This window comes from Asaia sp. HumB, from assembly GCF_030263835.1.
GTDB classification, from domain to species: Bacteria; Pseudomonadota; Alphaproteobacteria; order Acetobacterales; family Acetobacteraceae; genus Asaia; species Asaia bogorensis.
Window position 1 is genome coordinate 170,213 of the sequence record NZ_JARPML010000001.1, and the last position, 52,027, is coordinate 222,239.

67 protein-coding genes, 1 tRNA gene and 2 pseudogenes (2 of these 70 cut by a window edge) are annotated in these 52,027 nt (G+C 57.2%); 29 read left to right on the forward strand and 41 right to left on the reverse strand.

Annotated elements, in window-relative coordinates; genetic code table 11:
• A protein-coding gene (locus tag P5689_RS00860; protein ID WP_285531730.1) for a transposase crosses the window boundary here: on the reverse strand, positions 1-153 show its 5' end (the start). 168 nt of this gene lie to the left of the window's left edge; only the first 153 of its 321 coding nucleotides appear in the window; its start codon is at positions 151-153; its stop codon lies beyond the left edge, outside the window.
• Between the two features lie 618 nt (positions 154-771).
• Between P5689_RS00860 and P5689_RS00865 the strand changes: the two genes are divergently transcribed.
• The 3 genes from P5689_RS00865 to P5689_RS00875 all read left to right on the forward strand — a co-directional run bounded on the left by P5689_RS00865 (position 772) and on the right by P5689_RS00875 (position 2,696).
• Positions 772-1,119, forward strand: a complete 348-nt coding sequence (locus tag P5689_RS00865) for a type II toxin-antitoxin system RelE/ParE family toxin (RefSeq protein WP_285531732.1) — start codon at positions 772-774, stop codon at positions 1,117-1,119.
• A complete protein-coding gene (locus P5689_RS00870) occupies positions 1,010-1,264 on the forward strand; it encodes a HigA family addiction module antitoxin (protein ID WP_285531733.1) in 255 nt (84 codons plus the stop codon). The genes P5689_RS00865 and P5689_RS00870 overlap by 110 nt, the downstream gene beginning before the upstream one ends.
• A gap of 505 nt (positions 1,265-1,769) precedes the next feature.
• Positions 1,770-2,696, forward strand: coding sequence for a hypothetical protein (locus P5689_RS00875; protein ID WP_285531734.1), 927 nt, complete (start codon positions 1,770-1,772; stop codon positions 2,694-2,696).
• A 281-nt stretch (positions 2,697-2,977) separates the two neighbouring features.
• Here P5689_RS00875 and P5689_RS00880 read toward each other — a convergent pair whose 3' ends face one another.
• Positions 2,978-3,778: a hypothetical protein gene (locus tag P5689_RS00880; RefSeq protein WP_285531735.1), complete on the reverse strand. Its 801-nt coding sequence runs from the start codon at positions 3,776-3,778 to the stop codon at positions 2,978-2,980.
• A gap of 381 nt (positions 3,779-4,159) precedes the next feature.
• Here P5689_RS00880 and P5689_RS00885 point away from each other — a divergent pair, with 381 nt between their 5' ends.
• The 3 genes from P5689_RS00885 to P5689_RS00895 all read left to right on the forward strand — a co-directional run bounded on the left by P5689_RS00885 (position 4,160) and on the right by P5689_RS00895 (position 6,505).
• The gene (locus P5689_RS00885; protein WP_035444111.1) at positions 4,160-4,450 is read left to right on the forward strand and encodes a type II toxin-antitoxin system RelE/ParE family toxin; all 291 of its coding nucleotides are present in this window, start codon (positions 4,160-4,162) and stop codon (positions 4,448-4,450) included.
• Positions 4,440-4,769 (forward strand): HigA family addiction module antitoxin, encoded by a 330-nt coding sequence (locus P5689_RS00890; protein WP_035444096.1) that lies wholly within the window; start codon positions 4,440-4,442, stop codon positions 4,767-4,769. The genes P5689_RS00885 and P5689_RS00890 overlap by 11 nt, the downstream gene beginning before the upstream one ends.
• Before the next feature lie 257 nt (positions 4,770-5,026).
• Positions 5,027-6,505: a S41 family peptidase gene (locus P5689_RS00895; protein WP_285531741.1), complete on the forward strand. Its 1,479-nt coding sequence runs from the start codon at positions 5,027-5,029 to the stop codon at positions 6,503-6,505.
• Between the two features lie 306 nt (positions 6,506-6,811).
• Here P5689_RS00895 and P5689_RS00900 read toward each other — a convergent pair whose 3' ends face one another.
• From P5689_RS00900 to P5689_RS00910, 3 genes are read right to left on the reverse strand one after another with little or no spacing between them, the layout of a single operon-like run.
• Positions 6,812-7,705, reverse strand: coding sequence for a dihydrodipicolinate synthase family protein (locus P5689_RS00900; protein WP_285531744.1), 894 nt, complete (start codon positions 7,703-7,705; stop codon positions 6,812-6,814).
• A gap of 1 nt (position 7,706) precedes the next feature.
• Positions 7,707-8,915, reverse strand: a complete 1,209-nt coding sequence (locus P5689_RS00905; RefSeq protein ID WP_285531745.1) for an LL-diaminopimelate aminotransferase — start codon at positions 8,913-8,915, stop codon at positions 7,707-7,709.
• 42 nt (positions 8,916-8,957) lie between these two features.
• Positions 8,958-9,818 (reverse strand): DMT family transporter, encoded by an 861-nt coding sequence (locus P5689_RS00910; RefSeq protein WP_023977125.1) that lies wholly within the window; start codon positions 9,816-9,818, stop codon positions 8,958-8,960.
• 170 nt (positions 9,819-9,988) lie between these two features.
• Here P5689_RS00910 and P5689_RS00915 point away from each other — a divergent pair, with 170 nt between their 5' ends.
• Positions 9,989-11,341 carry a PLP-dependent aminotransferase family protein gene (locus P5689_RS00915; RefSeq protein WP_408868523.1) on the forward strand — a complete coding sequence of 451 codons (1,353 nt, stop codon included), beginning with the start codon at positions 9,989-9,991 and terminating at the stop codon, positions 11,339-11,341.
• Positions 11,342-11,457: 116 nt separating this feature from the next.
• On the opposite strand, the gene P5689_RS00920 is transcribed toward P5689_RS00915, so the two are convergent.
• A complete protein-coding gene (locus tag P5689_RS00920) occupies positions 11,458-12,369 on the reverse strand; it encodes an AraC family transcriptional regulator (protein WP_285531748.1) in 912 nt (303 codons plus the stop codon).
• Between the two features lie 68 nt (positions 12,370-12,437).
• Between P5689_RS00920 and P5689_RS00925 the strand changes: the two genes are divergently transcribed.
• Positions 12,438-13,319, forward strand: a complete 882-nt coding sequence (locus tag P5689_RS00925; RefSeq protein ID WP_285531749.1) for an oxidoreductase — start codon at positions 12,438-12,440, stop codon at positions 13,317-13,319.
• Positions 13,320-13,345: 26 nt separating this feature from the next.
• Here the strand turns inward: P5689_RS00925 and P5689_RS00930 are convergent, their stop codons facing one another.
• Positions 13,346-14,026 carry a winged helix-turn-helix domain-containing protein gene (locus P5689_RS00930; protein ID WP_285531750.1) on the reverse strand — a complete coding sequence of 227 codons (681 nt, stop codon included), beginning with the start codon at positions 14,024-14,026 and terminating at the stop codon, positions 13,346-13,348.
• 96 nt (positions 14,027-14,122) lie between these two features.
• On the opposite strand from P5689_RS00930, the gene P5689_RS00935 reads away from it, so the two are divergent.
• Complete coding sequence (locus P5689_RS00935) at positions 14,123-14,419, forward strand: antibiotic biosynthesis monooxygenase (protein ID WP_336718733.1); 297 nt, start codon at positions 14,123-14,125, stop codon at positions 14,417-14,419.
• A gap of 32 nt (positions 14,420-14,451) precedes the next feature.
• On the forward strand, positions 14,452-14,838 hold the full coding sequence (locus P5689_RS00940; RefSeq protein ID WP_285531751.1) for an amino acid-binding ACT domain-containing protein: 387 nt from the start codon (positions 14,452-14,454) through the stop codon (positions 14,836-14,838).
• 9 nt (positions 14,839-14,847) lie between these two features.
• On the opposite strand, the gene P5689_RS00945 is transcribed toward P5689_RS00940, so the two are convergent.
• The 3 genes from P5689_RS00945 to P5689_RS00955 all read right to left on the reverse strand — a co-directional run bounded on the left by P5689_RS00945 (position 14,848) and on the right by P5689_RS00955 (position 17,752).
• The gene (locus P5689_RS00945; protein ID WP_285531752.1) at positions 14,848-15,456 is read right to left on the reverse strand and encodes a flavin reductase family protein; all 609 of its coding nucleotides are present in this window, start codon (positions 15,454-15,456) and stop codon (positions 14,848-14,850) included.
• Between the two features lie 410 nt (positions 15,457-15,866).
• The gene (locus P5689_RS00950) at positions 15,867-16,811 is read right to left on the reverse strand and encodes an alpha/beta fold hydrolase (RefSeq protein ID WP_285531753.1); all 945 of its coding nucleotides are present in this window, start codon (positions 16,809-16,811) and stop codon (positions 15,867-15,869) included.
• The gene (locus P5689_RS00955) at positions 16,808-17,752 is read right to left on the reverse strand and encodes an MBL fold metallo-hydrolase (protein ID WP_285531754.1); all 945 of its coding nucleotides are present in this window, start codon (positions 17,750-17,752) and stop codon (positions 16,808-16,810) included. The genes P5689_RS00950 and P5689_RS00955 overlap by 4 nt, the downstream gene beginning before the upstream one ends.
• Before the next feature lie 78 nt (positions 17,753-17,830).
• On the opposite strand from P5689_RS00955, the gene P5689_RS00960 reads away from it, so the two are divergent.
• Entirely contained in the window at positions 17,831-18,769 is a 939-nt protein-coding gene (locus P5689_RS00960; protein ID WP_031239814.1) for a LysR substrate-binding domain-containing protein, read from the forward strand.
• A 9-nt stretch (positions 18,770-18,778) separates the two neighbouring features.
• On the opposite strand, the pseudogene P5689_RS00965 reads toward P5689_RS00960, so the two are convergent.
• Both P5689_RS00965 and P5689_RS00970 read right to left on the reverse strand, forming a co-directional pair.
• A pseudogene (locus tag P5689_RS00965) lies at positions 18,779-19,537 on the reverse strand (IS5 family transposase).
• Positions 19,538-19,607: 70 nt separating this feature from the next.
• On the reverse strand, positions 19,608-20,228 hold the full coding sequence (locus P5689_RS00970) for a TetR/AcrR family transcriptional regulator (protein ID WP_023977135.1): 621 nt from the start codon (positions 20,226-20,228) through the stop codon (positions 19,608-19,610).
• A 69-nt stretch (positions 20,229-20,297) separates the two neighbouring features.
• Between P5689_RS00970 and bdcA the strand changes: the two genes are divergently transcribed.
• The 4 genes from bdcA to P5689_RS00990 are packed head-to-tail and all read left to right on the forward strand — an operon-like array spanning position 20,298 to position 23,214.
• Positions 20,298-21,011, forward strand: a complete 714-nt coding sequence (gene bdcA, locus P5689_RS00975) for an SDR family oxidoreductase (RefSeq protein WP_023977136.1) — start codon at positions 20,298-20,300, stop codon at positions 21,009-21,011.
• Positions 21,008-21,313 (forward strand): EthD family reductase, encoded by a 306-nt coding sequence (locus P5689_RS00980; RefSeq protein WP_023977137.1) that lies wholly within the window; start codon positions 21,008-21,010, stop codon positions 21,311-21,313. Before bdcA ends, P5689_RS00980 begins: the two co-directional genes overlap by 4 nt.
• 9 nt (positions 21,314-21,322) lie before the next feature.
• The gene (locus tag P5689_RS00985) at positions 21,323-22,324 is read left to right on the forward strand and encodes an alpha/beta fold hydrolase (RefSeq protein ID WP_023977138.1); all 1,002 of its coding nucleotides are present in this window, start codon (positions 21,323-21,325) and stop codon (positions 22,322-22,324) included.
• Positions 22,321-23,214, forward strand: coding sequence for an NAD(P)-dependent oxidoreductase (locus P5689_RS00990; protein ID WP_285531756.1), 894 nt, complete (start codon positions 22,321-22,323; stop codon positions 23,212-23,214). The genes P5689_RS00985 and P5689_RS00990 overlap by 4 nt, the downstream gene beginning before the upstream one ends.
• A gap of 60 nt (positions 23,215-23,274) precedes the next feature.
• On the opposite strand, the gene P5689_RS00995 is transcribed toward P5689_RS00990, so the two are convergent.
• Positions 23,275-23,355: a hypothetical protein gene (locus tag P5689_RS00995; protein ID WP_081866809.1), complete on the reverse strand. Its 81-nt coding sequence runs from the start codon at positions 23,353-23,355 to the stop codon at positions 23,275-23,277.
• Here P5689_RS00995 and P5689_RS01000 point away from each other — a divergent pair.
• Together P5689_RS01000 and P5689_RS01005 are read left to right on the forward strand one after the other, a co-directional pair.
• A complete protein-coding gene (locus tag P5689_RS01000) occupies positions 23,328-23,690 on the forward strand; it encodes an SDR family oxidoreductase (protein WP_211199155.1) in 363 nt (120 codons plus the stop codon). The two genes, P5689_RS00995 and P5689_RS01000, sit on opposite strands and share 28 nt — an antisense overlap.
• Positions 23,684-24,118 carry an SDR family oxidoreductase gene (locus P5689_RS01005; RefSeq protein ID WP_285531813.1) on the forward strand — a complete coding sequence of 145 codons (435 nt, stop codon included), beginning with the start codon at positions 23,684-23,686 and terminating at the stop codon, positions 24,116-24,118. The genes P5689_RS01000 and P5689_RS01005 overlap by 7 nt, the downstream gene beginning before the upstream one ends.
• Before the next feature lie 55 nt (positions 24,119-24,173).
• Here P5689_RS01005 and P5689_RS15520 read toward each other — a convergent pair whose 3' ends face one another.
• Positions 24,174-24,434, reverse strand: a complete 261-nt coding sequence (locus tag P5689_RS15520) for a 4Fe-4S dicluster domain-containing protein (RefSeq protein WP_352230613.1) — start codon at positions 24,432-24,434, stop codon at positions 24,174-24,176.
• A 380-nt stretch (positions 24,435-24,814) separates the two neighbouring features.
• Positions 24,815-25,223 (reverse strand): annotated as a pseudogene (locus P5689_RS01015) (MerR family transcriptional regulator).
• 64 nt (positions 25,224-25,287) lie between these two features.
• On the opposite strand from P5689_RS01015, the gene P5689_RS01020 reads away from it, so the two are divergent.
• Entirely contained in the window at positions 25,288-26,040 is a 753-nt protein-coding gene (locus tag P5689_RS01020; protein ID WP_285531759.1) for a cation transporter, read from the forward strand.
• Between the two features lie 200 nt (positions 26,041-26,240).
• Here P5689_RS01020 and P5689_RS01025 read toward each other — a convergent pair whose 3' ends face one another.
• Positions 26,241-26,780 (reverse strand): DUF417 family protein, encoded by a 540-nt coding sequence (locus tag P5689_RS01025; RefSeq protein WP_081866808.1) that lies wholly within the window; start codon positions 26,778-26,780, stop codon positions 26,241-26,243.
• 130 nt (positions 26,781-26,910) lie between these two features.
• A complete protein-coding gene (locus tag P5689_RS01030) occupies positions 26,911-27,351 on the reverse strand; it encodes a MarR family winged helix-turn-helix transcriptional regulator (protein WP_023977143.1) in 441 nt (146 codons plus the stop codon).
• 63 nt (positions 27,352-27,414) lie between these two features.
• Here P5689_RS01030 and P5689_RS01035 point away from each other — a divergent pair, with 63 nt between their 5' ends.
• Positions 27,415-28,518 carry an NAD(P)/FAD-dependent oxidoreductase gene (locus P5689_RS01035; protein ID WP_023977144.1) on the forward strand — a complete coding sequence of 368 codons (1,104 nt, stop codon included), beginning with the start codon at positions 27,415-27,417 and terminating at the stop codon, positions 28,516-28,518.
• Between the two features lie 286 nt (positions 28,519-28,804).
• Here the strand turns inward: P5689_RS01035 and P5689_RS01040 are convergent, their stop codons facing one another.
• On the reverse strand, positions 28,805-29,926 hold the full coding sequence (locus P5689_RS01040; protein ID WP_285531762.1) for a site-specific integrase: 1,122 nt from the start codon (positions 29,924-29,926) through the stop codon (positions 28,805-28,807).
• Positions 29,927-30,337: 411 nt separating this feature from the next.
• On the opposite strand from P5689_RS01040, the gene P5689_RS01045 reads away from it, so the two are divergent.
• The 3 genes from P5689_RS01045 (at position 30,338) to P5689_RS01055 (ending at position 32,898) form a co-directional block, all read left to right on the forward strand.
• Positions 30,338-30,412 (forward strand) — tRNA-Gln (locus tag P5689_RS01045).
• 901 nt (positions 30,413-31,313) lie between these two features.
• Entirely contained in the window at positions 31,314-31,601 is a 288-nt protein-coding gene (locus P5689_RS01050; protein WP_285531764.1) for a hypothetical protein, read from the forward strand.
• Complete coding sequence (locus P5689_RS01055) at positions 31,594-32,898, forward strand: ATP-binding protein (RefSeq protein WP_285531765.1); 1,305 nt, start codon at positions 31,594-31,596, stop codon at positions 32,896-32,898. The genes P5689_RS01050 and P5689_RS01055 overlap by 8 nt, the downstream gene beginning before the upstream one ends.
• Before the next feature lie 265 nt (positions 32,899-33,163).
• Here P5689_RS01055 and P5689_RS01060 read toward each other — a convergent pair whose 3' ends face one another.
• The 17 genes from P5689_RS01060 to P5689_RS01140 all read right to left on the reverse strand — a co-directional run bounded on the left by P5689_RS01060 (position 33,164) and on the right by P5689_RS01140 (position 45,876).
• Positions 33,164-33,370 carry a hypothetical protein gene (locus P5689_RS01060; RefSeq protein ID WP_285531767.1) on the reverse strand — a complete coding sequence of 69 codons (207 nt, stop codon included), beginning with the start codon at positions 33,368-33,370 and terminating at the stop codon, positions 33,164-33,166.
• The gene (locus tag P5689_RS01065) at positions 33,367-33,600 is read right to left on the reverse strand and encodes a hypothetical protein (RefSeq protein ID WP_062164714.1); all 234 of its coding nucleotides are present in this window, start codon (positions 33,598-33,600) and stop codon (positions 33,367-33,369) included. Before P5689_RS01065 ends, P5689_RS01060 begins: the two co-directional genes overlap by 4 nt.
• Positions 33,597-33,887 (reverse strand): hypothetical protein, encoded by a 291-nt coding sequence (locus P5689_RS01070; RefSeq protein WP_285531768.1) that lies wholly within the window; start codon positions 33,885-33,887, stop codon positions 33,597-33,599. The genes P5689_RS01065 and P5689_RS01070 overlap by 4 nt, the downstream gene beginning before the upstream one ends.
• 57 nt (positions 33,888-33,944) lie before the next feature.
• The gene (locus tag P5689_RS01075) at positions 33,945-34,175 is read right to left on the reverse strand and encodes a hypothetical protein (RefSeq protein ID WP_285531769.1); all 231 of its coding nucleotides are present in this window, start codon (positions 34,173-34,175) and stop codon (positions 33,945-33,947) included.
• On the reverse strand, positions 34,172-34,663 hold the full coding sequence (locus P5689_RS01080) for a lysozyme (protein ID WP_285531770.1): 492 nt from the start codon (positions 34,661-34,663) through the stop codon (positions 34,172-34,174). Before P5689_RS01080 ends, P5689_RS01075 begins: the two co-directional genes overlap by 4 nt.
• Positions 34,660-34,971: a hypothetical protein gene (locus tag P5689_RS01085; protein ID WP_285531771.1), complete on the reverse strand. Its 312-nt coding sequence runs from the start codon at positions 34,969-34,971 to the stop codon at positions 34,660-34,662. Before P5689_RS01085 ends, P5689_RS01080 begins: the two co-directional genes overlap by 4 nt.
• A gap of 64 nt (positions 34,972-35,035) precedes the next feature.
• On the reverse strand, positions 35,036-36,664 hold the full coding sequence (locus P5689_RS01090) for a hypothetical protein (protein WP_285531772.1): 1,629 nt from the start codon (positions 36,662-36,664) through the stop codon (positions 35,036-35,038).
• Positions 36,661-37,176, reverse strand: a complete 516-nt coding sequence (locus tag P5689_RS01095; protein WP_285531773.1) for a hypothetical protein — start codon at positions 37,174-37,176, stop codon at positions 36,661-36,663. The genes P5689_RS01090 and P5689_RS01095 overlap by 4 nt, the downstream gene beginning before the upstream one ends.
• Positions 37,177-37,400: 224 nt before the next feature.
• On the reverse strand, positions 37,401-38,729 hold the full coding sequence (locus P5689_RS01100; RefSeq protein ID WP_285531774.1) for a hypothetical protein: 1,329 nt from the start codon (positions 38,727-38,729) through the stop codon (positions 37,401-37,403).
• Positions 38,730-38,924: 195 nt separating this feature from the next.
• The gene (locus P5689_RS01105; RefSeq protein ID WP_285531775.1) at positions 38,925-39,503 is read right to left on the reverse strand and encodes a DUF2612 domain-containing protein; all 579 of its coding nucleotides are present in this window, start codon (positions 39,501-39,503) and stop codon (positions 38,925-38,927) included.
• Positions 39,504-39,507: 4 nt separating this feature from the next.
• Positions 39,508-40,734, reverse strand: coding sequence for a baseplate J/gp47 family protein (locus tag P5689_RS01110; RefSeq protein WP_285531776.1), 1,227 nt, complete (start codon positions 40,732-40,734; stop codon positions 39,508-39,510).
• On the reverse strand, positions 40,721-41,074 hold the full coding sequence (locus P5689_RS01115; RefSeq protein ID WP_285531778.1) for a hypothetical protein: 354 nt from the start codon (positions 41,072-41,074) through the stop codon (positions 40,721-40,723). Before P5689_RS01115 ends, P5689_RS01110 begins: the two co-directional genes overlap by 14 nt.
• 84 nt (positions 41,075-41,158) lie before the next feature.
• Complete coding sequence (locus P5689_RS01120) at positions 41,159-41,797, reverse strand: Gp138 family membrane-puncturing spike protein (protein WP_285531779.1); 639 nt, start codon at positions 41,795-41,797, stop codon at positions 41,159-41,161.
• Positions 41,794-42,828 carry a hypothetical protein gene (locus P5689_RS01125; protein WP_285531780.1) on the reverse strand — a complete coding sequence of 345 codons (1,035 nt, stop codon included), beginning with the start codon at positions 42,826-42,828 and terminating at the stop codon, positions 41,794-41,796. The genes P5689_RS01120 and P5689_RS01125 overlap by 4 nt, the downstream gene beginning before the upstream one ends.
• Positions 42,828-43,121 carry a phage baseplate plug protein gene (locus P5689_RS01130; RefSeq protein ID WP_285531781.1) on the reverse strand — a complete coding sequence of 98 codons (294 nt, stop codon included), beginning with the start codon at positions 43,119-43,121 and terminating at the stop codon, positions 42,828-42,830. The genes P5689_RS01125 and P5689_RS01130 overlap by 1 nt, the downstream gene beginning before the upstream one ends.
• Positions 43,121-43,876: a hypothetical protein gene (locus tag P5689_RS01135; protein WP_285531782.1), complete on the reverse strand. Its 756-nt coding sequence runs from the start codon at positions 43,874-43,876 to the stop codon at positions 43,121-43,123. The genes P5689_RS01130 and P5689_RS01135 overlap by 1 nt, the downstream gene beginning before the upstream one ends.
• The gene (locus tag P5689_RS01140; protein WP_285531784.1) at positions 43,876-45,876 is read right to left on the reverse strand and encodes a phage tail tip lysozyme; all 2,001 of its coding nucleotides are present in this window, start codon (positions 45,874-45,876) and stop codon (positions 43,876-43,878) included. Before P5689_RS01140 ends, P5689_RS01135 begins: the two co-directional genes overlap by 1 nt.
• 340 nt (positions 45,877-46,216) lie before the next feature.
• Between P5689_RS01140 and P5689_RS01145 the strand changes: the two genes are divergently transcribed.
• The 3 genes from P5689_RS01145 (at position 46,217) to P5689_RS01155 (ending at position 47,328) form a co-directional block, all read left to right on the forward strand.
• Positions 46,217-46,513 carry a hypothetical protein gene (locus P5689_RS01145; protein ID WP_285531785.1) on the forward strand — a complete coding sequence of 99 codons (297 nt, stop codon included), beginning with the start codon at positions 46,217-46,219 and terminating at the stop codon, positions 46,511-46,513.
• Positions 46,514-46,531: 18 nt separating this feature from the next.
• On the forward strand, positions 46,532-47,065 hold the full coding sequence (locus P5689_RS01150) for a hypothetical protein (RefSeq protein ID WP_285531786.1): 534 nt from the start codon (positions 46,532-46,534) through the stop codon (positions 47,063-47,065).
• A gap of 122 nt (positions 47,066-47,187) precedes the next feature.
• Positions 47,188-47,328: a hypothetical protein gene (locus P5689_RS01155; protein WP_285531787.1), complete on the forward strand. Its 141-nt coding sequence runs from the start codon at positions 47,188-47,190 to the stop codon at positions 47,326-47,328.
• Between the two features lie 146 nt (positions 47,329-47,474).
• Here the strand turns inward: P5689_RS01155 and P5689_RS01160 are convergent, their stop codons facing one another.
• From P5689_RS01160 to P5689_RS01170, 3 genes are read right to left on the reverse strand one after another with little or no spacing between them, the layout of a single operon-like run.
• The gene (locus P5689_RS01160; RefSeq protein ID WP_285531788.1) at positions 47,475-47,759 is read right to left on the reverse strand and encodes a hypothetical protein; all 285 of its coding nucleotides are present in this window, start codon (positions 47,757-47,759) and stop codon (positions 47,475-47,477) included.
• Entirely contained in the window at positions 47,756-48,550 is a 795-nt protein-coding gene (locus tag P5689_RS01165) for a KilA-N domain-containing protein (RefSeq protein ID WP_285531790.1), read from the reverse strand. Before P5689_RS01165 ends, P5689_RS01160 begins: the two co-directional genes overlap by 4 nt.
• Positions 48,547-48,888 carry a hypothetical protein gene (locus tag P5689_RS01170; RefSeq protein WP_285531791.1) on the reverse strand — a complete coding sequence of 114 codons (342 nt, stop codon included), beginning with the start codon at positions 48,886-48,888 and terminating at the stop codon, positions 48,547-48,549. Before P5689_RS01170 ends, P5689_RS01165 begins: the two co-directional genes overlap by 4 nt.
• Positions 48,889-49,184: 296 nt before the next feature.
• Here P5689_RS01170 and P5689_RS01175 point away from each other — a divergent pair, with 296 nt between their 5' ends.
• The 4 genes from P5689_RS01175 (at position 49,185) to P5689_RS01190 (ending at position 51,215) form a co-directional block, all read left to right on the forward strand.
• Positions 49,185-49,574 (forward strand): Arc family DNA-binding protein, encoded by a 390-nt coding sequence (locus tag P5689_RS01175; RefSeq protein ID WP_285531792.1) that lies wholly within the window; start codon positions 49,185-49,187, stop codon positions 49,572-49,574.
• Positions 49,575-49,789: 215 nt separating this feature from the next.
• Positions 49,790-50,317, forward strand: coding sequence for a hypothetical protein (locus P5689_RS01180; protein WP_285531793.1), 528 nt, complete (start codon positions 49,790-49,792; stop codon positions 50,315-50,317).
• Between the two features lie 77 nt (positions 50,318-50,394).
• The gene (locus P5689_RS01185; protein ID WP_285531794.1) at positions 50,395-50,883 is read left to right on the forward strand and encodes a hypothetical protein; all 489 of its coding nucleotides are present in this window, start codon (positions 50,395-50,397) and stop codon (positions 50,881-50,883) included.
• Positions 50,884-50,924: 41 nt separating this feature from the next.
• Positions 50,925-51,215 (forward strand): hypothetical protein, encoded by a 291-nt coding sequence (locus tag P5689_RS01190; RefSeq protein ID WP_127100917.1) that lies wholly within the window; start codon positions 50,925-50,927, stop codon positions 51,213-51,215.
• A 30-nt stretch (positions 51,216-51,245) separates the two neighbouring features.
• Here P5689_RS01190 and P5689_RS01195 read toward each other — a convergent pair whose 3' ends face one another.
• The 3 genes in view from P5689_RS01195 to P5689_RS01205 are tightly spaced (at most 20 nt apart) and all read right to left on the reverse strand, a layout consistent with a single transcriptional unit that may run on beyond the window.
• Positions 51,246-51,377, reverse strand: a complete 132-nt coding sequence (locus tag P5689_RS01195) for a hypothetical protein (protein WP_255424149.1) — start codon at positions 51,375-51,377, stop codon at positions 51,246-51,248.
• 20 nt (positions 51,378-51,397) lie between these two features.
• Positions 51,398-51,847 carry a phage tail assembly chaperone gene (locus P5689_RS01200; RefSeq protein WP_285531796.1) on the reverse strand — a complete coding sequence of 150 codons (450 nt, stop codon included), beginning with the start codon at positions 51,845-51,847 and terminating at the stop codon, positions 51,398-51,400.
• Positions 51,847-52,027, reverse strand: the 3' end of a protein-coding gene (locus P5689_RS01205) for a phage tail fiber protein (RefSeq protein ID WP_285531797.1). The gene runs 251 nt beyond the window's last position; the window shows 181 of its 432 coding nt (coding positions 252-432); its start codon lies off the right edge, out of view — the gene reads right to left on this strand; the stop codon is at positions 51,847-51,849. Before P5689_RS01205 ends, P5689_RS01200 begins: the two co-directional genes overlap by 1 nt.

A 52,027-nucleotide genomic window follows, 5' to 3' on the forward strand; every position in this document is an offset into this window, starting at 1 on the left:
TTTCCGGCTCTTCGTGGACGGGATGCATGGCTCGATGCCTCGTTCACTCAGATTGCGCCGGGAGCGATTGCTGTCGTAACCGCGATCGCCAATCAGGTGGCGAACGGAGGGCAAGCCTGGCAGCAGCAGGGCTGCGCCCTTGTGGTCACTCATCTGACCTTCGGTGGCAGCATCGCCACTGGACGGCCATGCCCGTCGCAGACGGCATGCAGTTTCGAGTTCAGGCCGCCACTTGTGCGTCCGATCCGACGCGCAGCACCCCCTTTTTGAACAGGCTTGCGGCAGTGCGATGCGCCCTCAGATGTGTGCTGTCGATCTTCAACTCCTCCGGGACGCCAGCATTACCCGTCAGGGCGGAAAAGATCCGGGCAAATACGCCAAGACGGCTCCAACGGATGAAGCGATTTTACAGCGTCTTATGCGGACCGTAGCCCGACGGCGCGTCCTCCCAAGTCAGCCGCGAGCCTCAGAATGGTCACAGACCTGCGTGAGTTGAAATGGCTATCGCGGAGAGTGGCAGATGTGAACAGTCTGTCCTTCCGGGAGCAGACTCTGTCCTTGACCAAGCGTCCGCGGAACACGCCTCGAAACGACCTTTGCAGGTCTTTTCTTGGTTCTCACCCCTACTTCCGATAATCAAAAGAAACGGAAGTAGGTAAATGGCGGGAAACAGCCATTTTTTCCGATCGCCGATCTTATCACCCTAACCGCTCATGCGCTCGACGTAACGATCATCTTTACATCGTCAATGTAATGCATAACCTTACACGGATGGAGATCGAGAGCATCAGCCACAAAGGCCTCCGACGCTTTTTTGAGACGGGAAATGCCAAAGGGCTGGTCGGCGATATAAGCCGGTTACGAAAGATGCTCGCCTTCATCGACGCTGCGGAATCACTCGATGAGCTCACGGTGCCTCCAAATCATAGCCTGCATCCTTTGATCGGAGAGCGGGCAGGCACCTGGTCCATGACCGTCACTAAAAACTCGCGGCTTACTTTTCGTCTCAATGAGCAGGGACAACACTGTCGCCGAGCATCTGGGCGTTTCCCGTCAGGCGATCAGCGCCCTTCTGAATGGGAGGTGTGGGCTCACCGCGGAGATGGCGATCCGCTTTGAAAAGGCCTTTGGCGTACGAGCCGAAACGCTGATGAGAATGCAGGGCACCTTCGACCTTGCCCAGGCCAGAGCGCATGCGAGCGATCTGCATGTTCAGCATTTCGGACTTCCCAATCTGGCTGATACTGAAGCGCTGCGAGGATGAGACAGATCAACACTAAGTAATTAGATCAAAACTGAATCAAGCCTCACGTTCTAATCCATACCCGGTTGTTAATATTGTCGGAGGAGGTAATGAGAAAATATTTCGGAGTAAGTATATTTTCATATCTATCAATATTTGTATCTTATATTACTATGTTATTCAGAGATGCAATGTCTCTGCCTTTCAGGCATGATTTACGCAGCGACATGCTTTCTGTACCAATCATGATCGCTATATGCGTCGCGTTGAGTAACACATCATTATTTCACAAGGCTAAGATGAAGACATTAATGCTAGAAAATGAACACGGAAACACTGACATTTATTTTGATGAAATATATTCCCTCGCACTTACCGCTACGATACTGTATACACACTCAACTCAACCCAGTGTAGCGGTAGGGTGTCTGCACCTGATGTGTTTATTGCTTGGCAATAAGATAGGGTATGATTTGTGGCGCAGAAGACAGACAAAATAGGCTCTGACGTTTCAGACGCAAACTTGATGACTATTCGCATCAATATTTTTCTTGAACTCGTTTTAGCATGCTTGACGCTCGGGTGCGGTGGGGCATTCGCTGACGATAAGAGCAGTACCAATTATTTAGATCTAAGACGCTGCTTCGATTTCTCCTGGACTCGTATGCATGATGATCGTCATAGCAGGGCTGCGATTATGGTACTGGTCGAAATCAACGGCCAGCGTGGCTACATGCAGCTCGACACCGGCGCGCCCAAAACCGCTCTCTACGGAGCTGTCACCGACCGGAGTGGTCTGACGGTCCCCCCCCAGGAGACTCTCAAGCCGCGCAGGTTCTGCTCCGGCTCCTATTGCTGGGCGCTGCCTTCACTCACAGTCGACCGCCGTAAGGCCGCTTCCGACCCAAAACTGATCGGCCATCTGGGTCTTGATATCTTTGAGGGCAGGGAAACGCTACTTGATTATCCGGGCCAGCATGTCTGCACACTGTCCGGTAAGGAGCGAAATCTCAGGGTGACATGGAGCCCCGCAGTCGTAGCGGCGGGCTCACTTCTCATCCCCGGAACGATCGGCACGACACATCTCGACAGACTGCTGTTCGACACTGGTTCCGGACCTATCACGGTCTCGGTTTTCCCAACAACATGGGACGTCATCGCCAGACATTTGAAACCCGCAACCCCCTCACTGTCTATAGAGGGACATAGCTATGATGGGGCTCTAATCCACGTGCGAGGCAATCTGATCGCTGGAACTGTCGCTCTGGGCCCAAAGACGCTGACGCAGCCCGTGGTTTATGAAATGCCGGAGAACGTGCGATCGATCGTTGCCCGCCATGGCGCGACAGGCGTCGTCGGAGACGCCCCCTTTGTGGATCAACAAATCATCCTCGACCTTCGTTATCCCGCGCGGTTTGGTGTCATTGCTTCAGCGTCGACATCAGCGTGGTAGCAACGTCACACAAGGGGATACGAGGCTGTCACGCTCGAGTGTGGCGCATTGGGGTGCTGTCACGTTAACTGCGACGTGAGATGATCTGCGCTGCATCAAAGCCGCACCTCTTGGACAGTAATTTTTATCCCATCCGCAGTTGCTTTTTGTGCATCCCCCCTACTTCCGATAATGTACGTTGGTTATCGGAAGTAGGCCGGTATATGTGAAGCCCACTTAGGAAGGCTACGTCGTGAATATGGGGGTCATCTCACCTGCACGACCGTCTCGATCAGGTGATGTCATTGCTGGTTTTCAGGCGGATCTGTGCACCATAAAGCACCTTTATAGAGATGCTGAACAGGACAGGCAGGCGAGGATTTTGGTAAAATGTGTGGCTTACCAAAACGACGAAGAATACCGGCCATTTCTGCGTCGATTACGGCGAGCGGATTACCATCACCATAATGCGTTGCACTTCGGAAACGCATTCTTACTCGATATGTCGCAGGGTCTTGGCTGAGGGCCGTGATCCAGTACCCATACGGTGCGTCTGTAGTCGGTTCAGCTATGATGATGTTGCCCGCGATTGGACCGTGTTCGATGACACGGATCTCCTGATTGTTGTTACTATCAACGGTTTTAGCAAGCAGGGATTGGAACCGATCCTCTCTGCGGTCGTAGGCTAGCAATTGGGTCATTGTCCAATGGTTGCCATTGACACCTCGTGGACCAGAGGTCGCCACAAGCAAACGCTTCCCAAGGGGCAAAGAAAGGATCGCGATGCGATCTATGTTTCGCGTGGTCGACCAAGCCGGATCGTCTCCGGGTCGGGTGGATGACGTATTCAGCAGACCACTGCCACAGCCTGGGTGCTCGCTCTTCTGAAGGCACAGTGTAACAACGCCGGGAATAGAAAGGTCGAGGCCACTTGGGTCCGAGGTCAGTGCCCCTCGCGTCGCCTTCAGTATCCAGGGAGATCGGGTCGCAAAGGGGCTGCTCAGATCGAGCGTCGGAAGCATCATTCCTTCATTGGCTCGAACAGCAGTCGTTACAATCAAACATGACAAGAGGCAGGCGAGAACAAAAAAATACGCATTCAAGCTACTCTGCCATCCTTTATCATAAACTATAATAACGCGTGTTTGGCCTGTCGGCAAAGTATGTTTGGTTTTCGCCCACTGTTCATCTGCAAACAGTTCCGGATCCGACAGCGGACGCTGATATAAGCCTCAAGCTCGACCGCATAGGCAGGGAGAGGATCCACGGCACAGCAAAACGCTACCTCCGAGACTGAGATTTCGTGCCATCCGCTGACGTTTCGCGCACATCATACCTACTTCCGATAATAGAAAGAAACGGAAGTAGGTAAATGGCGGGAAACAGCCATTTTTTCCGATCGTCGATCTTATCACCCCAACTGCCCATGCGCTCGACGTAACGATCATCTTTACATCGCCAATGTAATGCATTACCTTACACGCATGGAGATCGAGAGCATCAGCCACAAAGGCCTCCGACGCTTTTTTGAGACGGGAAATGCCAAAGGGCTGGTCGGCGACGTGAACCGGTTACGAAAGATGCTCGCCTTTATCGACGCTGCGGAATCACTCGATGAGCTCACGGTGCCTCCAAATTATAGCCTGCATCCTTTGGTCGGAGAGCGGGCAGGCACCTGGTCCATGACCGTCACTAAAAACTGGCGGCTTACTTTTCGTCTCAATGAGCAGGGACAACTCTGCGATATGGCTTTGGAGGACTACCATGGCGCTTAAGATGCATAGCTCGCTAGCAGTCCATGTCGGAGACTGGATCAAAACTGAGCTTCTTGAGCCTCAAGATATCAGGATCAACACTGTCGCCGAGCATCTGGGCGTTTCCCGTCAGGCGATCAGCGCCCTTCTGAATGGGAGGTGTGGGCTCACCGCGGAGATGGCGATCCGCTTTGAAAAGGCCTTTGGCGTACGCGCCGAAACGCTGATGCGCATGCAGAGCACCTTCGACCTTGCCCAGGCCAGAGCACATACGAGCGAGTTGTGCATTCAGCATTTCGGGATCCCAAATCGGGCAAATACCGTGGAGCGGCGGGTATGAAGCAGCATATTATCATGTAGACAGGGCAGGGGTTTGTTCGACTGCCCCTCCCGACTCATCTCGACTGCTTCATTTGGCGTGCGACTTGGGAACGACCTAATGCAGGCGATAAGGAAGAGAGCCGTGCTTTCTTTCAACCTCTCGATCTTTCCGTGCTAGACTGCTGGCCTTCTGAGTATCGTCGCCACGCGTAACGCCCGGCTTGTACGATCCGGCTTAGCCCATGGGCACACGGTGCTGCCCCAATGGAGCTCTATATGCGTCTGCTTCTACCGATTATCTTAAGTCTGGTGACCTCGACGGCATCTGCGGCCGCCTCGTTTGACCGCAAAGCGTGGCAACAAGATTACTCACAGCTCAAATCCGAGTTGGTGGACCGTTACGCTAATCTCGCATGGAAGGCGTCCGACGCCGGCAGAATCGACTTGCCTGCGCTTGATCGTAATACTGAGGCTGCAGTGGCGTCGGCGAGTGACGACACCCAGGCGGCCGACGCCATTCGCGCTTTTATCGCTGGCTTTCATGATGGACATCTCTCGGAGTTGCCGTACCTCGCTGTAGCGACGACACCTCCGATCGAGCCCAGCCGGCCTGCTCTTGATCCGGCGGCGCCGATCGGAGGATGCGCAGCGCTGGGATACGCCTCGACCGGATCAGTCGCTTTTTCTTTGCCATTGGAGGGGCTACCCGGCTTCAAGTTGATATTGGACGGGCTTGGCTCGACGTTCAGGGCTGGCACCATCACGCGATCGGGCGTGACGCTTGGTATCCTCCGCATCCAGAACTTCCGTGCCCGGGCCTTTCCTGCCGCGTGTTTGCATGCCTGGGCAGAACTACGGCAGGCTGGCAAAGCAATCACTACCGATTCAATGCGTGAAGCGGCGGAGTTACGCTGGTTTCATGATATGGCGGCTGAGATCAGGGCGCTGCGTCACACCGGGGCCACGGCCCTTGTCGTTGATATTGGCAATGACAGCGGAGGCGACGATAGCGGAGATTGGACGCCCCGTCTCTTCACTAACAGGCCGGTACGATCCGCACGGCTTCTAATGGCAGACGCATCCGATGCCGGTCGCTATTTCGCTGATGAGATCAGAGATATTAACGAAGCGCTCGCCGCCACTCAGTCGCACGACGCCAGGGCTGCGCTCAAAGACGCACGTTCCTTTTTTTACCAGCAGACCGCGGCGATCGGTGAGCATCGTTGCGACCTGTCATGGGTCTGGCGCGAACAACGCGCCTGGTCGCCGACGAATTGCAATCGGCTACTCTCTGCGGGCTATGCTGGGGGCTACTCCCCTGGCTTGGCTCGAAGTGCGCTAGGCGACAGCAAAGCTGCAGCCGCTCTTTCTTCTGCATCCACAGTTCAGTCATTCTTTGGCAGCTGGACCGGGCCGACTTACGTCCTTGCCGACCAGCGCTCCTATTCGTCGGCTGAAATGTTTGCGGCCGTTATGCAAGACAACCGGATCGCGAAGCTTGTTGGCAATCGTACAGGTGGAGATGGGTGCGGCTTCATGACGAAAAACGACCCCATCATCCTTCGACATTCGCGTCTTCGTTTCCGAGTGCCGAATTGCATGAGATTACGTGCGAAGGGCACAAATGAGGAAGCTGGCATTGTGCCCGACATTTCCGTGCCACCAACCGAAGGCGAAAGCGAACGGGCACGGGCCGAACGGGCTTTACTGGCGATCACCAACGACCTGGCAGGCGCTTCTCGAAAACCCCACTAGGCACAGACTTAGGAAGAAATTGGCGTTCACGCTTCTCGATCCCGACTAGGAAAGCTCGTGGCAGCGGCCCAACCACAACTTCCCCGTTATCGCATACGCGAGTCGGTTCTACTTGTTGCTCTCGAGGTAACTTTCCAATTCTCGCGTCGCAAGTTTCTGCGCATCGCCCCTATTTCCGATAATATAAGCTATCTGAAGTAGGTCACCGCATAGGAAGATATACCGGAACTAATCGTCCGGGATGGGGGGGGGCGGAATGTTTGCTCTTAGACTGTACCAGTCGCAAAGCAGACATCGCTATTTATCCTAAAGTGCGGTGCATGCTTTCAGAGCATCCTCAACACGCCTCCGGTCTTGCGATGTTAAAGGCAAAATTGGACGCGGAGGCTGGGCGGACGACAGCTCCAGAAGATTGATGGCAGCATAAGCAACACGCAGGCTTCCAAATTCCCGAAAAAGTGTCCACATCGGTTCCAACGCCTGCTGATACTGGTTTACGGCACGGTCATTGCCCTCATATGCGGCTGTCACCATCACTTTGGCCAGCTTTGGCAGGAAGCCGCCCAGAACACTGAACCAGCCGTCACTGCCGGCAAGCAGGGCTTCCGCCGCAATCCAGTCTCCACTGTAACCTATAGCGAGTTTTCCAACCGGGCTGGACCGTAGCTCGGCCAGTTCCTGTGCAACCGTGCCTTCTGTCGGAGCGGGCATTTTCACGGCGGCGATGTTGGGTAACTCCGCCAGCCGTTCAAGCAGATCACGACTAAAACTGAAATGGGTTGTACTAGGATTGTTGTAGATGCAGAGCGGCAGAGACGTAACTTCGGCGACCGCTTTGTAATGCTGATAGGCTTCTTCCTGCGTCAGGGGCGTGTAGGACGCAGGAGCCATCAGCAATCCGTCGGCACCTTCGGCCGCGGCATCGCGTGCAAGGTTCTGGGCATCGTCCGTTCGCAGCGTGCCGATCCCTACGATCAGCGGCGTTTTCCCACCGACTGTTTTGACGGTTGCGCGGATGGCTCGGCAGCGCTCGGTACGGCTCAGATAGGCATAGGTTCCGGTACTGCCCAAGAGGCCGATGGAATCCACTCCGTTGGCAGACAGATGCGCCGTCAAGCGCATAACACCCTCCGTATCCACCACGCCATGTTCGTTGGCTGGCGTAATGGGGAAAGCCGAGAGGCCGTGAAAAATCGACATGTCAGACCTCGTTACCGGATGGAACATTGACGCCCAACGATTTCAGGTAGCGCTTGATGTTCCGTGCCGCCTGGCGGATGCGCTGTTCGTTTTCCACCAGAGCAATCCGGACATAGCCTTCACCATTCGCGCCATATCCGACACCTGCGGCAACTGCCACCTTGGCGTGGGTCAGAAGCTGTTTGGAGAATTCCAGGCTGCCGAGATGGGCCAGGGCCGGGGGCAAAGGTGCCCCCGCAAACATGGAGGCATTGGGCGCCGGAATGTCCCATCCGGCACGGGCGAAGCTTTCGACCAGCACGTCCCGACGACGATGGTAGAGCTGCCGGTTGCGCTCCACGGTGTCCTGAGGACCATTGAGCGCCGCACAGGCCGCCGCCTGAATGGGTGTGAACGCGCCATAATCCAGGTAGGATTTGACCCGGCTCATGGCTGAAACCAGCGTCCTGTTGCCCACGGCAAAGCCAATGCGCCAGCCGGCCATGCTGTAAGTCTTGCTCAGGGATGTGAACTCGATCGCAACATCCTTGCCGCCTTTGACCTGAAGGATCGAGGGGGTCGGCTTTCCATCATAATACAGTTCAGAATAGGCCAGATCGCTGACGATCCACAGGCCGTGCTCTTTCGCAAAAGCCACAGCCCGCTCATAGAACGGTAGTTCGACGCTTTCTGCCGTCGGATTGGACGGATAGTTCATGACCAGCAGCTTCGGGCGGGGACCGGGCGCTTTCATCGCCTGTTCCAGCGCCTCGAAATAATGCTCGTCAGGCGTCGTCGGCACGGCACGGATAGCCGCCCCCGCCATGACAAACCCAAATGTGTGAATGGGATAGGACGGGTCCGGGACCAGCACGACATCGCCGGGGGCGATCACGGCGGTGGCGAGGCTGGCGAGGCCTTCCTTCGACCCCATGGTCACGACCACTTCTGTCTCGGGATCAACCTCCACACCAAAGCGGCGGCCGTAATAGCTGGCCTGTGCCCGTCTCAGCCCTGGAATTCCTCTGGACTGGGAATACCCATGCGCGTCAGGTCGACGTGCGACCTCAACGAGCTTTTCAATAACGTGCTCGGGCGGTGGCAGGTCGAGATTGCCCATGCCGAGGTCGATGACGTCTTCACCAGCCGCGCGTGCTGCGGCCCGCATCGCATTGGTTTCAGCAATCACATAAGGCGGCAGCAGTTTGAGCCGGTAGAAGTCGTCGGACATGGTTGCCTCGGTTGAGAAGTCAGACCTGTTAGTCTTTGTGGATCAGGAAAACCGTTTCGCACCGGCCACGCACAGAACGACGATGAGTGTCGAGACAACCACGGTCCAGGCAACCGGTTCATGCAGGAAAAGTGCCGCAAGTAGCAGACCAAAGAAGGGTTGCAGCAACTGCAGCTGCCCAACGCCAGCGATACCGCCCAGAGCCAAGCCGCGATACCAGAAGATGAAACCGATTAGCATGCTGAAGATCGAAACGTAGCCAAGCCCGATCCATGAGGAGAGATGAATGTTCCCCCAACTGGTCGGCAGGTAAGCGAGGGCGATAATCGCCATGAGTGGCAGGGACAGCAGCAGGGACCATGAAATGACCTGCCATCCCCCAAGACGACGGGAAAGGGTTGCTCCTTCCGCGTAGCCCAGACCGCAGACGAGAATGGCCGCAACCATCAACAGATCGCCTGTGACATTACCGGCCTGACTGCCGTAGAGAGCAAACCCCGCCACGGCAGCCGCGCCGATCGTGGAGAACAGCCAGAAGGCAGGTTTGGGGCGTTCACCTCCCCGCAGCACACCAAAAATGGCCGTGGCCAGCGGCAACAAGCCAATGAACACGATGGAATAGGCGGCTGTAATATGTTGCAGAGCCAGTGCCGTCAGAAGCGGGAAGCCAACCACCCCGCCCACAGCGACAAGAATGAGCGGAAGAATATCCCGCCTTTCCGGGCGCGGCTGACGGAGTGCGAGCAGGAGGACACCCCCCAGAAGGGCGGCGATCACGGCACGGGCGCAGGTCAGAAAAATGGGTGAAAAATCAGCGACGGCAACACGTGTTGCGGGGAGAGAGCCACTGAAAATGATGACGCCCAGCAGACCGCTGCCCCATCCTTCTGTCGTCCGTTTCATGACAGGAATCCTTGAAGTCATAATGTATCAGGTAGGCTCAGATTTATGAGGAGGAAATTGTCAGGGCCAGCCACAATCTGATACGATTATAAAAAACTGTATTGGTGGTGAGGCCAATACAATTTCTGAGGTTGGCAGTGGAACATCACCAGACACGCACATCAGCCATCATGGAGACCATCAGGCAGCGCATCGCGACGCGTGCCCTGGTACCTGGCGACCGTCTTCCGTCGATCCGGCAGTTTGCAAAGACCATGCAGGCCTCACCCTCCACCATCGTCCAGGCTTATGACCGGCTGGCGGCCGAAGGGGTTATCGCGCCACGGCAGGGCTCAGGGTTTTATGTCACGGGGCGTGCCCTTCCGCCATTATCGTTGGCGGATGCCAACACCCCGGCAGCGCGGGCCGTTGATCCGTTCTGGGTGTCGCGTCAGTCTCTGGACTCAGATCCAGCGGTCCTGAAACCAGGATGTGGCTGGCTTCCAACGGACTGGATGCCTGATGAAGCATTGCGCAAAGCATTCAGAGCCGTGGCAAGAGGGAAAGGGAACATCCTGTCGGACTATGGCAGCACCAGAGGCGCACTGCGCCTGCGCCATCTCCTGACCTCCCAGTTTTCCGAAGAAGGGCTTGATATCAGCCCCGATCAGGTTCTGCTGACGGGTTCAGGCACGCAGGCGGTCGATCTGATCTGCCGCCTGCTGGTGCGTCGGGGTGATACGGTTCTGGTGGACGACCCGTGTTATTTCAATTTCCAGGCTTTGCTCAAGGCGCATGAAATCCGGATCGTCGGAGTGCCATACACCGCGACCGGTCCGGATACCGAAGCTTTCGAGCGGATCGTTCTGCAGGAGAAGCCGCGCCTCTACATCACCAACTCGGCTCTCCATAATCCTACAGGGGCTACCCTCTCTCCCCAGACAGCCTTCCGTCTGTTGAGTACAGCGGCAGCATCAGGTGTTCTGATTGTTGAAGACGATATCTTTGCAGAATTTGAGACCGCGCCATCACCCCGCCTGGCGGTCATGGAGGGGTTGGAGCATGTCATCCGGATCGGAAGCTTTTCAAAGACCCTGTCTGCGTCGGTACGATGTGGTTACATCGCAGCCCGGAAAGATCTGATTGAAGGTTTGATTGACCTGCAGGTCGCGACCAGTTTTGGTGGTCCCAGTCCTGTAATCACAGAAGTGATCGCGGATGTGCTGGAAGGGGGCAGCTATCGAAAGCACATGTTGGAGATCAAGCGGCGGCTGGAAAAATCCAGAAAGACGGTTATTCGTAAACTGGAGACGCTGGGGATATCGCCGTGGACAGTCCCGAAAGCAGGCTTCTATGTGTGGTGCAGACTTCCGGACGGACAGGATTCAACGGACATCGCGCTTAGAAGCATGGCAGACAAAATCATTCATGCTCCGGGTAACGTCTTCAGTGTGAGCCAGTCTGCGTCTCCCTTCATGCGGTTCAATGTTACGCAATGCGAGGATGAAAGAGTTTTCCGTTCTTTGGAAATGATGCTCGCATAAGAAGTGTCCGCTTTTCGGTTGGCGCATCAATAAGGTCAGTGTCTCGAAGGAGGAGTTACCGTCTGTCTGCTAAGCACTGGCAAATAACCAGCCCACCTCAACGCGGGATTTGCGCGTCAAGCCTGTATTGGCTCTCCCAAATGTTCTCGCATCCATTTGGCCTCCTCGCTTGGGGTGCGATAAAAATAGCGTTTGAAGTCCCGGCTGAACTGGGCAGGACTGGCATAGCCGACTTCTGAGGCGATCGTTGCAAGTGTTCCCTGACGTCGTGCGATCATCAGCCTTGCTTCGTGCAGCCGCAGCGCTTTGAGATATTGAATCGGGGTGTTCCCGGTGAGGCGCTTAAAGCCGACGTGAAATGATGGAACGCTCATACCGGCTGTTACAGCGAGTTCCGAAACCGATAGGCCTTCCTTGTAGCGTTCGCGGATCAGCGCGAGGCTCTGCACGATCCTGTCTGTTGTGTCATTACGACGCAACGCTGCCATCAGCGATCCGCCCTGTGGCCCGACCAGGATGCGGTAATGCAATTCACGCAATAGCCCCGGGCCGAGAATAGCGAGTTCCTGTGGGTGGTGGAGAGCATGGAGCAGGCGTTGGAGTACATCCGTCATGGTGGGTGCCATTCGACTTGAAATCAGACTTCGCGCCTGCATTCTTTCGTCATGACCGGCTTGTCCCTGCAGAGCCGTCGCTATTTCAGCAGCAAGATGCAGGTCAAAATCGAAATAAATGGCAAGCAGAGGCTGATCAGGGCTAGCCTGCGAAGCCATCCGGAAAGGCACAGGGATCGAAACGGCAAGATAATGCTCGGCATCATATCGGTAGATTTCGCCATTGAGAAAACCCTGCTTGAACCCCTGCAGTACGAAAACCGCACCGGGGCGATAAAGAACCGGCACATCTTCAAGAATGGTCTCGGAACGCAGGATACGGATACTCGGTAAAGACGTGGCGCTGTAGCCAGATCGCGGTGCGAGTTCCGCAGCCAGTGCGAGGAGCGAAAAGGTATCTGATTGATAATTCATAGGATCAGGCAAGGATATTAGAGAAATCGCAGTGGAGAGCACCGCAATACGCTATTATTGGTCGGGGCATGAACGAAATCCAGTCGAGCAGAGCCATGCCACAAAAAACCTTCTTTATCACTGGCGCCAACTCGGGATTTGGCTTGGCCATTGCCCAGGCCGCCCTTGAGGCCGGTCATCAGGTGATTGGTACGGTCCGGTCGCAAACCACAGGAGCGTCTTTACTGGAGCAACTGCCGAATGTTCGCGCGATCCTGTGTGACGTAACCGACTTCGATCGTATTGCCTCCATCGTCGCACAAGCAGAACAATACCACGGCCCCGTCGATGTGCTCATCAACAATGCCGGCTATGGACATGAAGGCATTCTGGAGGAAACTCCTCTCGAGGAAATGCGCCGCCAGTTCGACGTCAATGTCTTCGGAGCTGTTGCTGTCGCCAAAGCCTTCCTGCCGCGTTTTCGCGAACGCCGCAGTGGGTTTATAGTGAACGTGACATCAATGGGTGGTCTGATCACCATGCCGGGTATCTCGTATTACTGTGGCAGCAAATTCGCTTTGCAGGGCATTTCGGAGGTCATGCGCGCGGAAATGGCGCCTTTTGGGGTTCATGTCACCGCGCTATGCCCTGGATCCTTCCGCACGGACTGGGCCGGGCGTTCAATGGTCCGGACCGAGCGCTCAATTACAGACTATAATGCTCTGTTCGATCCGATCCGGGCTGCTCGCCACGAGAAGGACGGTAAGCAGTTGGGTGATCCGACGAAACTCGCCGCCGCCGTCCTTCAGCTCGTTGCGTCGGACATTCCTCCACCGCAACTCCTCTTGGGTAGCGATGCTCTGCGTTTGGTTCGTGAACGTCTCGCTCAGCTCGAAAAAGAAATCATGGACTGGGAGGAATTAACCCGATCAACAGACGGGCAATATTTCTGGGCCGAATGTCTCAGTTGAGGGAAAAACTAGTTTTTCACCGTGCTTTAAAGGGGAAACATCCTTTCGAATGCCTTCTGTCCCGTCTGAGTAAACTGGATCGTTCGGCTATGGGGAAGCTGGGTTGCCCACCCCTTTTGAAAAATGAAGTCCATAAGACTTCTGCCTAATGGACCTCCAAGGTGATAGCGGCGTTCACTCCAGTTCAGACAGTTCCGGCACTGCGGGGGACGCTTCTTCGATAAAGCTGCCAGGTCCACTCCCAGTGAAAGAAGAAAACTCTCTCCCTGCGGGGTGAGGCTTAACGCGTCTTCATCGAGAACCAAAAATGCCCGAGCCAGAAGGCTTTCGTACATCCGCACGCCCGCTTTACCTGCCAGATGCCTGTAGCGGATGCGCGCGGCTCGTAGGGCGGGATCTCTAGGTCCGGGGCGCGTTCTCAAATGCCCCTGAGACGCTGCAAATCCCATGATGACTTCCAGCAGGTTCGCAACATTGGAACCGGCCAGCTGGAAATAACGATGTCGTCCCTGGTTGCATCCAATAATCAGACCACCATCCATCAACTTCCGGACGTGACCTGAGACTGTCGGCGCTGAAATGCCTGCTTCAGAGGCCAGTTCAGTCGCGGTCAGGGCTTTGCCAGACATGAGGGCTGTCAGAATGTTAATGCGTACAGGATCGCCAATCAGAGCCGCAATTCGCGCGATGTCCGGACCGTCTTTCATGCTTTGATCTGCACCGAAACATCCGGACGTCTCAAGCTCCTAAGATCATCCCGAAACAACCGGGAGACCCAGTATGATCGCTGTTCTGTTCGAAGCATGGCCTACACGGCGAGGAAAAAGCAGTATGCGTCGTTAGCTGCGCATCTGAAGTCCGAACTCGAGACCGTTGAGGGGTTTGTCTCAGTCGAGCGCTTCCAGAGTCTGACTGACCCGGACAAGCTGCTGTCATTATCGTTTTTCCGGGACGAAAACGCCGTTGCAGCCTGGAGAAGTCTGTCAGCGCATGGCACAGGCGGCAGGGCGGGGCGGCGTATTTTCGGATTATCGTTTGCGGGTTGCGCAGGTTGTCCGGAATTATGGGCTGAGCGACCGGGAAGAAGCACCGTCCGATAGCAGGGTAGTCCATGCAGCCGTGGAGAATGATCATGTTTGATGTGGAAATTCTTCTTGAAGACTGTCCTGGCTCTTTGGGGCGGATGGGGACTGCCCTCGGCCAGGCAGGGATCAGTGTTGAAGGGGGAGGTGCGTGGGTGACCAATGGCAGAGGCGTGGCGCACTTCCTGTTTAAAGACGGGGCAGCAGCCAGCAAGGCTCTGGGCAACGCAGGAATAACGGTCGGGCGTGTCCGGGAGGTTGTTCTTCTGCTTCTCAAACAGGCGGTGCCGGGGCAGCTTGGCATTCTGACCGGGCGCATGGCTGACGCAGGTGTCAATATCGAAACGCTTTATAGCGATCATGACCACCAGCTTGTTCTGGTTACGGACAGGCCGGAAGAAGCGCAACGAGTGGCCGATCTCTGGGCGTGTTTCTGAGAAAGGCTTTCAGCGGCCTGCACGAAAATTTCGACCTAAGGGGCGCGCATCGCCGAAGTATTCTCGAAAAATAAAGAAGAGGGGATGCCAGCGGCTTGTGTCGATATGATGCGTCCTGCCGACGACGATATCGCGATGAGCATGAACGCGCTTTACCGTCAGGTCGACGAGGACAAATCCTCGGGACTCATCACCATGAAGCGCCGAGAGGCGGCACTCCAGTTGCAGAGGACATTCGGCGACGCGTGGAGCCCTGACCGTCTCGGAAGGCACGGGTGTAAAGCCTCCCAGGGCGAACTTGTCCGGATGGTGGACATACCCCATTGCAGTCTTCTCCGGGGGAACGGGCGAACTTCCCGTCGTTCGAGCAATCGCTTCGACTTTAGGCCACAGATCAGCCGATGGAAGATTGATTGTACACTCTTCTCTTTCACGAAGATTGGCGAGCGTGCATCCGGTTGTACCCAGCCCCAGCACAATGGTCTGTCCCAAAGCCCAGAGTGAGGAAGCGGGCGAAATATTCGCGTTAGCGTGGCTTCCTGCCGTGCCAACGAGTGCCACAGGCGTACCGAAATAGAGGACGGAGGGAGAAATGGTGAGCGTGTCAGGAAGTGACATGGGAATATCCTGAAAAATAAACAGATGGCCTTCCCGTCTTACATCAGCTTGACAGCTGACGTTTTGCTCTGCACCGAAATATCGAGCATGCCGTCAAGTATCATTCGGACAACGCTTATGTCCGCTTTGTCGAAGACAAATAGATCGATTGAACGTTTGGCTTGAAGGCGAAAGCTGACATCCTTCATTGAGCACGGCCGTACTGGCAGGGAGATGGTCTGCGCTGCATAAAAACCGCGCCTCTGAGACACGCTTCTCGGCCCGTCCGCTGCCGTTTTCCGCGCGTCCCACCTACTTCCGATAATCTAATCTACCTGAATCAGGTTAAGGGGAGCCGGGAAGCAGCGGGAGGACGGCCCGAAGTACCTATTTCAAAAGCTCACAGGTAATTACCTCTGAACCGATCCGACTTAAGCTAAGAAAGCCTTTATACTCTCGAGAACCTGCCAGCGGTTCTGCTCCATGACTACCATGTGTGTTCCCTCCCCAATCTCGATCCAGCGCCGATAGGGCGCGTTCCGGAAGCGTGGAAACAGGGCGACCATTTGATTGAGGGTTACGTCGCGGTCCCATTCAGCATGCAGCAGAAGGACCGGGACAGTAATTTTTTCGGGTTCGTAGAAGGCTTTTCCGGCGGACCAGTATTCGCGGACATCCTGAATCACACCTGCGGGCGCGCGGATAATGCCATCCTGTGCGGCTGGGTCGCTGGCGAGAATGATCGTAGCCCATTGCTCGAACCATCCGTTCGGGAGGATACAATCACGTTTGTGTTCAGGCACGCCCTCAAGCCAGCGTTGGCGGAATGCCTGGACATTGAAGCGCCGATATGCGTTGACAGGGCCGCCGGGATCGAGCCGGGAAACTCCGTCATTGATCCATTGCGGTGCGATCAGCGTCAGCTTTTCGACCTTGTCGTTATGGGCCGCCGTATAGGCTCCCGTCACCGTGCCACCCCAGGACATGCCGATCAGGCACAGGCGGGGGAGGGTGTGTTTCGTCAGGATGTAATCGACAGCGGTTCCCAGATCGCGCACGGCCGTCTCGGTTCTGACCTGCGGCGGTGCATCTTCTGGTGCGCCCTCCATACCAACAGGCCGCGTCGAGCCGCCGTAACCACGAACATTGAGCGCGTAGACGTCGAACCCGTCCTGGGCGAGGCTGTCCATGAATGACCCGTCATGGACAGGAACGTCGAAAAGACTCTCTGACGGCAATGTCGCGCCATGCATCAGCAAGATGGTGCGTTTTGGACCGAATGTCTGGATATCTTTGCGGCGCTTGTGACGCAGATGGAGCGCAATGCCAGCGGTATCGCTAGGGATATGCAGGTTTTCCGTCAGCAGGTCAGTCATCCGATTTCTCCTTCAGTGGGTTGCGCAAACTCCCATGAGAATTCGTTCCCGCGACGTCTGACGTAGCCAGCACCCGTTTCCGCGAAATGGCTGGTGAAACACAGACTTCCGCTCTCGGTGGCCTTTTCAAGAAACCATCGGCGCGAGCGTTCGGCAGGTTGAATGAACTCGCGGTAAACGGAGCGCAGATCGGGGCGGTAGACCTGAAGAGGATGATGCATGACATCTCCCGTGAACCATGCTTCCTCACCCCGCGAATGCAGGCGGATCGAGGCGTGGTCGATGCTGTGACCCGGGGTGGGATGAAAGGAAAAGCCTGCAAGAATCTCCCGACCGTCGATCCTGATGGCGCGGCCGAGCCCGGCTTCAATGACGGGAAGCATGCTATCCGTGTAGACACGGGGTAGGGGACGATGATCGGGTGATCCCAAAATATCAGGTGGCAGATCCGGCGCGGGATCGATGCCGTCATTGGCTGCACCGTAGCGGGCTTCGATCGCCGAACAGATATGACGCGCGTTCGGGAAGGTGGGCACCCATTTTCCACCGTGCAGACGGGTGTTCCATCCGACATGATCGGCGTGGATATGCGTATGCAGCACAGCCTCGATTTGCTCGGGCCGGACGCCTGCTGCAGCGAGGCGATCAAGGAACGGCGTGTGCAGATGATCCAGGGCCGGCGCGTCCGGCAGGGGCTTGTCGTTACCGGTGGCCGTATCGATGAGGATATTGATGTCCGGGAACTGGACAAGCCATGCGTGGGTTCCTTGAGCAAGCTTGCCGGTCGCGGCGTCAAAGGATCCTGGTGTCAAAGACGGACCGAACGTCGCTAATGCCTCGGCATCGATATCCGGATACAGTCTTTTGGGATCGGCATTATCCCACTGCAGTTCGGGAATGCGCGTAATGCGGGCGTCGCCCACCTGAAAAGCCGCTGTCATGATTGGCCTTGATCCGATTGTTTTGTGTCACATCAAAAGCTAGGGTGCGGCGGACCATCATACAAATCGATCTGACGCATGCAGCCCATCGACCATTTCAATCTCCGCTCCTTTGACCTCAATCTCCTGATCGCTTTCGATGCGCTCGTATCGGAATGCAGCGTCACGAAGGCGGCGCACCGTTTGCGCATCCAGCAACCGGCGATGAGCCATGCGCTGGCCACACTCAGGGTGTTATTGGTGGATGATGTGCTGGTGAGAACAGGGGCCGTGATGCAGCCGACTGCCAAAGCGGCTGCCATGGCGCCGCATGTCGGTAACCTATTGAGGCAGGCTCAGGGTATCCTGACAGCTGAGGATCGGTTTGATCCCGTGACGGAACAGCGAATTTTCCGCTTCGGCTTTTCATCCGAACTGGAAGTCTTCTTGATGCCGAAACTGGCAGCTTATCTGCAGCGTCATGCGCCGGGGATGCGGCTGCTGTCACGAGGTTCGCCGCGCAGTGAAGTGCACGCGCTGCTGGACACCGGCGCGCTGGACATCGCGGTCGGGTGTTTCGATTTTGGCTTGGAGCGCCATTGTGGAATGCCTTTGTATGAACAGTCGCTCGCGTGTTGCTTCAACTCCGATCTGATCGACCCCGATGCGCCGCTCACGGTCGAGCGCTATCTTGCGCTGCCCCATGTTCTCATGACGTTGAAGGACGACATTCAGGGATGTTTATCGGAAGCGCTGACTGAGATTGGCGAGGAACTCAACGTCGTCCTGGCCGCATCGGATTTCCTGACTGCACTCGCCGCGGCTGCAGCGGCGCCAGTTCTGGCGACGCTACCCAGCCAGATCGCGTACCAGCATGCGGCCCATTTCGGTCTGACGCTGCGGCCGGTGCCGCTGGATTTGCGCATTCCGGCAGTGTCAATGGTCTGGTCAGCTCGCAATAACCGCGATCCGGCCTCCGTATGGCTGCGGGATGCTGTAGCTACGATATTGTCGAATGATGCCCGAGCGAGCCCGTAGGCTCAGGACTCATAGCCAGAATATGACGGTTGCGGCGAGATAGATGGCCGAGAAGAAGACGGTCGGGCATCTGTCATAGCGTGTCGCGACCCGTCTCCAGTCCTTGAGCCTTCCGAACATGATCTCGATACGATTGCGGCCTTTGTATTTCCGCTTGTCGTATTTTACCGGCTTCCCGCGGGATTTCCGTCCCGGAATGCAGGGTTTGATCCCTTTTTCCTCCAGGGCATCCCTGAACCAGTCAGCATCATAGCCCCGGTCTGCCAACATCCATTGGGCTGCCGGAAGACTGTCCAGAAGGGCAGCAGCACCGGTGTAATCACTGATCTGGCCCGCTGTCATGAAGAAGTCGAGCGGACGTCCGTTCCGGTCGGCGACAGCATGCAACTTCGTATTCATGCCCCCCCTTGGTGCGCCCGATCAGGCGGCCTGACCCCCCCTTTTTACCCGCAGGCTCGACGCCATGCGATGTGCCTTGAGATAGGTCGCATCAATCATGATGGTCTGAGGCTCTGCCTTTCCGGCGGCCAGTCCTTCCATCATGCGGATGAAGATCCCCATTGCACTCCAGCGCTTCCAGCGGTTGCAGAGTGTCTTGTGTGGACCGTATTCCCGGGGCGCATCACGCCAGCGCAGGCCATTGCGGTTCACGAAAATGATCCCACTCAGCACACGGCGGTCATCGACGCGAGGTTTACCGTGGCTCCTGGAAAAGAACGGCCGTAGACGCTCCATTTGTTCGTCCGTCAGCCAAAACAGATCGCTCATCTTCATTCTCCTTGCAGAGCCTGAATCAGATTTCTGTATTCAAATCAATGGGTCCTGAGCCTAATGGCCTTCAGGGTATAACGGCCACCTGCAGGCTTTCGCCGATGAGCGATCGTAGCCCTGCAATTGCAACCGTCGCTACCTGTTTCAAGCGAGCATAGCCAATACCATCGCGTGCAGCAGCCGACATACCGGCCATAGTCACTGACACCACGTCGGTCGCGATCACAGCTACCGCTGGTGCACCATGGGCGATCGATGCCTCCAGCTTTTCGCGACGGGTGTGGGCGATACGCATGGCGATGCGTCGTCCCTCGTCGCCACTATCGGCCCGTAGCGCCTCCAGAATCAGGCACCCCACCTGATTTTCGTGGGCTGTGTATTCCCGTGCGGCTGCGCTCAAAAGATCAGAGATGCTATCAATGATAGGACGGTCTTCGCAAAAAAACGCGTCAAGTGGGAGAACGTCAGAGGCATACGCTTCTGCGATCTGCTCGAAATACGCAGCCTTGCTCCCAAAGGCAGCATAAAAGCTGGCTGGTCTCACACCCAGTGCCTCGGTGATGGCGGCAATACCCAACGCTTCATAGCCATGAACATGGAACAGCGCGCGGCCGACAGTGAGAGCCGCCTGCCGGTCGAATTGGCGAGGGCGTCCACGCGTGGCCTTCGATGATAATTGATCGATCACTCAAAAATCCTTGACAGCAATGCCGGGATATTTATGTAGTGATCGTTCAAGAAATGCAAGGAACCGATGATGTCAGCTTCAGGGACCCGAAAAATTCTGATCATTGGCGGTAGTCGCGGAATTGGCAGGGCGATCGTCGAACGGTTTGCGGCGGAAGGAGACGACATATCGTTCACCTGGTCCGGCTCCCAGGCTGCGGCTGAAGCCGTTGCAGCCAACACTGGCGCGCGTGCGATCCGCAGCGACGTATCAGACCGCGATGGGACGATCACTCTCATGCGTGACGTGGGACAGCTCGATGTTCTGGTCTATAATTCCGCCATCCTGCTGCCAGGCGATCCGCTGACCCTGGATCCTGATTCCGTAGACCATTTGATCGACGTGAATATCCGCGGCCCTTATTTTGCATCCGTTGAGGCCGCGCGGCAGATGAAGAAGGGCGGACGGATCATTCTGATCGGCTCCGTGCATGGGGACCGTATGCCATTCGAGGGAATCACGGCATACGGGATGAGCAAATCGGCATTGCAGGGCCTTGCGCGAGGTCTCGCCAGGGATCTTGGCGCGCGCGACATTACGGTGAACGTAGTGCAGCCCGGGCCGACCAACACGGATATGAACCCCCATGATGGCCCGCTTGTGCAGGCGATGCATGACGAGATGGCGCTCAAGCGCCACGGCACAGCAGAGGATGTGGCCCATCTGGTCGCCTATCTCGCAGGGCCGCATGCGAGCGGGATAACGGGCGCCATGCACACGATTGATGGCGGCTTCGGGGCATGAACGAGGCCGTGCTCTATGTGATCTATCGCGGCGACCCGGCCGATCGTTTCGACCGGGCATATTATAGCGAGCATCACCTCCCTCTGGTGAGGGATGCCTTTACGCCCCATGGGCTCGTGTCGCTCGCTGCATTCTATCCGGCGCAGCATGCTCCCGGGACGATTGCCCTCTGCGAATGCCGCTTTATCGATGCGCCGAGCATAGGGCGCGCATTCGGTAGTCCCGAGGCTGCACCCGTCATGGCCGATATCCCCCGGTTCACTGATCTCCAGCCAATTCGCCTGAGCGCAATCCCTCTTTGAGGATCTGACATGAATTACGAACAACCATGGTCGCATGCGCCATTGCGCCGTGTTCGCCGGGGCCATTTCTGGGTCCCGGGCGAGCGCGTGAGCCAATCCGGGCGGGGCTATCAGCGCGCGCCCATGTATGTGGAGTGGGAGGCATCCGAACACGTGATCCGCCCCTATCCGATCATCCTGATGCATGGCGGCGGGTTTCAGGGCACGGAGTGGTTCGACACGCCTGATGGTCGGCCGGGATGGGCGCAGCGTCTGGTCGAGGCAGGCTACGCTACCCTCGTGATCGACCGGGCGGGACATGGGCGCTCTCCTTTACATACGGACATCACCGGTGCGATGGGACCGCCGTTTTCCTATGAATCTGCGCGTGAGATCTATTTTCCCGGCACGGACCCACGCCATACGCAATGGCCGTTTGCTGTAGATGATGAGGGTGCGCTCGACGACTTCGTCGCTGGCTACGGACCGTTGCCTGCCGATCTCTGTGCTTCCCAGACTATGGATGCCGACCGGATCGCGACGCTTCTGGACAGGATCGGTCCTGCAATCCTGCTGACACATTCAGCCTCGGGTCCGGAGGGCTGGCTCGTCGCCGATCGAAGGCCCAGTCTCGTACGCAGCATCATCGCGATCGAGCCGATGGGACCGCCTTTCGCAACCATTCCCAACATCGGCCAGATGACCTGGGGGGTCGCTGCAGCGCCGCTCGCCTTTGAACCGCCTGTGCAGGACGCGACAATCCTGCAAGCATCAGCGCCTGGAACATATCGCCTGCCGTCTCTGACAGATGTGCCAATCCTGATTGTCACCGCCGAGGCCAGCGCGTTTGCAGCAGCAAGCCCGCCAACCGCCGCATTCCTCAATGACGCGGGGGGCTCTGCCACAGTGATGCACCTTCCGGATCATGGGGTATATGGTAACGGGCATGGGCTGATCTACGAGAGAAACTCCGACGCAGCGCTGGCACCTGTGCTGGCATGGCTTGCATCGAACACAGAGGTCTCAGCATGAAAATTGCCCTGATCGGCCTTGGTGCAATGGGTCGCGCCATTGCCACCAATCTGGTTCATGACGGCCATGACGTTTGCGCCTGGACGCGCTCTGGACGCACGCTCGAAGGTGTTGCCGCGCTGCAGACACCGGACGGGGCGTTCAACGCCGATATCGTTCTGACGCTCCTGTCGGATGATGCGGCCATCCGCTCGGTGATCGTCGATCCGGGTTTGGTGTCACGTGCTCCCTCCGGTGTGATCCATGTTGTCATGTCTACGATATCGACTGCATTTGCTCGCGAACTGACAGAGCTTCATGCCCGATATGGGGTGGCCTTCGTAGCAAGCCCCGTCCTTGGCAGGCCTGATGTTGCGGCGGAAGGCGCATTGCAGATACTCGCGGCCGGAGATACTGCCCATCTGGTCAAGCTCGCACCCGTGTATGCCGTTCTGGGCAAGCGTGTCTGGCCAATGGGGGGAAATCCCTCCGGGGCTTACGCGGCCAAAATTGCCTGCAATATGATGATTACCATGGCAATCGAGGCAATGGCCGAGGCTGTCGTGCTGACCGAGGCCAGCGGTGTCACGCGTGAGGCATTTTTCGACCTGATTCTCAACACCTTGTTCGGCAGCAGATCTTATCAGGTCTACTCGCGGAATATCGCGAAACGGGTTTATGAACCCGGCTTCCGCGCTAGCCTTGGCCTGAAGGATCTGAGGTTAGCCACAGAAGCTGCTGCTGAGACAGGGCATGAACTGCCAATGCTCGCGGCGGTCTTCGAACGGCTGGGAGAGGCTATCGCCGCCGGACATGGTGAAAAAGACTGGTCGATTATCGCGGCTCAGACGCTGAGTGAAGCGGAGAGGGCTCACTCTGAGATCATGCCCGGCTCAACCAGATCAGCCTGACGCTCACCAGGCCCACTGCCCATAATCACGATGCGGCAATCATTGAGGATAGATCTGGTCTCAGACACGGCTCATGCCACCGTCGACTGTCAGGTCAGCCCCAGTCGTGAAGCTTGCAGCTCCCGACAGAAGAAAGGCCACTGCCGCAGCAACCTCAGACGCGTGTCCCCGGTATCGGCGCGGCCATTGTTTGCACGCTTGCCCAGGAGGGGGCGGTTGTGGCCGTTCATGGACGGGATGCGGTCCGGACCGGCCGTGTCGTAGATAGCATCACTGCCAAAGGTGGCATCGCTATCGCCGTACTGGGTGATCTGACCGACAACAATACAGCGGCCTCGCTAGTATGCGAGGTGAATGAGCGCTTAGGTGGTCTCGATATTCTCTTCAACAATGCAGGGGGGGGGCTGGTGGGAAACATCTCTGGGAAGAAGCTCCCATCGACGCTTGGCAAGCAGCGTTCGACCGTAAGATATTAGCGGCAGTTCGGTTGAAGCGCGCCATCCTCCCCAACCTGCGCAAGGGTGGCTGGGGGAGGATCGTCATTATCTCGAGCCTTGCCGGCATCATGCCTCCGGCTACAGGGCCAGACTACTCGGCGGCTAAGGCGGCGATCAACAATCTGACGCTTTCCCTGTCGAAATCGGTGGCGGGTGATGGGATTACGGTCAATAGCGTGTCGCCCGGCACGATCCGTTCCGAGAAACTGGAAGCGGCTTTCCGGCACATGGCGCAGGATCACGGCGTCACCAAAGACGCATCATGGGCTGCAGTCGAACGGGTCGTTATGAGCGCCGGGATTTTTGCCGTGCCTGTCCAGAAGGTCGGCCAGACCTACGACATCGCGAATGCGGTCGCCTTTCTATGCAGTCCGCTAACACGCTACATCACCGGTATCGATCTGTAGGTAGATGGGGGCGCCATGCCGGCCCTTTGAATAGTGTCACCTGCGTGCGCTGACGTTATGAACACGGCGCGCTCGCCGTCGCCTTGACGAGGTTGATTGCCCGTCCCGGGCACGCTTTGAGGCACAAGCCGCAGGCATGGCATCGATCGGCATTGGGGGTGTAAGCAACCTTGCCGCGGTAACCTCGATTATTGATCTTCTGGACGAAGGTCAGTTGTCTGAAATCATCTGGATCGATTTTGCGAATTTCGAAGACGTAATAGGGACAGACGACGACGCACGCGTCCTTCCCCTCGCAGCGGCTGAAATCGACGATCGGAACGACAAGACTGGCACCGTTTCCTCGCCATTTCCTGACTGTCTGCTATCTGTAAATCAAACCGCGATGTCGCACGTCCGGGATGAGGGCGAAAGCTGACCTCCCTCATTGAGCGCGACCGTATAAGCATGGAGGTGATCTGCGTCATAGCGAAACCCTGCCTCTGAGATGCGCTTTCCGGCCTATCCGCTGCCTTTTCCGCCCATCTCACCTACTTCCGATAATATAATCTATCCGAAGTAGATCACCGCATAAGGAGACATACCGGAACTCATCGTCCGGGACGGGGGGAAACCGGTCTTTCCGCTTCGAGCGAAAGACCTGTGGAAGCGGACATTCTGATCCGGTGTGACAGGGCTACTTTGTTCTGCCTTTCGCTAAACCCTGTCGTTCCCGTCGCCCAGCACTTCGATCACCCGGCATTCCTCGACTGTGCCGTGCGCACACCGATCTAGCGAGTGTTGCAGCTCGGCGCGCAGCGCCACCAGCTTACCAATCCGTCGGTCAATATTCTCGACGTGTCGGCGGGCGATGGCGTCCACCTCGCCGCAGGAACGCTCCCGCTGCTCGCTGAGCGTCAGCAACTCACGAACGTCGGCGACCTCGAAGCCAAGCTCGCGGGCATAGCGAATGAAATTAAGTCGGGCGACCTCGCCCACACCGAAGCGCCGTTGCCGCCCTTCTGTTCGTGCCGGTGTCGGAAGAAGCCCGACGCCTTCGTAGTAGCGGATCGTCGGCACCTTGACCCCAGTGCCGCCGCGCCAACTCGCCAATCGAGATGCTCATAGTGTTTTGCTCTTGAAGCTCTAGTGGCTAGAGATTGTAGGGTGATCCCGAGAAGGAGTCACCCATGTCCGAGAACTGCTGCAAGCCCGAGACCGCCTGTTGCGCTCCGCCACCTCTAGTCGTGCCTACGAAAACCTTTACACCAACCGTCGAGGTGACGACATGCGGCACCGTCGAGGATAGCTGCTGCCCGAAGGGTGTCCCGGTCTTCGACGGTGTAGACCCGCGCTACAAGCGCGTCCTGTGGACGGTGATCGCGATCAATGGCGCAATGTTCGTGACCGAAATGTCGGCGGGACAGATCGCCGGCTCGCAGGCGCTCAAGGCCGACGCGCTCGACTTCCTGGCCGATACCGTCACCTACGGTCTGAGCCTGGCGGTGATCGGCGCGAGCCTGCGCACGCGAGCCACTGCGGCACTCGCCAAGGGCGTCTCGCTGTCGCTGATGGCGCTGTGGGTGTTCGGGTCCACCGTCTACCACACGCTGATCCTCGGCGTTCCGCAGGCCGAGATCATGGGTGCGATCGGCGTCCTGGCGCTGGCCGCGAACCTTGCCTCGGTGTTCCTACTCCTGCCCTACAAGGATGGCGACGCCAACGTGCGCTCGGTGTGGCTCTGCTCTCGCAACGATGCGATCGGCAACCTGATCGTCATGGCTGCGGCGCTCGGCGTCTGGAGCACCACCAGCGCTTGGCCCGACCTTGCGATGGCCACGATTATGGCTGGCATCTTCCTGTCGTCGGCGGTGCAGATCCTGCGGCAGGCATGGGGAGAATATCGAAGCGAAGAGACTGGCACGAAGGTCGCCGCCGCATAGGGTAAGAATCCGCCCATGTCCGCTTCCCGGCAACGCAAAGCGGGCCAGCCACGTCGTGGAAGAAGGCGGAAGCGGCAGGGCAGCTTTGCGACCCGAGCCGGCTGTCTCGATCGGGGTAGAAGCGGTCGGTCGACTTCCGGGCGACAGTCATCGATTGCAGACAACTGCACAGTTCTCAGTGTGTGATCAGGAAAGCAGGATTAGGACACCTGGTCCGGCAGCGGCCTCTTTGGCAACGACGCCAGAAATAACGTGAAGCATATGCAGAACAGAGCGACGTCCTTGAACAGAAACTCGCCCATCAAATTCCATGCGATCGGATCGCTCGAGAAACTCCATCTCACCACGCCAGGAGTCGTGAAAAAGAACGACCACGTAATGGCGAAGGTGCCGGCTGCCATGAGGCTCCCGATCGCCGAGATAACCGGCACGAACGCGCCAAGCACTAGAAGGGTCGCTATGAAAAGCTCGACGCAGCCGAGAACATTCGCTTCGCCACGTATCCCGAATACCATGAGCCACGACACGAACGGACTATTGGCGATATAAATAGCGATGCCATGAGCGGATTGCGGCGTGAACTTCTGGATTCCAAAACATAAGAAGATCAACACCATGACCCATCTCAGGAGAGCAAGCGGTCTGTGGCTCCCGTCGCCGCGCTCGGCGACACGACACTCGCGGATCAGACGGGTCGGCCCACCGCCGGTTGCGGTGCGAGCGCAGGTCTGTGTCGCCATTATCATTTCTCCACAAGATGAAGTAACTTTTACCCATCCTTCTAATTCGGTCAAAACCAGCCGAGGTTACACGGGATCGAAAAATTCTTGTCCGCCGGTTTCCACTAAGAAAAATTGACGCGAGATCGGCTCAAAGGGCCTCGATATTGTCGAGCACGCGGCGGAGCAACCCGATCAGCGTCCCGACTTCCTGCGGCGTCAGGCCGCGCGTCATGTCGGCATTACCGTCGCGCAGCACTTCCCGTCCCATCGGCAGCCGTTCGAGAGCAATTGGGGTCAGGGAGACGAGGCTGCTGCGTCGGTCGTCGGGATCGGGCTCGCGGCGGATCAGGCCGTCGCGCTCCATGCGCGCCAGCAACTGCGCCATCGTCGGCTGCTCGACCTTCGCCAGCATCGCCAGTTCCTTCTGCGAGCGGCGCTCGCCGTGCTGGAGCATGGACAGCACCGGCAACTGCGCCGTGGCCAGCCCGAGCGGACGCAGCCGCGCATCGCCGATCCGCGTCAGGCCACGCCCGATGCGGCTAAGATAGTGGCCGGGATGAGCGAGGGGGTCCCAGGGCTCCTTTGGCATTGCATAGCGTCCTATGTTTCTTCTATATAGGCACCTATATAAATACAAAGGGAGGCAGGAGCAATGGATAGTCGTATCGGGATCGTCGGCGGCGGGCCGGGTGGGTTGCTGCTCGCGCGCCTGCTCGGGCAGCGCGGCATGAGCGTGACCGTTTTCGAGCGCGACGCCCATGCGGAGGAGCGTCCGCAGGGCGGATCGCTCGATTTGCACGAAGAGACGGGGCAGAAAGCCATGCGCACCGCCAGTCTGGAGGCCGCATTCATGGACGCCGCACGGCCCGAGGATCAGGGAGATCGTCTCTACGACGAGACCGGCCGCCTCTTGTTCGACCACGACGGCGCGGCTGCGAACCGCCCCGAGATCGACCGTGGAGATCTGCGACGCATCCTGCTCAATTCGCTTGAGCCGGGTGTTGTATGCTGGGGCCAGCGCGTCTCCGGGATCGCAATCGAGGGCGAGCGGGTAAGGCTCCTGCGAGACGGCGGGAGCGAGGTGTTCGACGTCGTGATCGGCGCGGACGGAGCGTGGTCGCGCGTGCGTCCCTTCCTGACCGAAATCCGGCCCGTCTATCAGGGCGTCGTGTTCCTCGAACTCGGCTTCGAGGAGGGGCGCGACACTCACGCCGCATCCCTGGTCGGGCGCGGCAAGATGTTCGCCGTGGGTGACAACCGCGCGCTGATCCTCCAGCGCAACGGGCATGGCCATATCCGCTTCTATGCCGGCGTCCGCATGGCTGAGGACGATGCCGCTGCCCTGTGCGACGCAGATCCCGCCGAGGCGCGGGCGCGCATGGCCGGGGCGTTCGCGACATGGGCGCCTGAGCTGAAGCGCCTCGTCGACGAGGGCGATTTCATCAGTGCCCGCCCGATGTATGCGATGCCGATCGGCGCGCGCTGGGTAACGCATCCCGCTGTCACGCTGCTGGGCGATGCCGCACATTTGATGTCCCCCTTCAGCGGCGAGGGGGTCAATCTGGCCTTGGCCGACGCCCTCGACCTTGCGGACGCCCTGGCGCGTGGGACCGGGATCGCAGCCTATGAGGCGACCATGGCGTCACGCGCGGAGATCGCTGCGGCTGGTGCCGCGGCGGGACTGGCTAGCGTGTTCTCGACAGACGGGCCGGCGCACGTACTTGCCCGCTACCGCCGGCGTATCACCGGGCGTTGAGCATTCCATAGCGCCAGACCGATGATAGTTGGGAGAACATCAAGCGAGCGAGATCACAAGTGCTTATACCCGAGTTTAGTTAGACTGTTCATGTCGGCTTTCGGGATAAAGTGTGATGCCGTCGTAAGTCCGCAAAGGGGGCGAAAGCTGCCGGCCGGCTTGGAGCACATTGGTAAGAGCGGAGAACCTCTGAGGCAGAATTTTTGGCTCAACCAGCGTCATTTTCGGTGCTTACGACCTACTTCCGATAATAATAATTATCGGAAGTAGGTGAGCGATCGAGCGTCTATTCTATAGCCGTCGGCTCATTCGCCTCAATCTTGTCCGCAAGTTCCTGCATGATGGGCTGGTAGTATCGATCGAGCGATTTCAGATCGCGATGTCCGGTGACACGCATCAAATCGAGCGGGTTCGCAAGATAGCGTGCGAGACGCGACGTCGCCTCATGGCGAAGATCGTGAAAGGTGAGGTTGGTCAGGCCTGCGCGCTTGGTCATCCGGCCAAAGCGGACAGAGAACGCCTTCTCATTGCCGATATTGAAGATTTTCTCGTGCGGCTCGGGCCTGTGCGGCATCTGCTCGAGTTTCTCGACGAGAAGGCGCCGTGCGCCGGGCGTTAGGGGGCGCTTCTCGGGGCCAAGTTCCTCCCGGTGTCGCTCGCTCTTCACTCTGGCAAGCGATAGCGTGCGACTACGGAAATCGATGTCTTTCCAGCAAAGAGAAACGGACTCCGATAAACGACAAGCTTGTTCGATCGACCATTTGACAAGCCATACATCGTCAGCATGCTCAGAGGCCGAAACAACATCTACCAGGCGGTCATATTCACTCCGAAGATTGTGCTCATTGTCTAGCATGGCCAATCGTCTATTACGCTTCCTATCAGCGCCTTGCGGCCGTTTCACAACTCTGCCGGAGGCATGATTGACCGTGTGGATATCCCACTCACTGATCGCATGCTGAATGATGCTTGCGAGGAGATTGAGCCGCTTGACCACGGTCGCTGGCGCATAACCATCGGACAGCATGCGATCGCGAAAGGCCCGAACGTCAGCGGGCTGCCATTTGTTCACCATGACATTGACGACAGGGTCATCAAGAAGGGCAGGGATGTGGCCAGTGCGGTCCGCCAGGCGATGGGCCATGCATTCGTCGCGATAGCGCTCCACCAGTCTTCTGAGAGGTGTCTTGTCGAGGGACGATGTGTCTTTGAACTGACGTAGATCGACCTCGGCACGCTTTTCAGTGAGCCACCGACGAGCCAGGGCTGAGGATGCGAAAGTCTTTCTCAGGCGTTTACCGTCGACCATCTTGCGGGCCTGATACTGACCCGCGCCTCGGTACCATACGCCCTTGGGGAGTGGTTTACCTGTGGCCGGGTCGATGCCTGATCTTTCTGATTCGCTCATGCGAAGCCCCTGATACCAAAGAGCCATATCTTCCTGATTGGCTCAGGAATGGCTCAAAATCAACACTCTGGTAAATCGGGATTTTGCTCTTTACCCATTGGAACCCGCAGAAAACTGCGGAAAATCGAATGGCGTCCCATAGGGGATTCGAACCCCTGTTGCCGCCGTGAGAGGGCGTGAGTGATGAAGCGATTTCAACGCATTATACGCAATCATCCACAGGTATCGAGCCGCGTAAAACAACCATATACCGTCACTCGCAAGGCCTTAGATGTTCACGTGAACATCGTCGTTTCCCCTTGTACTGCCCCGACAGATCATGCGATTCTGCGAGGGCTGCGGGATCAAGGGGAAGGACTCCCTATCAGGGTTTCTGCACGGTGATTCGATCGCACCACCCGCAGCAACTAGTTCCTTGTCGTCTAACCGGTAGGACAGCGGATTTTGATTCCGCCAATCTTGGTTCGAACCCAAGCGAGGAAGCCATATAATTTCGGGCGGCATCTGGGGAATAACCCTTGTACCGGGATGCATGGTCATGCGATTCTGCGAGGGCTGCGGCGGCGTGGATGGACACGTTTTGAACTCAATGCGAGAGGGCTGGTTTGCAAGCCAGCGTCATGCCCACCCCTAGGATACGATATCCGAGGGTCTCGTTGGCAGCCGGTATCAAGCCCGGCACGCAGCACCGGCACCCTTGTTCGAGAGGGGTTACGCGCCGCGTCTCTTCAGTGACCGAACCGGGGCGCTGAATCATCGTGGTGGAGATAGGCAGGGGCGGCTTTCGGGCCGCCCTTTGCTTGTGCGGGCGGTTTTAATTGACTCCCGCCCTTGTTCGCGTTCTGTTCTCGCTCATGATAGACCTGACCCCGGCCTCCGAAGAAGACGTGACATTCGCCATCCGTATGTCGATTTGCCTCGACTACCGAGGCAAGCCGAGGCGTGTGAACGCGAAGATGACCGGGGCGGAGATGGACGCGCTGGCCCAGAAGATCACTGAGCAGTTGAAACGCTCGAACATGTGGGCATTCAAATGGGTGCTTGCCCGAGTGTGTCGCGTGCGTCACCGCCACCAGAAAAAGCACTCTCCGTACAGAAAAAAGCCTTCCCAAATGATGGTAAAAAGCTGTACATAGAGTCGGTATCAATGGGAGGTGTTTATGACCGTCAAAGTGACCATGAATCTTACGCAGCGGGATGTTCGCAACACCGAATCTCTGCAAGGCTTTATGAATACTAGGACAAAAGCACAGGCCGTAAGTACAGCGCTATCCGTAACAAAGGCTCTGGCAGAAAATATGAAGCCGGGGAGCGAATTACTTATACGCCAGAAAGACGGGAGTATGGAAAAGATCATCATCCCCGAAATTTGCTAACGAACGATTAGATGTCTGAGATAGAAAACAGCTCGAGCTCAGGTCAGGCAGAGGATTGGGGAGAAAATACCCTATCATCAAATGTCCGGGTTGAGGTATTAAAAGCTTCCTTTCCCCATAAAAGAGATCAGAGGCGGTCACAACTGATCGCTCTCTGTATCTTATCTGCGGTTGCGGTGATTTTGGTAATTATCGACGCAATAGCAAAAACCCAGCTTTCTAAAGAGGTTCTGGTTGTTATTTTGCCTGCTTTTACTTTTTTTCTGGGCAGAATAAGCCAAGGTAGCGAAAATGACTGAAAACGATGATTTCGAAATAGAAACTGAGCCTGACGTCGAAGCTACAGACGAATTTCAGAAAAAAATAACTTTGCGGAAGACTGAAGTAAAAAAAATTTTTACTCCTTCGCGACCCGTAACTGATCAGAATATCTTTTCAGGTCGGAAAGAGCAACTGAAGGAGTGCTGCAGTATCCTCGAGACCCCAGGACTGCATGGTATTCTTTACGGCGAAAGGGGGGTGGGCAAAACGTCGTTCGCCAATATCATATCGATCTTCCTGAAAGCCGGGTTTGTAGTCGACGGTAAGGTAGACGACGTAAATATAAGCTTAGTTGGTGACGTAAACGTAATAAAAGTAGAGTGCTCGTCATCAGATACATTTGAGACATTAATAAAATCAATATACTCCCAAGTGACAATTACAACTATCAAGGAAAAAATTGGATTCGGGCATGAGGGTGAAGTCGAGCAGCAAGAAATAACGCTCGCCTCAACTCTAACCGATAAAACCAGCTTTCTTCCATCGCATGTTGCGATGGTCTTCAGACAGTTGCCTGGGAAAAATTTCGTCATCATTGATGAATTTGACAGATTGCGCGCGGATACCTTTAGTCTTGCAAATTTTGCAGATTTTCTAAAGGTCTTATCGGATGTCGGAGAGGCATCCAATGTACACTTTCTAATAATAGGCGTTGGAGAGAGCGTTTCCTCCATAATCGGTGAGCATGCGTCTATTGAGAGAAATTTGACGCAGGTTCATATGTCGACTATGGCCGAGGGCGAGATTACAAATATCATCAAAAAAGGCTTGAAAAAGCTTGAAATGACAATGGGTACTGACATTGTAGACAATGTAGTCTCGATATGTTGCGGATATCCGCACTACGCCCATCTTCTTTGCTTGTACGCTTGTATGAACGCGTTGAATGATAATAGACTTTCAGTATCACTGGCGGATCTCAATTTCGCCATCTCAAAATCCATCGAGAAAGCTTCTGATGGCCTGAAGAGGTCTTATAGGTCTGCCACGATAACGAATAAGCAAAATATATATCCTGAAGTTCTACTGGCTTGTAGCATATGCTCTAGCGATGAATACGGTACTTTCCAGCCTAAGGATGTCGAAGGACCCTTAGCAAGGCTATTGAAGCGACCTATCGCAGTACCTAACTTTGGCGCTCATCTTCGTAATTTGTGCAAAGAGGAACGTGGCAATATTTTGGTTCAAGATGGCTCAAAGGGACGGCGACGTTATCAATTCCGGAATCCGCTCATGCGTGCGTTCATTAGACTTAAAGGGCAAGGACGATTTTGACATTGCTTGAAGACTTGTTCTGTAAACAACATCTCCTTCATGCTATATTCTTTGGCTTTCGAACCTTTTGTGCTTAAATATTAGGTTATAACGGAAACAACTAGCAGTATCGTTTGAAAAAAAACTTCTGTCATATGCTCAAAATTGCGGCCAATGTATTGCTTTCTTGGCTGGTTTTTTTCTCCTATCAAACTGGTTTCGGCGGCTGCGCCATTATTTTCCAGAAGATTGCCAACGCACAAAAACCGTAACGGTGGGGTGACGATTACTTGTTGCATGCCCGCACCTGGTCCCGCAGCCCGATATAGTCGCCAATCCACCGCACCGTTTCCGGCTTCGGACTCGCCTTGACCTCAGCAGCAAGCGCCGCTTGGTCGGCCTTGGAATAGGTCACAAGGGTAGGGCAGGGCACGTACTGCACAGACGAGCAGGCGGAGAGCCCGATTAGCGCCCCGAGAGCGAGCCATCTCATGCCGTGCCGTCCCCGAGCCGCTGCAGCACGGCATCTTCCGTCGCAGGCTTGTCGGCCTGAGCCTGAGCCATTGATTGCGCCTTGAGCGTCGTCGCATCGGCAGAGGTCTTTGCTGCCTCAGACGTGCTGACAGACGCCGCGTTCTTCCCCGCCCGGTTGGCGTACCAGATCAGGGCGCCGAGAGCTGCGACGATGAACGCCACGGCCCCGGCAATGAGGTCAGCCGTCACGCGGCCTGCGCGACAGTGCTGCTCGTGCCCTTGAAGGTGGCAACGAGCGTCTTGATGTCGGTATCGAGCTTGTCGGCATCGTCCTCGATCGCGCTGATTGCGTCGAGAATGGCCGACAGATCCTTGTTCGAGCTCTCAAGCGACGGGATGATCAAATCACCGACTTCGCCAATGATGGCTGCGGCCGCCGTCAGCTTAGCCGTGGTGGCGGTGCTGACAGAACTGCCAGCCGCATCGGTGATCAGCTTGATGAGCTTGGTGACGAGCGTGTTTGCGCTGGTGGTCATGGTCTTTTCCTTCTGGATGATGAGGACTGATCCCGGCCCGATTGCCGGTGTCGTCAGTCAGGGCTTGGCGTCGTCGGCGTTGATGGCGTGCTTGCCGTTCATCGCGACGGTGTTGACGAGCAGGTAAAGGGGGAGCCACTTCGAGCCCTCAGCCGGGCGCGGCCAGAAGCGGGCGATCACGGCGGCCAAGGAGATCAGAAATGTCCCGATCAGCGTAATGTCGGCGCTGATCTGCGCGGGCAGGAAGGGAAAGACGGTCTGATAGATCGTCTGCCAGTCGAAGTTCATGCGGATGCTCCGGTTGTGGGGATACCGCGCCCGAGGAATACGCCGCTTTCGATCTTGCGGCGGCGCTGAAGCCCCGGCAGGACGACAAGCTGTCCGTTCACCGTGGCCTTATCCCAGACGAGGAATTGCTGTGCGGCCGAGTTGTAGAGGCGCTGGTTCAGGCGTCGCACGAGGGTCGAGCCCTTGGCCGCGTTGGTGCCGACATTGAACTGCCAGGAGAGCAGGGCGCCCTCCTGGTAATCCGTCAGCGGGACGGTCACGAACGAGCGGAGCTTCTCCTGCAGGGTCATGACTGTGTTCCGCAGCAGGTCGAGGGCCTGCGCCTGGGTGATGGGCTTCGTCGTCGCCGTGACAGGCGTGCCGTCACCGAGGAAGCGATTGCCGTAACCGATGGTCCAGTAATTGGCTGGGCAGAGATAAGGCTTGAGGCTCAGCCCCTCGAAGTCGTCACGCGAGATCAGCGCGATAGCGATGTCGATGCCGGTCATTGCACCCACCCTGCCAGATGCGTGGTGACATAGCCGAAGGCGGCTCCGGTCACGATCAGCGCCCAGCTTGCCCAGCCCCGAAGGCTACCGATCTTGTGCAGGTCGGTACGAACCGCGCCAATCGCCTGTAGCGTTGCTTTCTCACGAGCCTCAGCACTGGCCTTGTTCTCGCCGTGCATCTGCATCAGCTTGTCAGAGAGAGAGCGATGTTCGAGACGGATCTCGACAATCGCCCCCTCGACCGCGCTTAGGCGGCGCCCGTGATCGGCCAGGGTATCGATAGGAACGACATCAGATACGGCGCTCATGTCGCCTCCAATAAAAAAGCCGCCCGGTGAGGGGCGGCTTGAGAAGATGGAACAGGCGGGGCACTCATTGGCCCCGCTCGACTGTCGCGAGGGTGGGCGCTTTCGCTTCAATGACTGCCGAAGCATATTGGCCGGGCAGGGTGTAAGGCCCCGCCTGAGCCTGCGTGCCGTAACTGCCCAGCGTCAGGCCCGATGCAGGCGCAATGGTAACAGCCCCGGTGCCGAGTTGAGTTACTGTGATACGGCATCCAACGAGCGTGTAATTTGCCACCGTGACCGTGACTGCCGAGCTTGAGTTCACAGCGACGGTCTGCCCGCACTGCGCCGTGTTGCTCAGGGTTGTGTTCGCAGTGACCGTAGTGACAGGGTGGGCGTATTGCTGGCTCTGCCAGCTACCATCCATGCGAAACTCGAAAATATTGGCACCGGCGTTTACATCCTGCATGGCGATGCGCTGCGGGCTGGCTTCCCAGTTCAGGTTGAACTGGTTCGTTCCAACTGCATAAGCGTGCAGGATATTCTTCTGCCCTGCCACGCCGGGCGAGACCTGGGCATTCAGTGCCCCTGTGCCGGAGTAGGCATTGAGGCTGGTCACGCCCGAAACGTTAGACAGGATCGCGCCGGATACATCGAGCGGAGCGCCAGGCAGCGGGTTAAGCACGCCGAGGCGACCATTCACCCGGTCAATCGAGAAAAACGGGGCATTCGTGAAGTTGCCCCATTTGGCATCACCGAAACGGTAATAGTCAGCGTTCCCCATCGGCGTATAGACGAGGAAGTCGTGCTGAGACCCTTCAGCATTGCCAAACCGGAAGTATGTGCCCGTCGAAGTGCTGGCAGACGACGCGAGCGCTGCGTTGCTCAGCGTCATCGTCTGCGTACCCGCGCCGGAAACGATGGTCGTGCCAGCGGGAAACAGGCCATATTCAGCCGGGGTATCGAGGATCTGTCCGGCTGCCCCAGGGAAGTTGCAGCCGCCCATGCAGGTAATGGACGTACTGCCTTTCGTCACGAGACCGTAGGCAGTGTTCAGTCCATACGGTACGAGTTCTGTGCCCGTTGTCTGCCAAATGAAAGGGACAGGCTGCCGGTTGAACATGCCGTCATAGGTAAACCGGCTGATCTCGAAATAATCATATCCGACATCGGGGCCGTATTGCAGCTTTGGCCCCCAACCTACCGCCCCGTGCTCGAAATTGCCCCCGTAGGCCATGTCGGGCCCGTCGAAGGCCAGTGCGGCAAAGCCGTTCGCATTCGTCGTCTTGAGGGCGAGCGCGTTATTCAGCCCTGTGCTGTTCTCGATTGTGAACTCACCCTTGTTGGCATCATACCAGAGGCTTGTGGCCATGCCCGGTTGCTGCGGATCGCTGACGATAAAGCCGCCTTTCGTTGGATCCCCCGACGCGGTGAGGCTGCCAGCAAGCGACCCGCCGGTGAAAGGCAAATAGATCGAGGCAGCGCTTGCGATCGGCAGGTAGTCCGCCAGCGCGCTCTGCATCTGGGCGGGAGTGACTGCCGACGAGATCCCGGCCTGCAGGGTGGCAAAGGTAACGACGCCTGACCCGTCCGCATTGCGCGCCGTACCTAGCGGGGTATCCATTGGCAGGCCGTTTGGTGGCACGAATTGCCTACCTGAAGATTGACCAAAGGCGAGAGACGGCAGGAAAGCAATTAAAGCCGCAAGACGCTTCATGGCGGAGTTCCTGCATAGGTCGGGATATTGGCATTGTTCCACCAGCCCCCGGCAGCCGGCGCCGAGGTCGGCAGAGACGCCAGCCATGCCGACATGGTGGCATCGTTCACGCTGTTGATATCGACGCCGGGTGCCGTGGGTGGCGAGGCCGGAACGAGAGCAGGGGAAGCACTGACCGTAATCGCAACGACCACCTGATAGGTCGCGCCCGAACTGCCAAGCACGCAAACCGTGACGGCTAGCGTTCCAGCCTGCGCCCATGAGATCCAGGCCGTGCAGATCGTGTCGGTCAGCGAGGTCCATGCTTGCGTCCCGGCACCGCCAGTATCGAAGGCCAAGGCCTTGATCGTCTCGCCCGGCGAGAGAAGCCCCGAGAAATCGACGCTGTAATCAGCGCCGCCGTTGATGTTGCTGTCAGGCCATGCAAGGAGAGGTTGCAGGGCCATGCCGCGCAGGTTCGCAGTCGTGCACCCGCCAGGGCGCACGATCCGCGCTGATGGGCGCCAGGTCATGGGTGGTTATCCTGCTGTGCCGGATGTGGAAGTGGGTGCCTTATAGGTGCTTCCAATAGGGTAGGCCGACGCGTCATCCTCTACCCAATACTGGCCGGTCGGCAGTATCAGGTTGCCCTGGCCATCCCAGACGATGCGATTCACAACCTCCCCGGAGGCGTCGATAATCGCGTAGTTGTGCGTTGGGTACGCAGTGCTGCCGGTTGCTGGTGCTACATCAGTCATCAGATAGCCTCATAACATTCGATGATCGCGGCGCCGTTGCCGCCCGTGCCGCCTGTCTGTCCGGCAGATGTCCCGCTGGTTGCTCGCGACCCACATGCGCCACTTCCGCCACCGCCTGGGCCACCTTGTATGCCATCTTGACCGTTGCCTACCGCATAGCCGCCGACGCCCATCGGGGAGCTTGCGCCTGCGCCGGAAAGGGCGAAGAAGTTTCCTCCGTTTTGGGGGTTAACGACATTACCTGGAGACCCGCACTGGCCCGGTACGGCTGCCACAAAAAATAGGATGCCATTGGGGAAGTTTGGACTGGCGCTGAAAGGAGAAGGGGGACTGATTGTAGAGTACCCGCCTGTATTGACGTTGGGAGCTCCGTATCCGCCCGGACATATGACCGCGTTGCCAATCGAGCTTTGGCCGCCATTGGCGTTGGCTGACCCGCCGCTTCCGATGATGACCTGCACTGCCGTATTGGTTGCGCCCGAGAAAAGCTGGCTGTAGGTCAGCCATACCTCTGCGTAGCTCCCCGCTGTGCCGCCAGCACCAGCCGAGCAGGCATAGGCATCCTGCGGAACCGCCGAGGCTCCGCCGCCTGCACCACCCACCATGCGAACGCGGAACACCAGTGTGGAGTCATTGCGAGGCGGGGTGTAGGTTCCAGTCGAGGAGAAGGTGTTTACCGCCCGTAAGCGCCCGGAATTCAGCCGGGTGGCAAATTCAGTCGTAGCGAAAGACGTGTCGCTCACCCCGAAAGCCTTAGTCGTTCCAGTCGGGTTCTGCGTAAAGGAGACCGGCCCTGCTACGCTCTGCTGGCTCGCGTCATCAGTTTCCAGGTAGTTCCCGGCAGGTTGATAGTCCCCAGCAGGCTGATAGTTCCCAGCAGGCTGTACGATATGCCAGTTGCCTTCCTCATCAAGAAAAGAAGGCGCGCCGCTCTTGTCCAAGGTCGCAGCGTAGATGCCCTTGCAGACGACTACCTGGTACCAGGTGCCTTCGCCGTCGCGGAACGTTGGACCCTTTGTAGAGCCGTCAATCGCTGCCTCGGTGATGCCGCCGTTGATGCCGCCATTCGCACTTCCCGCATTCGCCACGAGGCCTGCGAACAGATTGACCCAAGAAGCGCCATCAGCACCGGGCGTGGTCAGGTTGTTGTCGGCAGTGGAGACCCAGAAGAGGCCGGCGGTGGTGGGGTCGGCTACGACGCAGCCTTGGGGATAGCCGCCAACGGATTGGGCAAAAGACGCAGAGAAGGGCGGAAACACGCCGCTTTCGTAGTTCTGAGCTGCTGTTGCAAGCATCCGGAGCGCGCCGTTCATGTCCTCTCCGAACATGAATGACCCTCCGGCTTCAGGCGGAACGAACGTCGCCGGAGGGAAGCCTAGGGTAAGGGAAGCCCTTCCTAGATCTGAGGAAGATCCGGGGATGGGATATTGAAGGTGTGCGCTATCGGCCCCGGCCCCCCATACAGTAGGGAACTGCGGCGAGAAGTCAGTCTTTTTCATGATTTTCCTGCCCGGCTGCTGCCGTCATTCCTCGAAGGAGTAGGAGACGTTCACGCCCGAAGGCTGGGGCAGAACCCCGGAACGATAGATGATCGACAACTGCACCGGCGTCGGCACGAAGTCGAAGCGATAGGTCATCGTCATGTTCTGATTGTCGATGACGTAACAGCGGCCAGAATCACCGAAGAGCGTCATGAGAATATTGTTCAGCGACGTGATCGAACAGTCGGTGATATTTGCGGCTGCTTTGGCGAAGATCAGCTTGCGATAGGCATCATCAGTAAGTGCGACGTTCGTAGTCGTCGGCTGCCCGTTGTACCAGATGCCAGCATTGAATTCTCGGATCGCCGTTGATGTGCCATTCGCGGCCGCTTCATCAAAGCCAATATATCCGCTCTCTGTGACCTGCAGTACTCGCCCGACACCGACGATGCGGCCCCACACGTCCAAGCCCCAGCCTGTCGCAGTCGAGGGGTTCCAGACCTGATCATACCAGAGGTTGAAGAACGCCTCCGGATCGACCGCCTCAGCAAAGGATTGAATGATCGTGCAGAGACGGGGCGAATTGGAATACTGCGAGAGGATGGTGTCATAGATATCCATCGCATCACACCAGCGTCAGAGAGATGTTCCCGGCTGCCATGGTCGGCACCTGAGCCATGGTCATCGTGACCAGGTTCTGATCGGCCGGGGCCGAGGTGCCGATTTGTAGCGTTACCAGCCGCGCCCAAGTTCCGAGGGACATGATCGCGCAACCAAACTGGCTGGCATAGATCGTACTGGCGATTGTCGGACGCAGGCCGGAACTGCCCCCAGAAGCAAACTGCGCCAGAACAGCGTTCTGGATCTGGGTCAGGGCATCGGAAGGCACATCAATACCGTTCTTGATGGTCACGGCCAGATAAACTGGCGTTGCCTGTGCCACTGCATAGTTGATCGTGTAGGTTGGGCCGTTGCCATTATAGACGGCTGCCGGATCCTGAACCTGCACGCTCGTTCCGCCCGCCGTGCCGCAGCCAGGGCTTTTCTTCTGCATGATCGCAAGGCCAATGTCAGCAGGCGCGCCACCTGCTACGCAGCAATATACGCTGTTGGCCGGCACGTTCACGCCGTTATAAGTGACCGCCGCTGTTGTCCCGTTACTGTATGCATAGGCATCCGTGACGCTGCTCAGCTTGAGAACTTGCCCAAGGATCGAGGCGGTTTGGCTGGTCGAGTTGGCAGAAACCGAGTTGTTCCGCCGCTCTTCGAACGCGATCCGGCCTTCTGCGTCAGAGCCAAGAATGCCGGGTGAGGCGTTGGATACTGACGACACGCCAGCCGTGTATTGGTAGAGCGAGAGAGAGTTGGCAGAGCAGGCGAGGGGGCCTGTCTCGGTGTTCGTCACTGTGGCCGATGCTGTGCCGCCAGCCGGGATCGTCACGTCAGCCGTAAGGGCGTATTGATAGACGCCATCAGTCGCGATGACGCTGCCCGACGAAACAACCTGCCCAGCCGTACCCACGATCGATACAGCAACGGTCGTGGCCGTCGCAGGAACGCGGGTCATGAAGTAGATGTTGCCGATTGCGTCCTGCATCCGGCCAGAGGCAATCTTAGGATCAACGCCGTTCGCAACTGCCAGAATGGCGTCGTAGCAATTGCCAATCGCCGCTGCTTCTGACGTGGCAATCTGGCCCTGAGGCGTGGAAAGATCCTGATTGACGTTCCCGCCCATAGCGGCGCTGATATCCGTCAGCGCACCCGTCAAAACGTCCAGTTCATCAGGCGCAACCACGCCTGCGCTCGTGATCGTGAGCGCCGGAATCGAGGTGGTGCCGCTAGAACTGGACATCGAGCGTTTCGCCTGTCGTCAGGGTGATTTGCATGATACCGGAAAGGCTCCGATCTTCGCCCAGTCTGGACACGACGCACGAAGCGTCCTGAACCAGCGGAACGGTACGGGCCGCAGCTTCAGCGAGGCGCTGGAAAATCGGGACGGACTGCGACTTGCCGAGGATTTGAGCCTGATACGGTAAGCCTTTTGACGTGTCGTAGTAGCACTCGCCCTGGAACACGCGGATGGCGTTGGACACGTCCTGGAGCACCGAATAGGGCTCGGAGCAGATCGCGATATTGCCCGACCGATCAAGCACGAGATCCCATTCCGTGCGATCAAGCAGGAGGGATTGCATCGCTGATTTCCTTGGGACTGGCCGGATTATCGGCAGACTATCGGTTTATGGCACGCTGTTTGGTCAAAGTACAGCGAAACAGGGTCACTGTGGCTTGCCGGTTGAGCCGCTGCCCGTCTGCACGCCCGTATGCGTGTGATTGTCGAGAGAGATTCCGTTGCCGGTCACGTCTCCGGTGGCCGTGATAGGCCCGTCAACCTTGAGACCGCAGGCGATCTCAGCGGCGTTCGCTTCGATGCGAACAGTGCCCGGTGAGACGATGCGGATGCCATCACCATTCATGATGATGAACTGATTGGGCGCACCATTCAGAAACCCGCCCACATAGACGCAATCGCTCATGGAGTGCATCCGGAACGAGCCCGGCGCCGAAGGCTGGCGGGACGTGATGACATTCTGGATATCGCGGCCGGAAACCATGACGAAGCCGATATCTCCCACCATCGGGTCGATGATCAGCGCCGAGGTGCCGCCCTGCACGCGCAGGTAGGGAACGCCGGTTATGACGCCATGGGGGTACGTCTTGCCCTGTCCGTCCTGCATGTGGACCATGGGCTGCACGTCCACCTGACCTACCAGCGACACGCCGCCGCCGTGGACGGCTTTGACCTGGACGAGGATGGGGATGCCAAGATCGGAGATATGTCTCTCAATCGCCGCATCGATCGCGCCCGCATCCGTATTGTGGGCGAAGATGGAAGAGAGCGTCATCGGATTTGTCATGATGTTGGGGCCTTTACTGCGCCAAACTTGTCGGCTCGCACTGCTTCAACGCGCGTGAACCAACGACCATTGGGTATTTCAGCATCAAGTTCATGGGCTACGAGGGAGGGTATCCAAGTCCCATTCACGGGAATAGGAGCCACCTGGCCCGACTGATTGTTGACCCAAGCCTCAGGCAGATAAGAGCTATCCACCTCGATCGGCGCCATGAATTGCAGGCGTCGATCAAACAGCGTTGTGAAATAGATGCCGGATGAGTTGTATGAAGGATATCCGATCAGGCCGGTGCGGGCGCTGATCTTAGGAATGACTGCCGCCTGTATGTCCTGAAGGTTCCGGGACCAAACCGTGACCTGGTATCTCGGAGCGGTGTCCGATGCGGTCGCTTCGCCATTCCTGATCGTGTGGATAAATTTGAAGGCTTTATAAAGCTGTCCAATCTGTTGATCGAGCGTGCCGTGTAGGTACTGATCAGCAGGTAAACGCGCATTAAGCCCGTAGTTTACGAAGGTGTATCCGGACTGTGCGGCCAGGTTGGAGATAATCTCTGCGATCGAGGTTCCAGCCTTGTAGGTCTGCGCCGGGACGATCGCGACATTCGGGCCTTGTACACTTTGCGAGTAGACCTGAAACGCGGGCTCAGGGATGGAACTGAAGTCGGCAAATGCCTCGGAAATGATGCCGTAATAGATCGTGGCCAGTCCGGTTTCATCGTCTCCGGCCTCAACGCGAACGGTGTTGTAAGTCGTACGGATCGCATCGAGGTAAACGGGATCGATCGGGTAGGCCAGCATCGAAAGCCGGTTCATGATAGGAAGGCTAACCCCATAGATGCGCAGATTGCAGGACTGCCCAACGCGGAGGCCTGCGCTAAGCACCTCAATCTGGCAACGGTATCCCTCAAGCGTTACCTCGTCGCTTGTGGAGCCATTACCCAGACCGCGACTGGCGACCGTGAAAGTCACCCGGATCTTCTTTTGCGTGAAACTACGAGGTAGGCGCGCAGCACGCGCCGTTGCGGTGTCTGACATCACGCCCCCGAATAGAACAGGAACCATCGGGTCCCGAAGCCTGAGTAATCAGGATCGTCGGAACCTTGCAGGTCGATGAAAGCGAAATCGCCGGGAAGGCCAAGATAGGCCGCCCTGACGATGTAGGTACCGGTCAAAGCGAGGGCACCAGAGACGACTTGCGTCTCATTTTGCCACACGTTGAAGTAGATCCCGGTGCGGCGCTGCTGCACATCGAGCCTGATATTTTGCCCGCTGAGAACGACATTGAGCGTCTGGCTTGGCGTTGCGGCCAGAGGTATGATTCCAGCCATCAGCCTGATATCCCGCTCATGAGCCCCACGAGATCGGGTGCGCCGCTCGGAAGCTTCTGAATTTGCACCTGGCCTGCCTGAACAGGGTCAGACGCTGAAACCGTTCGCGCCTGCGTGTTCCTGTAGCCCTGCGTGGCGGTGGTACGCACCTCCTGAAGCTCGATCTCAACCACCGGCATCGTGACTCCATCACGTTCAGTGCGCCGGAAACGGTATCCGACGATATTCGCGTTGGTGTAGCTGCGCTCTGGCATATGGATGTCATACAGATTGGTATCTGCAACGATCTGTTCGAGCGTGTCGAAAAAGCTTTTGCGAACCTGTAGCGGCGTTGCCCCGGTGATCGATCCCAGGATCTGCTTGAAGCCAGCCGTGAGGCCGTTTTCAAAGCCACCCGTTATCGTGCTGCCGCTTTCGTTCCCATCGCAAACCATCAAGATCCGGCTGAGATAGGGGAATTTCGCCTTGTTGTATGAGGTGAAATTACCGTCCTCAGTCGGCGCCGTTGAGATTTGGTAGCGCATCTCATATTCGACGCCGAGAACGTGAGCCGCCGTAAGAACGGCTTCGTTGCTCCTGAATATGCCCCAATCCTTGAAAGCGTTCGCAATCTGGATATTCGCGACCTCTTGGCCAAGCAGATTGGAAATTGAGGCGGTGACGCCATTTCCGATCGATTGCCCAAGCAGGGCAGGGACGCCCACCATAACCGGCACGTCCCACACGTCCGGGAGGGGGATTGTTGGAAACGCCATCACTGTAATCCCGACATATTGTTGGATGATAGCTGCTTGCGAAGCTGGGGCACTGCATCGCGAGCCATGCCCTGAGCGTCCGTTGCATTGGTGTGGATCACCACATCCCCGTTAAATGAGGCGTTGTGGTTCGTTGTCGTGGTGTTCGAAACAGAGCCAGGACTTGAACCTGCGGTCACTGACGCGGCCATTCTTGACACGTCGCCCGTCCCGATCGACTGCACCGCCTGCACCTGTTGATCACGCCAAGCCTTGATCGCGTCAGCCTGCGGACTGACACTCTGCGGCTGGTCGCGGCGCTGGAGGAGCATCGCTATATCTTCGCGGTCGAGGCCCACGGCGGGCTTTTGGCCGCGCAGATGAGCATCCACACTTTCAGCCAAGCGTTTGATTGCGCTGCCCTGCTCGGCCTTCGATGCGTCATAGCGGATAACAGTCGTGTCGTTCCGGCTGTTGTCCGCAATCGGAAGCGGGGTGTCCTGACTTGATATCGCCGGAGCTTCCGGGATTGAGTCACGCGCCTTCAAGGCAAGCGCCAAACGCCATTCGTCCTCTTTGCCATCTGCATTGAGAGGGCGCTCAAAGTGCTCACGAAACGCTTTGACTGCGCGATCGACGGAGATGTTCGGGTCACGAAGCGCGGCGTCGGCCTGTTTGGCGCCGGCATCGCCGCCTGATTTCAGTTCAAGAAGAAGTGCCCTGACCTGATCCTCATAACCGGCTGTCCGCACGTCGATGCCGAACCGCTTCTGAATGTCGTCGGCGCGCTCTTTGTGCCATTGCGCAATACCGAACGCGGAGGGATTGCCTGCCCAGTCCCGATCACCGGTGGCGCCAGGGTTTAGGGCGCTTTCCTGCTCGAGATTTCCCACCACGCCAAGAGCCGCATTGCGGGAATACCCTGCCCGGATCAGGCTCTGATATAGGAAGCTTTGATGCTCCTGCTTGTGAGTGGAGGCGTCGTATGTCTGGTTTGCCCGTCTTCGGCTGTCGTTGATATCCGAGTTGAGACTCAGCCCTTCACCGACCGTAAGTGCCGTGACGCCAAGCAGCCTCGATGCGTAACGCCCTCCGGCAGTCAGCGCCGCCTCTGTCTTAGGCACCACCCCGGCGCGCAGTGCTTTTATTTCATCGATTGCAGCCTTGAGAGCTTTTTTGTCACCGCCGAACAGCTTCTTGAGGATGCTTAGGCCCGTCATCCCGACGAGGATGCTGCCGAGCCCGTTGAGAGACTTGCTCAACTCGTCAACTGCGAAAGCAATCCCAGCGATCACCTTGGCAGGCTCAGGGTGTTCCTGCTCCCACTTGGTGAATTGGTCGATTACCTTCTGAAGCTCAGGTGAAAGCTGCCCGGCAAGAGAGGTCGCAAGGGCGTCGTTTTCGCGCTTGAGATTGGCGAGCGATTGATTAAGGGCGGTAAGGTTTTTGATATCCTCATCTGAGGGCGCGCTCAGACTGTTTTGTTTGGCCTGAAACTTGGAAAATTCATCCTCGCTCATCAGCCCAAGGTTTTGCATTCCCGCGCCGATATTAACTTGGTTCATCAAGGCAATCGCCTTGGCATTTGAGAGATGCTGGGCGTGAATGCCACGGTTCAGAAGGGCGGCGAGATTGGGGTTGATATTGCCCTTTTTATCCAGAAAATCAGTCACCCCAAGCTGCGAGAAGGCGTTGGTTACTTCAGCCCACTGCTTAGGGTCTGTCAGTCTCTGCTGGAGCGATCCGAACGTCTGCGCCACTTCTCCAAAGCTGCCCCCTGCCGCCTTTGCCGCCGCCTCAAGCCGGTAAAGCTGCGATGGGTCCATGTTCAGATTGCGGGCCATGTAGCCAAGTTGCGCATTGGCCTGCGCAGTATCGGTCACGAAAGCCTTCAGGCTCTTCCCGCCCGTGAACACGGCGAACATAGCCAGCGCCTCGCGCCGAACGCCGGAGAAGAACGACGCGGCCTTGACCCCATCGCGCTCCATGCCCGACCCGGTGGCCTGAGCCTGCTTCTCCACCTCGCGCAACTGCTCGACCGATTTGCGCGCCTCGCCGGAGAATCCCTTCGTGTCCATGCCAAGCTGGATGACGAGGCGATCAATTATGGACATTTTCAGGGCTCCAAAACGAAAAAAGCCCCCAGGGCGAACCATGGGGGCGTCAGTCTGGCATCAGACCAGATCACAGTAGGGAGTTTGGTCAAGCGGAGCAAGGAGAAGGGCGGGGTTGACGCGAATCGCCGTCCAATGATGAAGATCAAGGGATTTCTCGGGATAAATCTCATTTTTTGAGGCATGACCGCGCTCAGGACTTGACGTAGCGTCAAGAATTTACAATCTTCTGCATACTGGAAGCGAGTTGGTAGATCCGGCCAATGAACTCAAGGCCCTTCTGATGGAGGGAGCCAGAATCGTATGGGACGAGCCTCATGCCAGAAAAAGATCTGCAGAACGAGACGTGCCACCGTTTCTAGCCGAAAGAATAGTCAAGAAGGCCGAGTCAGTTTGCCTCGGCTATCCAAATACACGCACGGGCGAACAGCGCTGGCAGGTTGAGGGCTCGGATGAGGATGATTGCCTCATTCGCGTCATCGTCGAACTGCGCCGGCGATCAGGTGTTGAATACCTGCGCGTCGTGACTGTGATCAAGATTTAGCTACTGAGGTCAAGAGCCATGTTCAGAGCCATTGAGCGGTACGTAGACGATACCCTTGGGCTTTCTCATCCTGTTACCATTTTGGATGGTGTCGAAGAAGAAATCGATGAAGCGACGGGAGAGCGTGTAGGTATTTCGATACGCGACTATGAATCCTTGGTTGCGTCGGTTGCTGTCGTTCGTGCCCTTTGCCCGCTTGAGCTTTCGGGGCGGGATGTTCGCTTCATTCGCAGAGTTCTGGGGATGAGCGCGTCAGCGTTTGCGGAGGCGCTTACGATGGATCCGTCGACGCTTTCCCGCTGGGAGGGTGACAAACAGACCGTGGGTGCTTGGGCGGATAAACAAGTGCGGTTGATTGCCGTTACGGCTCTCGAGGATCATGTGCCGGAGGGTTTTTCTGGCAAGACGATCATCAAGATGCGCCCGATCAAGAAAGGGGAACGCGAGGTTGAGCTCAATATCGTGATGCAACATCGCTCCGGCCTGGAAGTCGCTCCTCAGGGTGTCAGCAAGGATTGGTGCGCGGATGAGCCGCAACTACTTGCGGCCTAACACGAGTGGTCCAGTTGCTTGGTGTTTTTTGGTGAGGGGGCTTCGGCCCCCTTTCTTATGCGCGTCTAACGCAACCCTCACGCGTCAATCGACTTGAGTCATCTCACCTCTGGAAAACGACGATGACAAACAAGCCGAACCCAGCCAAGCCGGGGAGCGACGAGCCGTTTGAGCCGTATCCCGACACGAGCCCGCAGCAGGACGACGCGCCTGAGCACCCCGATCATCCCGATCATCCCGAGGACGGAGGAAAGCCCGCATGACCTCGAAACCGACACCGACATACGATCCCAGCCATCCGGCACCTGAGCCCAAGCCGGGCGAGAACGCGCCGCTTCCGGATGCGCCCGAGAATCCGACGAACTAAGGGCGTGGCCTGCACCTCCGTTATGGAGGTGCAGATACCCGGTTACGCGAGGGCAGGGCGCTGTCTGGCGCTGATCGTCCTTTCCACATTCTGAAGCCGGGTCAGAACTTCTGTCTCTTCCCGGATCTCCAACACGTCAAGATCGCGCCATGCCTGCATAATCGCCTGAGCGCCAAGCTTGAGCCTTTCACGCTGAGCCTCGAGATCGCGATTGTCTCCCTGCGTTATGGCGAGACCAGCATGAAGCGCCGATCCGATGTTCCTGCCTACCTCTTCCGCGCTCATGCGCTGCGGACAGGTTTGCCCAAATACCGCCAGCGCGCTCATGACGCTGCCTCCTTCGGGCGGGAGAAAGGGCGTAGGAAATCCACCACCTTGGGATACCAGCGCCAGGCCTGCGTCGTCCCGTCTGTGTGTGCCTTGCTCAGATCCTCCAAGCGGGCATATGACAGGCCATTGTCAGTAGGTGCCCATGAGATGCGGTTTTTCGCGTCCCGGCTATCCACCTGAAGCCCCGCCTGTTTCAGTAGTTGGTTTGCCTCGCGCGGCCCGATGCCGAGGCGCTGCCCGATCTGCGTGGGGGTAAGGGTCTCAACCTGTTGAGGCGCGATCTGAGCCGTCCAGCCAAATGTTTTAGCGAGGTCAACGCCGGTTTCGTCTTCGACCTTCGCCAGCGCCTTAATCCGCGCTTGCTGAAGGTCCATGCCCATACGCCTATTGAAGGTGATTGACGTTCCGAGGAGCGCGACAGCCGAACGAAGCTGGGCGTTGCGGGACAGCGAGACTTTGGGAGTGTTGCCCATCATCAGGGCATCAAAGGCCTGAATGACCTTCAAATTAAAGGACGGGCTGATCCACATCGCGTAGGCGTAAACCAGTTCCTTGGCAACGTAGGTGCCGTTGTTTTTGCCATCATTGATGATGTTGGTGGGGCCTACCGGAAAGTCGGTATGCCCTTCCATTTCGGCAACCAGCTTCTTTGCACCTTCGGTTGCGAGATAATACGAAGGACCATCCTTCTTCGCGCCACCGGCTGCCCTATGACAATCGTTAAGGCAGTAGCGCCCTTCGATATCTCGGCGGATCTTTGTCTCGAGGATTGTGAGAGCGTCGGTCATGCTACGCCTCCTTCGCTGCGCAAGGCAGGAAAGAGAGCCTTCAGCCTTTCGCGAGCGGGACCCCCATAGAAAATCTCGTGCGCGTCCCGAGAGTCATCGTCGAGCACTTCGAGCATATCTCCAGCGATTTGGAGCATCTCATCTCGTGACGGCGGGTTCTGTACGCGACGCATATCGATCACGCTATCCCACATCAGGCCAATCACTGTGCATTGGTCAGATGCGAGCTTCTCCAGATCTTCACGGGAAAGCGCCTTGATCGCTTCTCTGAAATCGATCTCAACGGTGTTGAAAATCGTTTTTGCGCCATCAGGCGTGTTTGTGCTATCTGCGGTCATCGCAGTGTCCTTTCTGGGTCATTGTTCAGAGGCATCGGGGAGGTCGCCAAACTCACCCCCGATGCCTTTTTTTTGCCTGACGATCTCTCGCTCTATGAGCAAATTGATTGTCGAATTGATCGATCGCCGCTCGTTTGCGGCTAGACGGGATAGCCAATCCTTGCTTCGGATTGGGACCCTGATTTTAATCTGGGGCCATTCACGGGACACATAATCCTCCTTGTGACGGTGTGCCGGAACAATGTCACACCACCAGTGGTGTATTGTCAAACCATTTTTTCTGCTATGGCACTCAAATGGCCCGTGAAGATTCTCAATTCCGCATCAGACTACCAGCAGAGCTTAAAGATGCCCTTGAGGAGGCCGCTGCCGCCTCAGGATCGTCATTCAATGCGGAGCTTACCGATCGGCTATCGCGCAGCTTTTGGCCTAGATCTGAGACAGACCCGGACCGCGCGACTGAGATTTTGGATAAGAAAATTCGATATCTTCAGCAAGATTATGAGAATGCACAATTCGCAATAGATGCAATCATTGCTGCCATACCAAAAATCGCAGCTCAAGACTTTGTAGGTGCGGAGATTAGAAGCCTTCTGATAGGAAGGCTGGCAGATCTCGAAAATGAAAAGAAAGAGATCGATAAGAAACTAAATCTTCTGGATTTTCGCCGCTCACGAGGCATGTAATCAAAGGCTGACTTTGTCCGCTAGGGCTCAAGGTATCCATGCAAACGAAGAAGCTATTGGGATGGACTGTGTTGATTGGCCTGGGAGGATTTTGGTTAGCAGACCACTGGCCGAAATCTGATCGAAGCCTCCATACCCGAGAAAGCCCGAGCTTGCCCCCAGCCCTAATTCGAGGGAACTCTGCTGTCCAGCCGCGCCAAGTCGATGAAGAAGTATTGGCCGCTAACCGCCAAGCGCTAGAAGACACCGAGTTCCTCAGCCAGCAGCGGGATGTTCTGAAAAGAAATCCCCCCATCAGGGGAGAGTTTTCAGGGAAGTGGGGCATCGTTAGCGGAGCCCTCAACGTGCCAGAGTTGCATCTTCGAGTGGATAACGTTCAAGAGTTCACAATATTCACATTGCCTAGGGACGAGGCGAAGGCATCAATGATGTTCTTGGTCTCGGGAGAGATAATCCCGTGCGGAGCTGGCAAGATAGCCGTTCAGTTCAGAAACGGCGATATCTTCGCTCTACATAACAAGAATCATTACTGCCCTCAAGGATATGCCCTCTACACCTCTGACGAGGCGCAGGCCCGCCGCATAGCTAAGGCATTGAATGCAAACGGCGCCCCTCCGGCCTTAGTATCATATGGAACGGCTGCTTTTTATCTGGATGGCGCTGTTGAGCCTGAGGACATGAGCTTATTGTTACACGCGATGAACACCTGCGCCCCTGACGAGCGCTGTGGCGCTGCGAAGTAGCATCACCTCTGTCCTAGGCGCGCAGACGGTCGCCCCGACCTTCGTGGTGGTGAAGTATCTGAATTGAGGAGGCGGTTATGGTTGATTGGATGGATAGAGATCTGCAAAGAAAACTTCTGGTGGCGATGTCAGGGGCCTACCCCGATGCCACGCAGATCAATCTTCAAGACTATCCCACACACGATGCTCGGGCTCTCTCCAAAAATATAAAGTATCTGTGCGACAGCGGCTTATGTCACGTCCATGCAGCCGAGACACTTCGCTATATGCAAGTCGAGGATACTTGGCCCGTTATCACCAACAAAGGCCTCGACTTTCTCCAAGATGACGGCGGCCTGAGCGCGATCCTCAACGTCGTCACTGTGAGGTTCGAAGCCGACACGCTGCGGGCACTCATTGCCGCCAAGATCGACGCAAGCTCCGAACCTGAAGAAAAGAAGGCCGAAGCGAAGAAGCGTCTGTTGGGTCTGAAAGAAGAAGGGCTGAAGGCCGCTGTGGGTAAGGTTGTTGAGTTCGGCCTCGGCAATATCCCTACCGCCGCGTCGTGGTTTCTCTCCATCACCTGAATCCGTTGACGGGACTCGATCCGGTGCGCTGAGGTCGGGGGATGAGCGACGAAACTGAGAAGAAGCTGCAAGACATCTACGACCGGGCCGCATCTGGGCAACCGGTCATAGCGTTCGATTTCGACCAGACAATGCAGGTCGCCTTTACCCCCGAAGGAGGAGTAGTGCTCGATTGCCCTTGCGGGGCTCTTGGTGGCACTGACCTTGCAACAGTGGTTCGGGTTTCTCTAACGCCGGCAGCAGCAGGAAAGCTTGCGGTCGATCTTCAGAAAGCGGCGCAAAGTCTGGACATAGACTGGCAAGCTCTTGCCAAAACGCGGCGCTTGGATTGACGCCGATCTGACGTTTCTCAGATTGCATCTTCACCCTCCGTTATAATCCCGCACCATCCCAATCTCCATGAGGTCAAGCATGTCCTCGGTGTCGTAGATGGTGCTGAGTTCGTGCAGCGTGGCAAGGCCCGACCCGACCACGTAAGCGATCGGGCGGGACACGTTCACGCAGCGGGCTGGGGTTAGTCGCTTGCCGCCTGGGGCACCAGCATTTGCACGAGCGGGGAAATGAGGTACGCGGCGGCTTTGAAAAAACCCAGATGCATCCGGAACGCCTCCGCTTGCAGGCGAGGCAGCGTCTCGGGATCTTCCAGATCGGCGTCAATGATCTGACCACGCGATGCCGGGTTTGCCGGGTCGCGCTGGATCTTGACCGTTGCCATGAGGGCATCAAGCGCCTTGTCGGCGGCCTCGTCCTCAAGCTGGCCGAACATGGCCTGAGCCATGCCCCCGAGCCCTGACAGCCCGACTTCCATTGCATCCGCAGGGAGGGCCATGCCCGCCCTCGTCAGCGCCTTGACCAGATGCCGCGCCCATTTGTCGGCCTGCATGGCGGGCATGCGAGTGATCACGAACACCTTGCCCGCGTCCTCGCCGTCAGGGATCGTGTAGGTCGTTTCTCGCAGTGCCATCAGATGCCAACGGGATAGACCCGCTCCCAACGAATGGTGAACTGACGCTCTTCGAGCAGGCGACCGGCGCTCGGCAGGGGGGAGGCCGAAACGAGGTATCCGGTCACGAGCGTGTATTTTCGCCTCAGACCCGGAAGCGTGATCTCGCCGCCGAGGCTGTAGAGGGTGCGCGCACCAGCC

What these genes read in the sequence shown, in the direction of transcription:
- P5689_RS01050 (WP_285531764.1), top strand. Translation starts at nt 31,314, where the DNA reads ATGTCTGAGATAGAAAACAGCTCGAGCTCAGGTCAGGCAGAGGATTGG.
- P5689_RS01100 (WP_285531774.1), bottom strand. Translation starts at nt 38,729, where the DNA reads ATGTTCGGAGAGGACATGAACGGCGCGCTCCGGATGCTTGCAACAGCA.
- P5689_RS01115 (WP_285531778.1), bottom strand. Translation starts at nt 41,074, where the DNA reads ATGCAATCCCTCCTGCTTGATCGCACGGAATGGGATCTCGTGCTTGAT.
- P5689_RS01040 (WP_285531762.1), bottom strand. Translation starts at nt 29,926, where the DNA reads ATGAGCGAATCAGAAAGATCAGGCATCGACCCGGCCACAGGTAAACCA.
- P5689_RS00955 (WP_285531754.1), bottom strand. Translation starts at nt 17,752, where the DNA reads ATGACAGCGGCTTTTCAGGTGGGCGACGCCCGCATTACGCGCATTCCC.
- P5689_RS01120 (WP_285531779.1), bottom strand. Translation starts at nt 41,797, where the DNA reads ATGACAAATCCGATGACGCTCTCTTCCATCTTCGCCCACAATACGGAT.
- P5689_RS00910 (WP_023977125.1), bottom strand. Translation starts at nt 9,818, where the DNA reads ATGAAACGGACGACAGAAGGATGGGGCAGCGGTCTGCTGGGCGTCATC.
- P5689_RS00935 (WP_336718733.1), top strand. Translation starts at nt 14,123, where the DNA reads ATGGCCTACACGGCGAGGAAAAAGCAGTATGCGTCGTTAGCTGCGCAT.
- P5689_RS01130 (WP_285531781.1), bottom strand. Translation starts at nt 43,121, where the DNA reads ATGGCTGGAATCATACCTCTGGCCGCAACGCCAAGCCAGACGCTCAAT.
- P5689_RS00930 (WP_285531750.1), bottom strand. Translation starts at nt 14,026, where the DNA reads ATGAAAGACGGTCCGGACATCGCGCGAATTGCGGCTCTGATTGGCGAT.
- P5689_RS00950 (WP_285531753.1), bottom strand. Translation starts at nt 16,811, where the DNA reads ATGACTGACCTGCTGACGGAAAACCTGCATATCCCTAGCGATACCGCT.
- P5689_RS00885 (WP_035444111.1), top strand. Translation starts at nt 4,160, where the DNA reads ATGGAGATCGAGAGCATCAGCCACAAAGGCCTCCGACGCTTTTTTGAG.
- P5689_RS01020 (WP_285531759.1), top strand. Translation starts at nt 25,288, where the DNA reads ATGTCCGAGAACTGCTGCAAGCCCGAGACCGCCTGTTGCGCTCCGCCA.
- P5689_RS01035 (WP_023977144.1), top strand. Translation starts at nt 27,415, where the DNA reads ATGGATAGTCGTATCGGGATCGTCGGCGGCGGGCCGGGTGGGTTGCTG.
- P5689_RS01170 (WP_285531791.1), bottom strand. Translation starts at nt 48,888, where the DNA reads ATGACCGCAGATAGCACAAACACGCCTGATGGCGCAAAAACGATTTTC.
- P5689_RS01075 (WP_285531769.1), bottom strand. Translation starts at nt 34,175, where the DNA reads ATGAACTTCGACTGGCAGACGATCTATCAGACCGTCTTTCCCTTCCTG.
- P5689_RS00905 (WP_285531745.1), bottom strand. Translation starts at nt 8,915, where the DNA reads ATGTCCGACGACTTCTACCGGCTCAAACTGCTGCCGCCTTATGTGATT.
- P5689_RS01190 (WP_127100917.1), top strand. Translation starts at nt 50,925, where the DNA reads ATGAGCGACGAAACTGAGAAGAAGCTGCAAGACATCTACGACCGGGCC.
- P5689_RS01090 (WP_285531772.1), bottom strand. Translation starts at nt 36,664, where the DNA reads ATGAAGCGTCTTGCGGCTTTAATTGCTTTCCTGCCGTCTCTCGCCTTT.
- P5689_RS00980 (WP_023977137.1), top strand. Translation starts at nt 21,008, where the DNA reads ATGAACGAGGCCGTGCTCTATGTGATCTATCGCGGCGACCCGGCCGAT.
- P5689_RS01030 (WP_023977143.1), bottom strand. Translation starts at nt 27,351, where the DNA reads ATGCCAAAGGAGCCCTGGGACCCCCTCGCTCATCCCGGCCACTATCTT.
- P5689_RS00875 (WP_285531734.1), top strand. Translation starts at nt 1,770, where the DNA reads ATGACTATTCGCATCAATATTTTTCTTGAACTCGTTTTAGCATGCTTG.
- P5689_RS00895 (WP_285531741.1), top strand. Translation starts at nt 5,027, where the DNA reads ATGCGTCTGCTTCTACCGATTATCTTAAGTCTGGTGACCTCGACGGCA.
- P5689_RS01185 (WP_285531794.1), top strand. Translation starts at nt 50,395, where the DNA reads ATGGTTGATTGGATGGATAGAGATCTGCAAAGAAAACTTCTGGTGGCG.
- P5689_RS01110 (WP_285531776.1), bottom strand. Translation starts at nt 40,734, where the DNA reads ATGTCCAGTTCTAGCGGCACCACCTCGATTCCGGCGCTCACGATCACG.
- P5689_RS01105 (WP_285531775.1), bottom strand. Translation starts at nt 39,503, where the DNA reads ATGGATATCTATGACACCATCCTCTCGCAGTATTCCAATTCGCCCCGT.
- P5689_RS00900 (WP_285531744.1), bottom strand. Translation starts at nt 7,705, where the DNA reads ATGTCGATTTTTCACGGCCTCTCGGCTTTCCCCATTACGCCAGCCAAC.
- P5689_RS00915 (WP_408868523.1), top strand. Translation starts at nt 9,989, where the DNA reads ATGGAGACCATCAGGCAGCGCATCGCGACGCGTGCCCTGGTACCTGGC.
- P5689_RS01095 (WP_285531773.1), bottom strand. Translation starts at nt 37,176, where the DNA reads ATGACCTGGCGCCCATCAGCGCGGATCGTGCGCCCTGGCGGGTGCACG.
- P5689_RS00985 (WP_023977138.1), top strand. Translation starts at nt 21,323, where the DNA reads ATGAATTACGAACAACCATGGTCGCATGCGCCATTGCGCCGTGTTCGC.
- P5689_RS01025 (WP_081866808.1), bottom strand. Translation starts at nt 26,780, where the DNA reads ATGGCGACACAGACCTGCGCTCGCACCGCAACCGGCGGTGGGCCGACC.
- P5689_RS01055 (WP_285531765.1), top strand. Translation starts at nt 31,594, where the DNA reads ATGACTGAAAACGATGATTTCGAAATAGAAACTGAGCCTGACGTCGAA.
- P5689_RS00990 (WP_285531756.1), top strand. Translation starts at nt 22,321, where the DNA reads ATGAAAATTGCCCTGATCGGCCTTGGTGCAATGGGTCGCGCCATTGCC.
- P5689_RS01150 (WP_285531786.1), top strand. Translation starts at nt 46,532, where the DNA reads ATGTTCAGAGCCATTGAGCGGTACGTAGACGATACCCTTGGGCTTTCT.
- P5689_RS01165 (WP_285531790.1), bottom strand. Translation starts at nt 48,550, where the DNA reads ATGACCGACGCTCTCACAATCCTCGAGACAAAGATCCGCCGAGATATC.
- P5689_RS00960 (WP_031239814.1), top strand. Translation starts at nt 17,831, where the DNA reads ATGCAGCCCATCGACCATTTCAATCTCCGCTCCTTTGACCTCAATCTC.
- P5689_RS00940 (WP_285531751.1), top strand. Translation starts at nt 14,452, where the DNA reads ATGTTTGATGTGGAAATTCTTCTTGAAGACTGTCCTGGCTCTTTGGGG.
- P5689_RS01125 (WP_285531780.1), bottom strand. Translation starts at nt 42,828, where the DNA reads ATGTCAGACACCGCAACGGCGCGTGCTGCGCGCCTACCTCGTAGTTTC.
- P5689_RS00920 (WP_285531748.1), bottom strand. Translation starts at nt 12,369, where the DNA reads ATGAATTATCAATCAGATACCTTTTCGCTCCTCGCACTGGCTGCGGAA.
- P5689_RS01200 (WP_285531796.1), bottom strand. Translation starts at nt 51,847, where the DNA reads ATGGCACTGCGAGAAACGACCTACACGATCCCTGACGGCGAGGACGCG.
- P5689_RS01080 (WP_285531770.1), bottom strand. Translation starts at nt 34,663, where the DNA reads ATGACCGGCATCGACATCGCTATCGCGCTGATCTCGCGTGACGACTTC.
- P5689_RS01070 (WP_285531768.1), bottom strand. Translation starts at nt 33,887, where the DNA reads ATGACCACCAGCGCAAACACGCTCGTCACCAAGCTCATCAAGCTGATC.
- P5689_RS00945 (WP_285531752.1), bottom strand. Translation starts at nt 15,456, where the DNA reads ATGTCACTTCCTGACACGCTCACCATTTCTCCCTCCGTCCTCTATTTC.
- P5689_RS00865 (WP_285531732.1), top strand. Translation starts at nt 772, where the DNA reads ATGGAGATCGAGAGCATCAGCCACAAAGGCCTCCGACGCTTTTTTGAG.
- P5689_RS01060 (WP_285531767.1), bottom strand. Translation starts at nt 33,370, where the DNA reads ATGAGATGGCTCGCTCTCGGGGCGCTAATCGGGCTCTCCGCCTGCTCG.
- bdcA (WP_023977136.1), top strand. Translation starts at nt 20,298, where the DNA reads ATGTCAGCTTCAGGGACCCGAAAAATTCTGATCATTGGCGGTAGTCGC.
- P5689_RS00870 (WP_285531733.1), top strand. Translation starts at nt 1,010, where the DNA reads ATGAGCAGGGACAACACTGTCGCCGAGCATCTGGGCGTTTCCCGTCAG.
- P5689_RS00925 (WP_285531749.1), top strand. Translation starts at nt 12,438, where the DNA reads ATGAACGAAATCCAGTCGAGCAGAGCCATGCCACAAAAAACCTTCTTT.
- P5689_RS01155 (WP_285531787.1), top strand. Translation starts at nt 47,188, where the DNA reads ATGACAAACAAGCCGAACCCAGCCAAGCCGGGGAGCGACGAGCCGTTT.
- P5689_RS01160 (WP_285531788.1), bottom strand. Translation starts at nt 47,759, where the DNA reads ATGAGCGCGCTGGCGGTATTTGGGCAAACCTGTCCGCAGCGCATGAGC.
- P5689_RS00890 (WP_035444096.1), top strand. Translation starts at nt 4,440, where the DNA reads ATGGCGCTTAAGATGCATAGCTCGCTAGCAGTCCATGTCGGAGACTGG.
- P5689_RS01135 (WP_285531782.1), bottom strand. Translation starts at nt 43,876, where the DNA reads ATGGCGTTTCCAACAATCCCCCTCCCGGACGTGTGGGACGTGCCGGTT.
- P5689_RS01085 (WP_285531771.1), bottom strand. Translation starts at nt 34,971, where the DNA reads ATGAGCGCCGTATCTGATGTCGTTCCTATCGATACCCTGGCCGATCAC.
- P5689_RS01175 (WP_285531792.1), top strand. Translation starts at nt 49,185, where the DNA reads ATGGCCCGTGAAGATTCTCAATTCCGCATCAGACTACCAGCAGAGCTT.